Here is a 57,671-nt window from a genome sequence, read left to right as displayed (position 1 = left end):
TTTTCGCGACCCGGACGGGAATTTGCTGGAGGTGTCCAACTACAGGGAGTGAACGATGGTGAATCGTTCACGCATCGCAGTCTTACCCTTTCGTTTCGACGATTCCACTCTCGACTAGCTGCTCAATCGTAAAACCCGACAATTCGTCCTCCATGGTCGCTTGGACTTTAGTGTAAACTCCACCTAATAAATGCGGCATTTTACTTCCTACCGGACAGGTCGGGTTTGTTTCTTGATGGATGATAAAAATTTCATCATCTTCCATAGTCGCACGGTATACATCCAGCAGCGTGATTTGATTTGCCTTTTGGGCCAGACTTATCGCTGCATTGGTTCCAAGTGTAGATGTAATAAGGCCAGCTTTAGTCAGTTTTCTCATAATTCTTCTAATCACCGCCGGATTCGCGTTCACACTCATAGCAAGTAATTCAGACGTGGTACGGCCTTTTTTATTAAATTCAAGAAAGCATAAAATATGAACGGCTACAGAGAACTGTTGGCTTTTATTTGCCATTTTTGCAAGTCCTTCTTTCTTATTAAAGCTTATTTTTAGTTTATTGATTTTTGAAAGGCAAATCAAATTTAAAAATACGTGGTCAAGGAATGGACTTGACATCTTTAGTATAAACCATTATCTTTATAAAAGTAACAGTAACTGTTACTATTACTATTTGAAGGAGCGGATTCAATGCACTATCATGTTAATGGCGTCGAGCTTCATGTTGAACAGCAAGGACAAGGAGACCTTGCTCTTGTGTTTTTGCACTTTTACGGCGGATCCACGCGGACCTGGGATAACATTATTGACGTTCTAAAAGCGGAATACCGTTGCATAGCTTACGACCAACGTGGATGGGGGAACTCAGATAAGTCAGCTACATCCCATACAATTAAGGATCTCGCGGACGATGCACATGCGCTTATTCAAGAACTTGGTTTGAAGCATTATGTGGTCATTGGTCATTCCATGGGCGGTAAAGCAGCACAGTTATTGGCTTCACGTAACCCCGCTGGTTTAGAAGCCTTGATTTTAGTTGCACCTTCTCCCCCGACTCCTCAAGATATGCCACAAGAAATAAGAAATGCCATGGTTCATTTCTATTCTAACCGCGAGGGAGCGGAAATTGCTTTCAACAATATTACCTTACTTCCTCTTGAAGAAAATATTCGCGAAATGGTGCTTGAGGATATGCAAAAAAGTGCACCTTTAGCTCGTGCGGCATGGCCTGAAACGGCTATGCTTGAGGATATATCTGCAGAAGTGAAAAACATTCATGTCCCCACACTTGTACTAGCGGGGGAATCTGACCCGGTAGATCGTTTGGAAACATTGAAACGTGAGCTGCTGCCACGCATACCTCATGCAGAACTATACGTTATTCCCCAAACCGGACACTTGTCTCCCTTGGAATCACCTAGCTCAATCTATAAGGGAATCTCAAGCTTTTTGGCAAAGCAATTTCAAAAATAGACTCCCTTCGTCAAAGCAGATTTGCTGAACGTTAAAAGAGGCCTACGCTTCAAGAACCCCAGCTTTTCTGTGAGGGCCATCAAGAACTTACGCTCTTTCTTCGAGTAGTCGCAAAAAAAGACATCTTAGGGGACGAGGCCACTGGAAAGGCTACGAGCTGCATGGACGGATCCTTCTTCTATAGCGGTCAAAATCCGGGGGACAAAGGCGAACGCTTACGCTTCTACATAACGATTCCGTCCACTCCGCCCGTTTTTCAGTGGCCTCTAGGGGACAGATGTTTTTTTTAATTAAAGCTTTTGGCAGCATCGGATACCAAATTACCGAATGTCCGGATATCTTTGAGATAATCGTAATCCACAGGTTTAAAAAGCTGGTTATACATACGTACTGCTACCACATTGTAGACGGGAATGACTAACACGGCGCATCCCGTAATGCCGAGTGCCTGATACGAGCCAGCAGGCACGTGCTCGCCAATCTGGTTTAGCGGTGTGGCGTGCTGAAGCCACCAGATAAAACCGTTACGTGGCTTATGTGCTGGAACGACCTTAGGCGTTTGAAGAGCCGTTACACGCTCAAATACGTTAATTGGCAGTACCTGTCTGCCGTCCCAGGCAGCCCCACAGCGAAGATGAAGTTGCCCCCACTGTGCTAGGTCGCGGGCGCTGACAAAAAGGTTACTCTGGTCTCCAGCTGTGCTGTTGTTTGGACCGACCCAGTTGTCCGGACGCGAGTAATAATTGTATATCAGTTGCTCGTACGGGGTGTTACGCCAGCCTGTTTCACGCAAGCCATAAGGCTCGAAAACGGCTTCAGTCATGAATTCACTCAATGTCATCCCGGTAAGTCGGAATACGATCTCGAATAACATTGCAATGCCGGCATTTCGATAGGCCCAACCGTTGCCTGCAGGAAACTCTTGAATAAGCTTTCCTTCCCGTTCCATAAGTCCGTGTGTATGCGTCAAGAGGTGACGGAGCGTCACGTCATTCGTGCACTCAGGTAACTTGTCAAGATACCGGGATAACGGATCGTCTATACTTTCGATCCTTCCCTGTTCTATAAGCAAGCTTATGGCAAGTGCAAGATAAGTTTTGCGTACAGAGCCCACATTAAATTGCGTATGTACGTCAACAATGCGCGAATGCTCGTCTTCATTATGCCTGCCTGAATAGGATTCGTGGACAATTCGGTTGTTCTGCAGGACATATAATGCTGCCGCAGTCGCTCCTATTCGGAGCTGGACATCATAAACATAATCAGCTAATTGCTGAAATCTTGACTCCATGCTTCTCCTCCTGCCACTGCATACCGTCATGCGTTGATTGAACTCGTGTCCGTTAACTTCACTTCCAACAAGGCTGGGACACTTCAGAACCAGAATGGAGAACATGAAGATAATGGCCAAATTTTTATTAGAGGGTTCCTATATACTAATAAACCTAGTTTTAATCAATTTGGTTATTAATAGTTAAGAGATGGGGGATTCATTAATGAGCTATGTCAGCTTTAAATTCTCGTAAAAGTACGGTTTTAGGACCACGGTTACCCTTTGTAATTACCGGGGTAGCGGTTCCACTATCCGTTTTGGTTTGGATGAAATCGCCAGTCAGCAAGTTGTAGTCATCTTCATCGGTGGCTGCTGTTGCTCCATCGTAAGATGTTTGTGTAAGTCCAATTAGATACCAATCATTGTTTTGAAACCGAAAACGGTATTTATCAGACCATTTCCAACGACTACCTCCAAAGTCACTAAGCACTACGGAACCACGGTCGATGAGTATATCTTCAAATGGGTCACCGTGTGGGCCCCCATCATGAGCTCGAAGTACGACATGATCTGCAATGATGGATAAAGTATAATTCCCATTACCGGTACCGAATGTAATCATTAAAGACCTGGGCGAATCACCACCAGTCGTTTCTGTTTTTTCGATAACAGCAGCAACGTCAGGGATGCCGTCTTTATTTAGATCACCTTCAGCTATTGCGGGTTTATCTTTCGACTTCTCTAGAATGTGCCAACCAGTTGGAATTAATGACTTAAAGTCCTGATTTGTGGGCTGAGGAGTTGGCTGCTCACTAGTCCTATTGGCAACTACAGGTTCTTTAGCTGCTGGTTTAGGGGCATCAGAAGTTTTCGGGTATTGACCCGATATTTCTATTGAAGGCTCTGTTTCAATATTCTCTTTTTTTCCATTTTGTTGCAGGGTCGAGGAAGGACTTTTTGGAACACTTGTTTCAGAAATTTCGTTTCTATTCTCGTTAGGACTACCATTAAGGTTTAAAGGCCCGATATTATCTTTTTTACAACTAGTAAGTAAAATCGTTATTGCAGCAATACACATGATGGTTATCGTTTTTTTCAAAATGTTGCCCCCAAAAGCTTTGTTATTTTTTTCAATTATACCTTTTTTCCTAAAAATACTAAATACGTTCTACTGCCCGCTCAATAACGCTGCTGCCGACCTATGCCGACAGCCGTGTCTTTGTTATCCGCTAGTTGAATCCCACAAACTGAACTTCCCTTACAAGGGTAACACCATGTTCTTGCTTTGCACGTTCTTCAGCAAGTTCAATTAACGCTAATACGTCTTTAGCTGTAGCACCACCTGCATTCACAATGAAGTTTGAATGTATTTCGGAAAATTTCGCTCCGCCGATGCAGAATCCTTTTAATCCACAAGATTCAATCACCGCAGCAGCAAATAAGGGTGACGGACCAGCGCTAGTGACAACGTCTTGGAAATGTCTGAGCCGTGCGCACCAGCGTTCATACAAACCGCGCCGCCAACCGTCCCTGGGATTCCGCTAGCAAATTCTAACCCTGTGAAACCGTATTTGGCTGCCTGAAGCGATAATGTTATTAGAGAAAAACCTGCCCCTGCAATAACCCCATCATCTCTAAAGGAAACGGTATCCAATGCCCCCGAAAGACGCAAAATGGCCCCATGAAATCCATCGTCAGAAACCAACATATTGGATCCTTTGCCGATGATCATCCATGGGATTCCGGCTGTATTAAAAATGCGGATACATTCCGAAGCTTCTTCTACAGAACGGGGAAAGACCATTAAGTCGCAAGGACCGCCGATTTTCCATGTTGTATAACTATGTAGTGGTGTATTTGTTGTAAATGGAATACCTGACTTTTCAATCAACGAGATCACTTTTTGCATGGATGTCCCCCCAACCACCTTTTAACCATCTATGATATTTCTCTACTTTCCAGCCCTCAAGCGCAACGCAGATACCGATCCATACCGGCAGCAGTGCTCGTATGTTTCACCAGTTGAAAATAAATATTCCATCTCCCTTATTAAGGAAATTATAACATATATCGTTACACTAGCCTTCGTGAGGCTTAACGGCGCTTCCAGCAACATGTTCGCGAAACGGTCCAATCGGTTTTTCGGCATTTACAGTCTTTGTAACAACTTTCCGTCAAAAGTGAAAGAGGATTGTTCAATTCCCCCATATTCACATGGTGAAAGGGCTTTTATAATAACCTAGATCGGGAATTAAAGCGTATTCATCACAACACAGAAAAAGGGAGGATTTGATGATGAGAACATCGTTTTACCGTAAAGGTACGAGGGCATCCGCTTTGCTGCTGACGGCCGTCCTGCTCTTTGTTTTATCGGCAGGTCTGCTGCCTCTGCCCCAAGCGAAGGCATCCGCCGGCTCCGGTACGGTTTATTATGTGGACGCGAGCGGGGGAGATGACAGCAATCCGGGCACAAGCGAAAGCGCTGCCTGGAAAACGCTGGACAAAGTGAATGCGGTTACTTTCCAGCCGGGCGACAGCCTGCTGCTGAAAGCCGGGGAAAGCTGGCAAGGGCAGCTGTGGCCTAAAGGGTCGGGCGCTTCGGGCAGCCCGATTGTTATTGATAAATACGGCACCGGGGCCAAGCCGAAAATTCAAGGCAGCGGCCTCGTCCAGGATGCCGTGCGTTTATTCAATCAGGAATATTGGGAGATGTATAACCTGGATGTATCCAACCTGAAGCCGCCGACAGGCACGCCGGGGGAAAATTTGGGCGATTTCCGGGGCATCCACGTGTCTGGGGATAACAGTACGCAGCTGGACCATTTTCGCATCGTGGGTGTGGACGTTCATGATGTCACAGGTGAAATCAACTGGATCAGCGGAACGCAGCCGGACCCGCCTCAGCCGGGGATCCGATTCAAGACGGGATGGGACGGCTCGAAAAAAACGGGGGGGATCGTATTCGATACGACAGTCCCGGATATTTTTAACCCGCCAAGCCAGCCTACTGTCATTAATGACGTGATTATCGAGCAATCAACGGTTGTGAATACGTCTTTTGCCGGCATCGTCTTCAAGCAGTATACCGGGGACGGCAAGGATGCGAACGGGAATACGATAGCGGTCTCAACGGGATGGGGCGAGCGGGCGAACGGGACCGATCCGAAATTTACGCCTCATACGAACATCATTATCCGCAACAACTACATTACCCAGAAGGATACCGATTACGGCTGTAACGGGCTGTATTTGACCGACATCCGCGGTGGGCTCGTAGAGCATAATGTGGTCTACCGTGCAGGTACGTCGGGGATCGAGGCTTATTATGCCGACGATATCGTAATTCAGTACAACGAGGTGTACGAGACCCAGCAAAAAGCCGGGGGAGCCGATTCCAACGGTATTGACCCGGATAAAGCGACAACCAGGATCGTCATTCAATACAATTACATCCATGATAACGGCGACGGCGTTCTGATCTGCCAGTTTTTGTTCGGGGACACAATCATACGTTACAACGTCATCAAGAGCAATACAAGGTACCCGATTTATTTGCATTCGGATGCCAAAGCGGTAGCCGAAGTGTATAACAACACGATCTATAATGATAAAAGCAATTATTTATTTTATGGCTACGGCAGTTCCTTGAATGCCAAGTACAATATTCGCAATAACAATATTTATTCGACGCGAGCGAACGCCGCTTTGACGACGAGCGATACGATCGTCTATGAGAATAACAATTACTTCGGTGCGACGCTGCAGATTCCGGCTGTGGATACGAAGGCGATGCAGGTGGATCCTAAATTCGTCAGCACAACGGCAGGCCCTTCCGGTACGGCAGAAACCGGTCCCCAGCTGGCCTCTGCTCTGGGCTTCCGCTCGCAGTCCGGCTCTGGGCTCGTGAATACAGGGGTAGCCATATCTAACCCCGGCTCCCAGGACTATGCGGGGCGCTCGTTGTATAACGGTCTGCCTGATATCGGAGCGTTCGAGTACTATACCCAGGATGGCAGCACGACGGAGTCGATCAACGGTAAAGTAAGGGACGGTGCAGGCAAGCCGGTTGCCGGAGCGAAGGTAAGCTTAAGCCTGAACGGTACGGAATATGCCGGGATCACTGATGCGAAGGGCATCTATGTGATTCCAAACGTTCCTTATGCGGCTGACTTGACACTGGCTGCTGCCAAGAACGGATATATGGGCAGCAGTGCGACGGTATCTGTCCAGGCGCCGAATATGACGACACAGGATTTCGTCATTACCTCGACGAGTCCGTATGGAACATTGACGGGACAAATTTTGGACGATAAAGCGAGCCCGCTGGAGGGAGCCGCCGTTAACGTCAGCTACGAGAACGAAACGATCATTTCGGGGACTACGGGTGCAGACGGAAGCTTTACGCTTCCCCAGGTGCCGATTGGCGATAACTATGTCGTCACCGCTTCCAAAGCTGGTTACCGGGATGCCTCTGTCAGTCAGGTGACGGTTAACCCTGAGAGTGTGACGGATGTGAAGAAGCTGCTGATTGCAAGCTTAACGCCTGAGCTGAAGTTCAACCATGTGTTCGACAGCTTGACGACAGGCAATCTGGCCACGGGAGGAAATTTGACCGTCAGTGCCAGCGGAGGCAAGGTGGAAGTGGTGGAGCTGCCAAGCGCAGTGAACAAAAGCGCCAAGCTGACCCGTACGACGAACAGCGGCAGCACAAGCCTCTCCCAATCGTTCGCTGCACCGCTCAAGGGTATCGTAACCATTGAAGCGGATATAATGAGGAACGATCCTTATGTCTCGGGTAATAACTGGTTTAGCGTTCCTTATTTGTACGGCAGCACCAGCAGCTCCTCTCCGGGGGTCAGCGTGGCGTTCAGTAAAAATAAAATCCGTGCCTACAAGGGTGCAACGGACACGGAGCTGATGGATTTCAATCTGAACCAATGGTACAATCTCCGATTGGTCGTCAATACCATTGCTCAAACGTACGACTTGTACGTCGATGGGGTAAAAAAGGTCGATCGTTCGACGTTCCGCAGAGATATGCCGGACATTACGAAGATTGATTTCTATGCCAACAGCTCCAACTACGGAAGTGTCCATGTTGACAATATTAGAATTACACAAGGCATCGCGTACTCGAAGCTCGACGCCACCTTGGACAAACTGACGAGCGATGCGGGTCCGCTGCTTCGCACGGAGGATAGCAGCTACTTGCTTAATGTGGACGAGGAAACACAGAGCATATCGTTCACTCCGACGGCAGCCAATCCGGGAGCCACGATCATGGTGAACGGCGTACTGACCCCTAGCGGCACCGCATCCTCCAGCATTGCCTTGACCGGGGATCAAACGGATATCCCTATCGTCGTGACGTCTCAGGACGGCAGCCGGAGCCTGACGTATACGGTGACGGTTCTTCGGGCGTCTCCTCTGCTGAATTCCACGCTAAAAGCACTGGCTGTCAGCAGTGGGACGCTGGAGCCGGCCTTTGATAAGAATAAGGTAGATTATAAGCTAAATGTACCTCATGAGGTTGAACAGATCGTACTCACGCCGACTGCCGGCTATGCGCTGGCCTCGATCACGGTGCAAGGAAAGGCGGTGGACTCAGGCCAGCCTTCCGCTCCCCTCCCTCTTGCCTACGGGGAGAACAAGGTAGAGATCGCGGTCGTTTCCTATGATGGAACGGCAAACACGACCTATACGATTATCGTGCAGCGAGAGACTGCACCTTACGGAGGAATCGCAGGTACGGTTCGGAATACGGTAAACGAAGCGGTGTACGGAGCGACCGTTGTATTAAGCGGCGGCGCGGCTTCAATGACAGCTGCAACGAATGCCTCGGGTGAATTTATGTTTGCGGAAGTCGCACCGGGAACGGATTATAAGCTTACCGTAAGCAAGGCGGGCTATGACGACCAGGTGCTGAATGGCGTGGGGGTAACTCGCGGTCAAACGACGACGGTACCTGCTATCGCCCTGCAGGCTAACGGGCCGATCGCTTCCTTGAGCGGCATTGCGCAAGCGGTGCCGGGTCAGTCGTTCGTTTCGGTTTACAAATTAAGCAGCGTCTCGAATAGTGTGTACTCTGCCGTTTATGGGCACAAGCTGAGCCTGACGTTCGATCCGGCCCTCATCGAATGGAGCTCAGCCGAGTCGCTGAACCCGGGATTCGTGATCACGGAAGCGTCCTCGCAGGCGCTTGGACATGTGCTTGTCCAAGCAAGCGTGGCACCCGGCGGCGGTCCGCTGCCATCCGGTGCAGAGCTGCTGAGCCTTCACTGGAAGGTGAAGTCGGCGGCAGAGCCTGCAACCACCCTCATTCAGCTGAATGAAGTGGAGCTAACGAACGGTTGGGGCCAATCCTTCGGGGCTGCCACAGGTACTCATGCGTTGGAAATCCGACTTGATTATAAGGCAGCGCTGCAGAAGCTGCTCGTTACGGTTCAAGCCGTGATCAGTGGAGCGGTAGAGGGGACCTTAAAGGGCCAATACCCGGCAGGGGCGAAGGCTGAGCTGCAGGATAGCGTGAATGCGGCGCAGCAAGTGTTGAACAATCCCCAGGCATCCGATGAGCAATATAAGCAGGCCATTCAAGCACTGACGGAAGCGCAGCAAAGGTTTGCCGGAAAACAGCGGCAGACCGATGCACCGGGCTCAGGCTCCTCCGAAGGAAGCGGGGATTCCGGTGGAAGCAGTGACGGTTCCTCATCATCGCCGTCAGCAGGCTCCAACGGCTCAAGCACATCCGGTGGCTCGGAAGGCTCGACAGCGGCCGGGAACAGCGACAAATCGGTCATTACGGTACAAGCCGGTGCGGACGGTAAAGCTTCCGTAGCCGAGGATGTGCTGGCAGCGGCTTTACAATCGGCGCAGCAGACAGGCGCCGGTACGAAGCAGGTGAAGATTGAAGTGAAGGACGAGACCCGTCCGTTGGAGTACAGACTTGTTCTGCCAACGTCCGCTCTGACGAAGACGCAGCATGAGTATGACCTGATTTTGAATACACCGGTTGCAAGTGTGACCCTGCCGAGCCATATGCTCAACAACCATGGGATGAGCAGCAAGGAGGTCGAGCTTCGCATCGTCCGGGCTTCCGGCGATCAAATCCCGGCGAAGCTACAGAACCGGGTGGGCGAACGCCCGGTCGTCGATCTTGAAGTGCTGGTGAACGGAGTACCTGTCCGCTGGAAAAATCAGGATGCCCCCGTGACCGTCACCATTCCTTATACGCCGACGGCGGAAGAGAAGAACAGCCCGGAAGCGATCACTGTCGTGTACGTGGCACCGGAAGGCCCCCTGACTCCCGTACCGAATGCCCGCTACGACGCGGCAGCAGGTTGGGTAAGGTTTACGACGACTCATTACAGCCGCTACGCCGTCCTGTTCGATAAGAAAAGCTTCAAGGACTTGGATAGCGTGGAGTGGGCACGCAAATCGATTGAAACGCTTGCGGCAAGAGGCATCGTGCAGGGCGCATCAGAGGATGCGTTCCAGCCGCAGAAGCCGATTACGCGAGCGGAATATATCGTGATGCTGTCGCGTCTGCTGGACCTCGGGAAGGCTTCGGCCGAGCCGTTTGGCGATGTGCAGCCGACTGCTTACTATTATGAGGCGTTAAACAACGCCAGAGCCTACGGCATTGCTTCCGGCACCGGCGATAACCGCTTTGAGCCGGACCGGCCGATCACCCGCGAGGACACGATGGTGCTGACAGCCAGAGCCTTGGCTGCGGTCAAGACGCCGCTTGCCCCAGGCAAGGGCGGGCTGGGCTCCTACAAGGACGCAGCCGGGGTATCCGAGTACGCGAAGGATAGTGTCGACGCGCTGCTGTCCGCCAAGGTCATCAGCGGCTACGATGACGCGATTCATCCGAAGGATGCGTTGACCCGCGCACAAGCGGCGGTCATGCTGGCCAATTTAATCATGCAATAAATCATTTATACCGTAACCCTGGACCGCTGCTGTGTCCGGGGTTCTTTTTTTTACAGCGGCGAGGATAGTGAAATAGTGAAAGAAGATCATTCATTGCGCAATGTTCCCGCTGTTCCGTCCCAGATATAATTAGCCTATAAATGAATGCAGGACAAGGACAACAGACAATAGGGAGTGGGACATCATTATGAACGGCACCGCATTACAAAATAAGGGGACGACTGTCAACAAGCGATCCGGCAAGGCCCGGTTGTTCAGCCGCTGGGAATCGCCGCTCGCCGGGTATTTATTTCTTTCTCCGTGGCTCCTTGGGTTTCTACTGCTGACGCTCGGCCCGATCAGCATGTCATTTTACTATTCGTTTACGGATTACTCGCTGCTTGACGTACCGCACTGGGTGGGCTTGCAGAACTACCAATACATTCTGGGCGAGGATGATACGTTCCGGGATTCCATTAAGGTTACGTTATGGTTCGTGTTGTTCTCCGTTCCTCTGAAGCTGATATCGGCGCTGCTGGTCGCTATGCTGCTCAACAAGAAGATCAAGGGGATTTCCTTCTACCGGACGATGATTTATTTCCCGTCGCTGATCGGTACGAGCATCGCCGTTTCAATTCTTTGGAAAAACATTTTCAGCAAGGACGGCTTCATTAATCAAGCGCTGGCAATGGTGGGCATCGAAGGCACCGCCTGGATCGCTAATCCGGATACGGCGCTGGGGACGCTCGTGCTGCTGGTTGCGTGGCAGTTCGGCTCGGCGATGATCATCTTCCTAGCCGGACTGAAGCAGATTTCCCCGGATTTGTATGAGGCTTCCTCCGTCGATGGAGCCGGCAAGGTACGCCAATTTTTCTCGATTACGCTGCCAATGCTGTCGCCGATCATTTTGTTCAACTTCGTACAGCAAACGATCAACTCGTTTCAAATGTTCACCCAAGCCTTTATTGTCACGAATGGAGGCCCAGTCAATTCAACCTACGTATACGTGATGTATTTGTATGAGCGTGCCTTTTCCAAATTCCAGATGGGCTACGCTTCCGCCCTGGCTTGGATTTTGCTGGTTATCATCGCAGTGGTAACGGCGATTATTTTTGCAACATCAAGATATTGGGTCTTTTATGAAACGCAAGGAGGCAAAGGAAAGTGAGCAACAGTAAACGATTCATTACCCACGGGGTGCTGATGATCGCGAGCGTCATTATGATGTACCCGGTGTTCTGGTGGTTGGGAGCGTCACTCAAATCCAATGACGAGATGCGGTCGCCGAGCCTGTTTCCAGAGACGTTCCGCTGGTCGAATTATACGGAGGGCTGGATTTCCGTGCCCAACTATCACTTCGGCGTCTTTTATCTCAACACGTTCGAGCTTGTCGCCGGCGTCCTGTTCACAAGCGTAATCTCCTGCAGTTTGGTCGCATTCGCCTTTGCCCGGCTTGATTTTCCGCTGCGCAAGGTTTGGTTCGCTATTCTGCTTGTGACGCTGATGCTGCCGACGCAGGTGACGATTGTTCCGCAATATGTCATGTTCAACAAGCTGAATTGGGTCAATACGTATCTTCCCTTCTACATCCCTCATTTGCTTGCAGGCGGAATCGGCGGCCCGTTCTTTATTTACATGCTGGTGCAGTTTATCCGCTCGATTCCGCGGGAGCTGGACGAATCCGCCAAAATGGACGGATGCTCCTGGTTCGGCATTTACTGGCGAATCATCCTTCCGCTGACGAAGCCGGCTCTGGTCACCGTAGCCATCTACTGCTTTCTGTGGAACTGGGACGATTTCTTCGGTCAGCTGCTGTACATCAACTCGGTGGATAAATATACGGTCAACCTTGCGCTGAAGCTGTTTATCGATTCTCAGGGAACCGTGCCTTGGGGCCAAATGCTGGCCATGTCGCTGCTTAGTGTGGTGCCGGCTGTCACGATCTTTTTCCTGGCGCAAAAGCATTTCGTCGAGGGTATTGCCTCGGGGGCACTGAAGGGATAGAATGTGATAAAAAGTACGAGCTGCCGCTTACGCCGCAGCTTTCTTTGCATTCACTCGCGATTTCCATAATTTATGAGGGAGCGCCGCCTTATGCTGACAAATCCGTTCAAAACGTATCGTATTACCACGGTTTTCTTCTTTGGTTCGGCCCTTATTATCGCCCTGCTGATCGGTATCGTCATTGCGCTCAGCTACAGCAGCACCTCGAAGCAGATTGAGCACAACACGTCCTACAACCAGCAGCGCTTGTTGAACGAATACAGCAAGAAGCTGAATACGGCCTTGATCGGCATCGAGCAAAGCTCCAGCACCGCCGCCAAAAACTTCGACCTCCTGTTCGGGAAGCTGAACGAGGGAGATGCTTATGAGCGGGCACGGGTTCAGTCGGAAATCCGCGATCAGTTAAATTATGTCGTCTTCGGAACATCGATTCTGCAATCGATCCATGTGTATTCCAATTACCCCTTTACGTCGGACATGCAGGGGCCGGTCACCTTCAATGCGCTGAGCAGGCTGCAGGAGGAGGGCTGGTATAACGACATTCGGGATACGGACAGCGCTTGGCTGCCGGAGCATACAATCCGCTCCAATGAACGTGATGAATCCGTGATCAGCTTCGCGCGCAAAGTATTTAACAACAGCAACCAATATTACAGTCTGATGGTGTTCAACATCAAAGTATCCAGCTTCAAGCAGCTGATTTCTCCGGAGGAGGATGCTTCCAACATCGCCTTACTGGATGCAGCCAACAAGCTGATCACGCATTCGGGGGATGGAGAGCTGCTGTCCCAGGCTGCCGGGGCGCTCGATGGCGAGATGGAGCGGCCCAGCGGCTCGCTGCGCGTCGGCCCGGATTTCTATGTGTGGGCCAAATCGCCCGACTCCCAATGGACGCTCATAGAAGCCACCTCATGGCTGGATATGACGAAGGGGAGCAGGGAGCTGGCCGGCGTGTTCATTTGGCTCGGTGCCACGACAATCTTGCTCGTCTTCCTCATTACGCTGCTGCTGTCCCACCGGTTTATGAAGCCGATGAATCATCTGCTCAATGCCATGGGGGAGTATATCCCCGGGGAGAAGCAGCAGCTTCCTGCCGATTATTCCAACGAATTCGGCCGGCTGTTTCAAGGTTACCGCAAGCTGACACAGCGGATCGAGGAGCTCTATGATTCGCTGCGCGAGCAGCACAGACGCCAGCGGGAGGCCGAGCTGAAATCGCTGCAAATGATGATTAATCCCCATTTTCTCTACAATACGTTGGATCAGATCAATTGGATGGCCATCGAAGCGAGGCAGAGCAAGATCAGCACGATGCTGGCGGAAGTAGCCGGCATGTTTCGTCTGGCCTTGTCCAACACGGACAGTCTGGTGCCTGTGCGGGAGGAGGCGGCCCACATCGAATGCTATTTGAAATTTCAAAAGGTTCGCTGGGAGGAGGGGCTGACCTACACGCTGGATATCGAGGAGGATGTAAAAAAGGAGCTGATGCCCAAAATTATGCTCCAGCCTTTTATCGAAAACGCGTTTATGCACGGCTTCCACGGGGCGAGACAGGCCGAGCTGAGGGTGCATATTTACCGACGGGATGACGAGCTTCGTATCGAAATTACCGACAACGGGAAAGGCTTGAGCCAGGACTGGCAGACCAAGCCGCGTAAGCGGGGGGGCTACGGGCTTCGCAATGTGAAGGAGCGGCTCGATACATTGTTCGGCAGCGGGTATGTGATGGAAATCGAAAATGGAGAGGTTTCCGGGGTCCGGGTGCGGCTGCAGTTCCCCATTCACCGGAATCCGAGCTTGGGAGAGGGAGTGTAGATAATGTGGAAAATCGCCATCGTGGACGATGATTTTCAAGTGCTGCGCGGCTTGCGGGGCATTATTCCTTGGGAAGAGCTGGATGCCGAGCTCGTCGGTGAAGCTATCGACGGGGAGGAAGGGCTGGAGCTGATCCGCCGGAGCGAGCCGGATATCGTCATTACCGACTTGTATATGCCGGGCATCAGCGGGATCGAGATGATTCAGCAGCTGCGCTCCGAAGGCTTTCAAGGGCGGTTCATTATTCTCAGCGGGTATACGGATTTCGAATATGCGCGCCAAGCGATACGGCTGGATGTGGACGATTATCTCAACAAGCCCGGGACGGTGGAGCAAATCCGCGAGGTGCTGTTCCGCACGATCCAAGGGCTGGAGGAATCGTACCTGGAGAATATGGAGAAGAACGAGCTGCTTCATTCGGTGAAGCATTACGAGGACCGGCTGGCACAGGATGGATTGATCGCTCTGCTCAACGGGCGAACGGACGCAAATTCTTCGGAGGTGCAGCTTCCCGGCCCTAGCGAATGGTGGGCATCGATGGACTTCCAGATCGTACTCCTGGAGCTTGTCAAAACCGAGCGTATCTGCGGCATTTCGATGGCGGACTGGCACCTGTTTCGCTTTGCTATGTCGAATGTCGTCGAAGAACTGCTGCAGCAGGAATGGCCGGAGTCCCATTTTGTGTGGCTGTTCGATCATTATTCGGCGCTTGTGCTGCACATGCCTCGCGAGGAAGCGGCTGAGGCTGCGAATCAGCGTATGGATCGTCTTGTGCAGAAGCTTTCCTCTTGCTTGCAGCAGTATCTTAAGCTTACGGTCAAGACGGGAATCGGCAGCCGGAGGGCGGAATCGGCCGAGCTGAAGACTTCCCTGGATGAAGCCTTTCAAGGAGTGGATGCAGGGAAAGGAGCTGGGGCGGTCGAGCTGGTCGGCAAGCTCGTTCATGTCCTTCGTAGCGGGGAGGATATCCGGCAGCCGATCCGGCAATATGTCGACGGGATGGAAGCGGCCCGCACCGATGGGGAACGGACCCTGCTGTACAAAGTGCTCGCTGCGGAGCTGTGGACGCTGCTGCAGTATGCAGTCGAGCGGGCTGGATTGCAGCTGGATGAGCAGGAGGAGGCGTTGATCGCTCAGCCGGACACGGTGCTGAACCGGTCCGATCTGGAGAAGTTTATGGAGGCCAAGATCCAAAGAATCCGCCAGCAGAAGCAGCCGGCTATCGGACAAAAGCATAAAATGGCGGTAGAGTTCATGGTGCAGTATATTCATGAGCACTATGCGCGGGATATTACACTCGATGAGCTGGCGGGGCAGCTGTTCATCTCCAAAAACTACTTGAACCAGCTGTTCAAGAAAGTCACCGGGGAAACGTTTATGAACTATGTGATCCGGGTACGGCTGGAGAAAGCCAAAGCACTGCTGCTGGAAGGCCAGCTGCTCATATATGAGGTGGCCGAAAGAGTCGGCTATCACAATGTCCCGTACTTCAGCACGCTGTTCAAGAAATATTGCGGCGTTAACCCTAGCGATTTGTTGAAAAAATAGCGCGGCTAGACCTGTTTTTATGGAGAAACTGAAAGAATTGTGTTCGATTCCCTCCTATACGGTGGGTCTGTTCGGGGATACGATGGAAAGGTCAATTGATATTCGAAAGGGGATATAAGCATGAACAAGAAATGGACGACCGCCGCGCTGGCTTTGATGGTAGGCGCATCGTTGACCGCTTGCGGAGGGAATGCAGCGAAGCCTGATGCGGGCGGTGGCAAAGAGGCGGCGAAGCCGGCAGACTCCAAGGCGGCTGTAAAGCTTCGCATCGTATGGTGGGGCTCGCAGGAGCGTCATGATGCGACGCAGAAGGCGCTGGCTTTGTACTCGCAAAAAAATCCGAACGTGACATTTGAAAGCGAATTCTCCGGCTGGGACGGCTACTTCGACAAGCTAGGCGTACAGTTTTCCGCCAAGAACGCCCCAGATATCATTCAAATGGATGCGGCTTATTTGAACGAATACGTCGGGCGGAACCTGCTTGCCGATTTGGGAAGCATCAACACAGCCGATATGGACAAAGCGTTGATCGAATCAGGGAAGGTCGGCGGCAAGCTGTATGCCATGCCGCTTGGAAGCGCTGCCTTCGGTATGGCGATCGATAAATCGGTCGTTGAAAAGCTGGGCTTGAAAGTTCCTGCATTCGGCTGGACCTGGGATGATTACTATAAATTCGGTCAGGAAGCGAAGGCGAAGCTGGGCAAGGACAAATACGTGTTCGTCGACCAAAGCTCCGACTTGTACGACTATACGGCTTACCAGCTCAGCATAGGCAAAGGCCAGGTGTTTACGGACAATAAGCTGACCATCGATAAGGACACCTGGATCGGCTACATGAAGAAGCAGGATGAGCTGCGTAAAGCGGGCATCGTCACACCTCCGGATATGTCTGTTACCGATAAAGAGCTTGATCCGAAGCAGGATAGCACGGTCAATGGGAACGCGCTCGTGCGCCACATTTTCTCGAACCAGGTTGGCTCCATCAGCGGCCTGAAGCCGGATTCCTATGCCTTCGCCTCGATGCCTAAAGGTACGCAAACCGGCGGATGGCTCAAGCCGGGCATGTTCTGGAGTGTGAACGCCGGCTCGAAGCAGCAGGAGGAAGCGAAGAAGTTTATCGATTGGTTCATTAATGACATGGAAGCCGCCAAAATTTTGGGTCTAAGCCGCGGTATCCCGGGCAATTCCAAGGTGGTGGCCGCGTTGTCGCCAAACTTCAGCCCTGCGGACAAAACGTCACAGGAATTCATTAATAAGGTTGCTCCTGAAGCACAAAAGTTTGTAGCCGAGCCTCAAGGCTGGGGCAACTTCAAGAAGGATTACAAAACGATTGTAGAGAAAATCATGTTCAGCAAATCGACGCCGGAGCAAGGCTATGAAGAGCTGATGAAAAAGGCGAAGGAATACGACGCCGTCAAAAAGTAAGCTTGTGAACCGATCATGGCGTTGCCCCCTTGGGGCAATGCCATGAGCTTTTTCACTGGTAGATAAGAAGGTACATGATGAAGGAAGGAAGCAGATAATGGAGAAGACAGCTAAAGATACCATGGTGCTGGCGGGGCGTATACGGATTGCTGTGCAGGGGAAGGTGACTTCCGCTATCGGACACGGCCTGCGCATGCTGATTCGGGATTTACACACGGTGTTGGGGGAGATGCCGGAAATGGGTTCCCATCCAACCGGCTGGGCACAAATAGTGATCAGATATGTCTTGCCTGAAGATGGCTGCCCCGACGAGCCGGAGGCATTCGGCTTTCGGTTCAAGGAGAGTGCGTCCGGACCATGCATGGAGATCATAGGCCGCGATGAGCTGGCTCTAGTATACGGCATGCTGTATTTTACGGAACGTTACTTGGGAGTGCAGCCGTTCTGGTTCTGGGCGGACCAGTGCCTCCCTCAGCAAAAGCGGATCGAGATCGCTTGTGAAAGCTATGACTCGCTGCCAAGCAAGGTTCGCTTCCGGGGCTGGTTCGTTAACGACGAAGTGTGCCTTATCGGCTGGAAGGAGCCGTACCCGCCTACAAGAGAGGTTTGGCTGCACGTATTCGAAGCACTGCTGCGCTGCAGAGGCAACATGGTCATTCCGGGAACGGACCTGCCGAAGACCGGCGTCCACTTCGAGGTCGCGGAGGAGATGGGGTTATGGATTACCCATCATCATGCGGAGCCGCTTGGTGCCGAAATGTTTCTGCGGGCCTATCCGGGCAAAAATGCGAGCTATAAGGAGGCGCCCGAGCTGTTCGAGCGCTTATGGACCAAGGCCATTGAAAAGCAGAAGGACAAGAAGATATTGTGGGTGCTTTCCTTCCGCGGTCAGGGAGACAAGCCCTTCTGGGAAAATGATCCCTCGTTCGATACGCCCGAGAAGCGCGGGGCCATGATCAGCCGGGTGATCCGCAAGCAGTACGATATGATTGGCGCAGCCGTGAAGGAACCGGTGTATTGCGCGGCATTGTACGGAGAGATTGCAGAGCTGTACAAGGAAGGCTATGTGGAGCTTCCGGACGATGTCATCAAGGTATGGGCGGATAACGGCTACGGGCGTATGGTGTCGCGCAGACACGGCAACCTTAACCTGCGCATTCCTTCGCTGCCGGCGGAGGAGGATACGGGCAAGCACGGCATTTATTATCATGTGACGTTTCACGATTTGCAGGCATCGAACCATTTGACGATGTTCCCGGGCTCCGCTGCATTTATCCGACAGGAGGTTGAGGGGGCATTCGCGGCGGGGGCGGATCAATATTTGCTGTTGAACTGCGGCAATATTCGCCCCCATGTGTACATGCTCGATCTGCTTCGCGTGCTGTGGAACGAAGGGAAGGTGGATGCGGAGGCGCATCTGGAGCAGTTTGTCAGCAGCTATTACACCAGCGGCCTGAAGGAGCTGGCGGGGCTGTACCGCTCCTACACCGAAGCGGCGGTGGCCTATGGCCCAAACCCGGATGATTTGGCGGGGGATGAGTATTACCATCACCCGGCACGGCGGATAATCGGGCATTGGCTGCAGGGGCAGGGCGCCGTCGCGGATGAGCGTCTGCTGTGGGCGACAGGAGAATGCAGCTTCTTGGAGCAGGTCCGCAGCTTCGAGCAGCGGTGCAGCGAGGGCTTAGCCCAATGGACCGCTTGGCTGGACCGGTGCGACAAGGTCATTGCCGGACTCGCCGAAGAGGATAAGCAGCGTGCTGCCGACCACCTGCGATTTCATGGCGCGCTGCACCGCTCCGGCTGCGAGGGCTTCCTGTGGCTCTGCCGCGCCTACGCCGCTTATGCCGAGGGACGCTACCCGCAGGCTTTCGTCTGCGCTTCGCTGTCGATGCGGGGCTACGAGGAGGGCTTGCATGTGCTGCGTGCAGCGGAGCATGGCAAGTGGAATCGTTTCTACAGTGCGGACTGGCTGACGAATATCGAAAGCACCGTGCGGAACGTGGATACGGTCAGACGGTTTCTGCGTATGCACGGGGATAGTCCGGAATTTTTCCTCTGGTACAAGGAATTTCTGATGCCCGAAACGGAGAAGCATATTTATTTGGAAAATACGCACCGCAACCCGCTATCGGATGATGAACTCGCGGAGCGGCTTCACGCTCATTTCGAGCAAAACGGGCAGCTGCTGTAGCGCATGCACGTCAAAAAAATCTCTCCCGGCGTGAGCCTTCGCTCAAGCGGGAGAGATTTTTATATCGAACAACAGACGCTACACACGGCTCCTCAGGGGGCGAGTCTTTTTCTATTATATTTACTTCACAACGGGCACCGCATTCATATATTCCTCGAGCGTAATCCCCTTATCGGCAATCTCCTTGGCCGCTTGCGTGCCGACATAGCGGATATGCCATGGCTCATACTGGTAGCCGGTGATCGATTCCTTGCCCTTCAGGTAGCGGATAATGAAGCCGTATTCGGCTGCGTGCTTGGCAAGCCACGAGGCTTCCTTCGTATTGCCGAAGCAGTCCTCTGCTGCGCATTTGCCGTCGCTCCCCGACACGTCGATCGCAAGGCCCGTTTCGTGCTCGCTATGGCCGGGCACCGCGCTGTAGGTGCGGGCTTTTTCCTCCCCGTCCTTTTTGACGTAGTTATTGTAGACGGTTTTCTGCGTGGCATAGGAACGGTAGGCCGATACGCCTGCCAGGCTCACGCCGTCCTTTTTGGCTCCATCAAAAAGCTTCTCCAGCGCTTGCGCGGCTTCCTTCCGCATTTTGCGCTTTTCGAGCTGTTCCTTGAACGTGAACGGCACGTTCGGGTACACCAGATCCTTCGGCTCATAGCTCGAAGGCAGCGCGAACTGCTTGTTGACGAGCACCGAGATGCTCTCGGGGTTCGTGACGACCTGCTCGGCGCCTCCGCCCGCAGTGCCGGTTGCGGCTTTGCCCTTATCCCCGCTGGCGGCACTTCCGTTAGCGGAAGCTGGGGCTTGCGCCGGGGCCTGGGAAGGCGTGCCCGATGCTGCCGAGGAGCCAGCGCCCTGGCTCGCGGCGCCGCTGCCTGCAGCGTTGCCTGCCGTGCCTGCGGCGGCGGTGCTTTGGGTTGGAGGCGCAGATGCTGCAGGTTCAGCCTGCGGCTTGGCTTTGGAGTCCTCGCATGCGCTGAATAACAGCAGAGATGAGGCCAGTGTAAAAGCAGTTACAGTCGTTTTCCATTGCATCATGACAGTGCAGGTTCCTCTCTATCCTTCATTCGTATGACTTCTCATTCCAAATACGAGCTCCTTCTATCGTACTATAGACGAGCCTTTCTCTGCAAAAGTTACATCGCGCGCCGTGTTAGGAGGGAGCACCGGCCGGGTGGCTTGAATAAAAAAGCCGCCTATTGACAACTCTAACTGTAATCAATATAATAACAGTAAGCAAGGAAGTTCTAACCTGTTCTAACCGATAGCGAATGCATCAGGAGGTCTTGGATAAGGTGAATAGCGAGTTTACCATAGCCGTTCATAGTTTGGCACTGCTCGCTTATCGGCCTGACCATATGGCCACAAGCGACATGATCGCCCACAATGTATGTACGCATCCGGCCCGTGTACGCAAGGTGATGGCTATGCTTCGCAAGCAAGGCTACGTAGCGGCGAAGGAAGGCATCGGCGGCGGGTTCCTGCTGAACTGCAATCCGGACGAAGTAACGCTCGCCGAGATGTACCGGTTGACGTCGATGGGCTCCGTGAAGCCGGGCTGGTGCTCGGGGGATGAAGAGCAGGACTGCATGATTGCTTGCAACATGGCTACGGTGATGGATCACATTTTCTCCGGAGCGGAGAAGCAGTTGATCGATTATTTCGGTCAGTGGACGATTCGGGATGTGCTGGAGCAGGTGCGCAAAGAGCAGCAGAGCAAGTAGCCGCTGCCGGTGCGTGCCGTTCCCAATAAAGGGGAGGACGTTGTTCCTTGAGCAAACTGTACTTGATTTTGTTTCAGTAAGCATGCGGAATGGGGGCTATCTCGCACCTGTTTCGTAACGCAAATGGAAGTGTAATAAGTAATGGAGGTAGCGGAAGCGGCAAGGTGCAGCGGATGCATCCTGATGTCGTCTAACTGTTATCGATATAGTTTCAGTTGGTGAGGCGTTTATCCATAGGATGGCGCATACGAAGGAAGGGAGAGTGGATGGCATGTCGAATTCCATCAATAGTTGGATTCAAAACGGAGATTGGGTCAGCGGAACCTCCAAGGAGGACGAACGTTTCATCGGGTTTGTGGAGTCGGTAGATGCCTACGGCACGGTGAAGGTTCTCGTGACCCAATGCGACAGAATCGAAGCGGTAGGAGAAATCGTTGAAAGCTCCTTGGGCCGATTGGATAAAATGAGCGAGGAGATCCAAGCTGATGAAGCCGATCTGTTGAGCTTAATGGACTTGGCGCTGATGACCCGCGACAAAGCCTGGTTCGAGGACCTGTATTCCGCTCTCCGGATGGTTCAATTCCAGGCGGCGCCAAAAAGCGGTGCAGGCAAAGGCCCTTCGTTCGGCTCGGGCGGCCGCAGAGTGACGATTGATTAATAAGGCTTACCTTTATTGATATATATCATTGACTACCTAAAAGGAGTGTTTATCATGGCTATTATCAAAGTTGAAGATCAAAACTTCCAAGAAACCATCGCACAAGAAGGTGTGGTGCTGGTCGATTTCTGGGCCCCTTGGTGCGGACCTTGCAAAATGATTTCGCCGGTGCTGGAAGAAATGAGCGGCAAATTGGGCGACAAGCTGACCATTGCCAAAATGAACGTCGATGACAATCCGGAGACTCCTGGAGCCTTCGGTGTGATGAGTATCCCAACCCTGAAATTGTTCAAAAACGGCGTAGAGGTTTCCTCCACGGTCGGTTTCAAGCCTTTGGCGGATATGATGTCTTGGGTAGAGCCTCATTTGAACTAAATTGATTAAAAATTATAAAAAAACAGCCGCAGCCACGTGAACTCGATCGTTCAACGTCGCTGCGGCTGTTTTTCCTTTTTCACATCTACTTATAGGAGTGATCTATCTTTATAGAAGGCTCAAGGATTAAAAATCTTTCTTTCGGAACAATACTAAGCCTGCGGCCAATGCTGCTAACGTATAGCAGGAGGCATAGACGAGAAAAGCGTTGGACGGAACTTGTCCGAGTCCAAGCGGTCCGGCAATATTGTTTAGATTGACAAGGCTTTGGATGTCGGACAGCGAGAACATTTCAGCGAGCATCCGCTGCTGAATCGAATCTGCCGGCATGGCCAGCGACATGAGACCGGCAATCAGATGAAGCGGCTTCAACGTGGTGCTCTGCTCCGCAGGCATCGCGGAGGTGACCTTCTCGATCATCCCGCCAAGCCAGCCGGCGCCGAACAGCATGGTCATAAAGACCCCGTTGCCAATGGCTGAAAAGATGCAGGAGCCAAGCATCGTCATAGATACGAGCATAGGTACGACGAATGCAAACAGCGCGAAGGATTTCATTAAGGAAACGGCATCGAGTGACATGCCGGAATGATATTTTGTAATAAGCAAGATGGCAGTAAACAAAAATGCGGCATAGCTGACACCGAACCCTACATAGCCGACCCAGCGTCCGAGATACCATTGCCAGCGCGCAATAGGACGCGGCAGCAGGGCCTGCAGCACACCTTGCTCCGCTTCGCCTGCAATGACGGAGAAGGAGCTGAAGATGGACAGAAAGGCTATGACGAAGGAGCCGAAAAAGAACCCGAGGCTCAGTGTCACCGCCCCAATCTGATACGTTTCCATTAAGTACGAGATGCTGTTCCTGTCTGCCGCACCCAGTCGGTTCAACCGTTCCCCTAAGGTTTGGGCTACGAACCAGAAGGCCAATAAGAATACGAGCGTCATGAACAGCGTCAGAAGCAGCACCCGTTTGCGCAGCAGCTCCTTCCAGGTCATTCCTATGATCGTCGTCATGAACGTTCCCCCCTGTGGCTTAGACCGGACAAGGCATTCATGAACCATTCATCCAACCGGGTCTGTGATTTTTTCACTTCGTACAGTGTCATTCCTTGCTCCATAATGAGATTGTTCAGCCAGCCAATCTGCTCGTCATCGGTCAATTCCGCTTCCAGCCAAACGGTATCGCCATTCGGTGCGGGGATGTCCGCTGCGATCCCGATGGGCATGCCGAGCATTTGCTCAAGCCAGGGCAGCAGAAACGGCGTGAACCCGCCGACACGAAGGTGCCAGCGGGTTTTCTCCTGCAGCACCTCGGTAACGGTGCCGGTATGCAGGATGTTTCCATTATTTAATAAAGCGACACGGTCGCAGAGCAGCTCGACATCCTCCAGCAGATGCGAATTCAGGAAGATGGTCTTGCCCTGCTGACGCAGCTGCTGCAGCAGCTTGCGGACCTCCATGCGCCCGATCGGATCGAGGGCGGAGGAGGGCTCGTCCAGGAAGACGAGCTGCGGATCGTTCAGAAGCGCGCAAGCCAGCCCGAGACGCTGCTGCATGCCTTTGGAGTAGTGCTTGACGCGATCGCGTCCCCGTAGCCCGATCCCGACTTGATCGAGCAGCTCGCGTATGCGCTTCTTGGCGGTATGACGGTCCAAGCCGCAAAGCTTGGCATGCAGCTCCAGCACTTCTTCGCCGCTGAGCCACTCTTGGTAGCGGTACAGCTCCGGCAGGTAGCCGAAATGGCGGCGTGCCTCCAGGGACCCGACGGCGTGGCCCATAATCTCGGCATTTCCGCCGGTCGGCTGAATGAGGCCGACGAGCATCTTGACGAAGGTGCTCTTGCCGGCCCCGTTCGGGCCGAGGAAGCCGAAGGCTTCCCCGGTTCCAACCGAGAGGGTGATGCCGCGGCAGCCGCGGCCATTGCCGTAATCCTTGCTTAAACCGCGGGCTTCAATGACAGCTTGGCTCACGATTTAATCAACTCCGATACTTTGGCCAGCAGCGCTTGCCGGTCGGTTAAGGCATTGCTGCCATCCAGACGAAGCAGCTGCCCGTGATCAATCCAGGTAGCGGAGAGCATTTTGTCTTGACCGTGGCCATACTCCATCGTCGTCACTATGACTTCCACGCCCTCCACCTTGGTCTTCTCTGTCTGTCCGTTCGCAATGACAGGCATCGGGACGGCTCCTCCGTTCAGCACGTTTGCCGTTTGCAAGCTTTCCTTCAACGATTGCGGCAGCATCGGGAACTGCAGCACGGCGTCAAGCGCCTCGGCTACCTTGATCGATGGATCTACCGTAATCGTAGGAACAGGCAGCTGGGACAAGGAATAGCCTGGGGATCTTTTGCTGTCCGGATCCGATTGGACATACAGGTGGATCGCTTCCCCGGTTTCCAGTGTAATCGGCTTGCCGTCGACAGATGCCGGAAGCAGCTTCTTGGCTCCTAAACGCGTCATCGCTTTGTTCACCTCATCCACATTCATCTTGAACGTGATGGTTTGTGAAGGGGAGACGTAGATCGAACGATCCTTTGTATTGAACTCCTTCGGAATGAACAGCTTGTGTCCAAGCTTCTTGGCGGCTTCCTCCGTCGTCATCTCACCGAACGCTTTGCCTGAGGTTTGCGTAAAGGTTCCGAATTTATTGATGGCTTCGCGTTCCTTGCCATCCTCGAATGCGCCATTCAGTATCGCTTGCAGATCGTTCTCCTGCACGACGGTCAGCTGCTGCATCCGGAACTTGTTCAGGATGGAAGCCAGCGCTTCGTTCCCGGCCGGCGTGGCGATGACGGCCGTTAGCACGATGGCTGCCGCGGCGCCGCTGACCCATTTTTTATGCTTGGTGAGCCAGCCTCCGAAGGCTGCACCGCGTTTTGCTGCAGGAGCGGTATCCGGACCGGCGCTTAGGCCGGTCAGATTGCTCTCTGCCGCAGGCAAGCCCGCTGCCGTCACGACGGAGGGTGCCGTCGTCAGCAAGGGAGCAGCTGCGTCAGGGTGCTGCTGGGACCAGCGGGACCATTGCTCGTGGCGCGGCTCCTGAGCCAGCTTTTCCTGTAAACGGGACCAGGCTGCATCCGTAAACTCTTGCTCATTTTTCTTATATTCAGTCATGGGGGTGTCCTCCTTAAAATTTATCGCTTAATCCAGGTGCGCCTGCGCTTCCGCATGACGTCTTAAGCGGGCGGTAGCACGGTGCAGCAGCGTTCCGACCAGAGGCGGCTTCACCTGCAGCTGCTCCGCTATTTCCGCGTAGCTGTAGCCCGAGTAGCGGAGCAGCAGCACCTTGCGGTCGCGTTCCGGCAGCTCCTCCAGCCACTCGCGCACTTCCTCCTGATCCAGCTGGCGCATCAGCAACTGCTCGTTCGAGGGCTGCTGACCTCCGTCGCCTATGCTGAGCAGGTTCAACGTCTGCTTCTCCTGCAGTGCGCGCTCGCGGCCTTTTTTCTCCAAATAATCGTAAGCTATGCGTGTCAGCACCCGGTGCAGCCAAGCGCCCATCGTTGCAGGCTCCTCCGGAGGATTGCGGTACAGGCGTAAAAATACCTCCTGCGCCAAATCCTCGGCGGCCGCCTCATCGCGGACAAGCCCAATCAGCTTGCGGCGCACCGTAGGGTAATGTATATAAAACGTTTCGCGAAAAAAATCTGTTGTCGGTTGTTCCAATCGATTTGTCCTCCTTTCAGCTGCAGCTATACATAAGACGGGGGGCGCCCGTTTTTTGTAGCACCATGCCAGAAATTAGTACGAAGCCAAGCCTTCGGTCGCTCTCATCGGGCGTTTGTTTTGCACCAGCCGCAGGCAGTCCATATGTGTTCCAAAAAAGTGGCACCACCCACGCAATCCGGAGATGATGCCACGGGGTTCTCCTTATATTAACGCCATTCCCGACGGTAAGCATATTACTGTATGGCCCGATTGGCAATGATAATCTGGAAATGGAGGGCGGTGCCGATGACCCGTCCCCCGCTTTAAAATCGGCGAGATCGTATCACCTGAAGGACGGCGGATTCATTTTTCATGCGGACAGGAATGTGCTGTCATCCCATCGTATATGTATGTAGGAGCCATCGCTTTGCTTTGCCTGCCTGATCCATCCAAGACGAATGAAAAAAGGAGCAGCCGCTCATGTACCCCACCATGTTTGTTGCCCATGGCACCCCTTCGCTTGCACTCGAGAACAATGCCTACACCCGGTTTTTGCGTAATGTAGGGATTTTGCTGCCTAAGCCGCAGGCTATTGTGATGATCAGCTCCCACTGGGAGCACAGCACGGTCCAAATATCAAGCGCGCCGCAGCTGGAAACGATGTATGATTTCTTCGGTTTCCCCGAGCCGTTATACGACATAACGTACCCGGCCAAAGGAAACCTTCCGCTCAGCCTGGATATTCAGCAGCTGCTTGGGGCCGAGGGGATTGACTGCGAGCTGAACGAACGGCGCGGGCTCGACCACGGGGCTTGGTCTGTATTGCGGTTCATGTATCCCGAAGCGGACGTCCCTGTCGTAGCGTTATCGTTTAATCCGAGGCTGGTGCCTGAGGAGCAGTACCGTTTCGGCCGAGCCCTGATGCCTCTGAGAGAGAAGGGGATTCTCATCCTGTGCAGCGGAGGCACGGTACATAATCTCGCGAAGCTGCAATGGGAAACGGTTGGGGGAGAAGGGTGGGCTATGGCTTTTGACAGATGGCTCGCCGAGCATATTCAGGTGTGGGATCAAGAGGCGCTGTTCGACTATGAGCGGAGAGCTCCATATGTATCCGATGCGGTACCGACGCACGAGCATCTGCTGCCGCTTTTTATTAGTATGGGCGCAGCGGATGTGAAGCGGAAAGCGCGGCTCCTGCACCAGGAATATCAGTACCGGACGCTCAGCTTGGCGGCTTGGATGTTCCAGTAAAGGCGGGCTCCTGGAAGCCCGGTAAACGGTTAAATAATCTGAATATTGCGAATGTTCACGTTAACATAGATTAAATGTGGAACCCCTGTTATACTTTTAACTAGAAAACGATACCCATATCCGAACTTATAAATAAACTGGAGGTTCTGTCATGAAACTATCTGTGTTTACCGTTGTTACACCTGATTTGACACCTGAGGAGCTGGCGGCAGCCGCCAAAGAAGCGGGCATTGACGGCATTGAATGGCGTTTTAAAGAAGTGCCTGCGGAGCTAAAAGATGAGAAGCCGTCCTTCTGGCGCAACAATCTGTGCTCCATCGATCCTGCTTCCTCCGATGCCGAGCTGGAGAAGTTTATCCAGGCGGCACAAGCGAACGGCTTGAAGGCGATCAGCGTAACCCCGTATTTGCAAGCAGGCGATTTGGCCGGTACGGAGCGTGTGCTGCAGGTAGCCCGGAAGCTGGGTGCGGGCATGATCCGTGTGGGGGTACCGGCTTATGATGGTACGAAAAACTTCAACGAATTGTTCGAGCTTGAGGTTCAATATCTCGAAGGCGTAGAGAAGCTGGCCAAGCAGTACGGCGTCAAATGTTTGGTGGAAACGCATCATAACACCATTGCAGCCAGTGCATCCGCCGCTTACCGTCTGGTCAGCAAATTCGATCCGAATCATATCGGCGTTCTATTCGATCCGGGCAACATGGTGCATGAAGGCTACGAGAACTTCCGTATGGGCATGGAACTGCTCGGTCCTTACCTCGCGCATGTGCATATCAAGAACACGGGCTGGAAAAAGACCGAAACCCGCGAAGACGGCTCACAAGCCTGGACTTCCTACTGGGAGCCGAATTTGGAAGGCGTTGTGAACTGGAAGCAGGTGCTGAAGGACCTTAAAGCGGTTGGGTATGACGGATATCTGGGCGTAGAGGATTTCAGCGGCAAATACAGCTCCAAAGAGCTTTTGCTGCAATACGGTAAGGAAGTACGCGCCATTTTGGCAGCGATCTAAGCATTCATATTAAATGATGTAATAGGCACCTGTTCATCGGTTATTCCGATGGATGGGTGTTTTTTGCTTAGAGGGCTATCGATTTCGGCATTTGTTGGTAATAATATAGAGATAGCATTATCCTATCGAGAAGGAGGCTGTCCAAACGATGAATCCTGTAGCCAAGCTGCTCATTATCGGAGGCATAGTCATGATTGCGGCCGGTATGCTGTGGGCGGTCGGGAGCAAATTTCTCCATCTGGGCCGGCTGCCCGGCGATATTGTTGTGGAGAAGGAAAATTTCAAATTTTATTTTCCGGTTGTTACTTGTATTATGGTCAGTATTGTTTTGTCGCTCATCCTGTATGTCATCCGAATGTTTACGAAATGAACGGTAACCCTTTCTATGAATAGGCTGTCTAGCACTAGCAAATATTGCTAAAAACATGCTAGAAGGAGATGACTGCATTGTCTGTGAAGCGCAAGCGTGTACTTTTAACGGCAGGCATTCTGATCGTGTCGTTCACTGTAACGGCCTGCAGCCGCAATGAGGCGGTGGAAACGACCCGGATGCAGGTTCAGGTGAAGGAAGAGAGCCCTAGTCAAGCAGCCGAAACCGCAGCAGCAAGGAAAGAGCAGCTTGTCAGTCCTCTAACGGGGCTGCCCGTCTCCGCCCCTCAGACAGCAAGGCCCGTGATGGTGATGATCAACAACCACCCGGCCGCCCGGCCCCAATCAGGCTTAAGTCAGGCTGACATCGTATATGAATGCTTGGCGGTTCTGTTACCTAAAATGTCACTCTAACTCGTCTATGAAAATGTCACTTTTTACACAGTCCGAGCCCCCGGTTTTAGGGGCTTGGACTGCTTGCCTTTTTTATGTTATTTGATTCTCCAGTTACCTCAGGAACCTTTTTCAACACAAACGTTTGTTTGGTATATTGGAAACAAACATACGTTCGGGAGTGACTGTTGTGGCAAAAAAGGAAGCATTGAATCTCATTGAGTTTCAAGTTGTGTTTTGTCAAAAACAATAACCTATCCTGACTTAGTTGGATAATCAAATTTTTTTATTCCTTATCACGGTACTTATAGACTTGCTCAGTCGTCTTCTTTACGAACTGGCTACGTTTCTCGATGTGCTGGATGTCCTCTGGCGATACTTCATCGTCGGGAACAAACCGTATGAATTCCGTAATGCCGACATCTAACCCTTTGCACAGTGCATCAGCCGCAGGGCGAGTATTGGGAGTCGTGCCTACCATTATTTTATCCTAGTGGTATATCTTCCGAACTAAATTTGTGCAGCTCCGCCATCCACAAACAATTCGGTCCCTGTGATATAACTACTTTCGTTGGAAGCTAGGAACATAACTGCTTTTGCAATTTCTTCAGATGTCCCCAATCTACCTAACGGCGTTGTAGACTTGGCATACTCCATAGCATTATCGAGCTCAGCTCCAAATAATTCATCATAAGCCGGTGTAATAATCGTTCCAGGGCTAACCACATTAACACGAATTTGAGTTCCCTTTAAATCAAGAATCCAGCTGCGAATTAGTTGTCTGATTGCCGCTTTTGTAGCGCTGTAGATACTGAATGCCTGCATTCCCATTGAACCTGCCATAGACCCAGTCAGGATAATCGAACCTACATTGTTCGGAAACAAGGGTAATGCCTTTTGAACTGTGAATATCGTTCCTTTTACATTAACATCGAAGGTTTTGTAATAATGCTCCTCCGTAATTTCACCCAACGGAAGAAATGAACCCATTCCAGCATTAGCAAAAAGAATGTCCAAATGACCTTTCTCTTGCTTCACTGCTTTAAACAGCCGGTCCAAATCCGCCAGATTGGAAACGTCGCCTTGAATACCAGTTACATTATCTCCAATCAGCTTCACAGCCGCATCAAGCTCACTTTGTCTGCGCCCCGTGATATAAACATGCGCCCCTTCTTTAGCAAACTGCTGTGCCGTTACAAGCCCGATACCGCTAGTGCCTCCTGTAACAACTGCCACTTTCCCATTAAACTTTCCCATGTTATGACTCTCCTTTTAAAGGTGCTTTAAGTATGTCTGTCCGTCGTTTTGTCATCAAACAACTGTTCAGTACATCTCATAAATGATATTATGTAATAAAAGTAACCATAATAATAGTACCCACTTTTATGTTACATAGTAACTAAAAAGTAATAATTGTAATTGAAGGAGATATACAACATGAAAGTTTATTATTGTAACCTTGAAGTTACCATGGAGGTAATTGGGGGGAAATGGAAAGGGCTAGTTCTATACTATTTGATAAAAGGTCCGAAACGAACGAGCGAATTAAAGCAACTTGTGCATGGTATCACTCAAAAAATGCTTATCCAAACCCTCAGAGAATTGGAAACTGATGGACTTGTTAGCAGGAAAATGTTCAATCAGGTCCCTCCGAAGGTCGAATATTCGACCACAGAGCTTGGGCAATCGCTTGAGCCGATTCTAAGAGCGCTTTGTCACTGGGGTGACGGTTATGCGGATAAAACATTCGCTGAAGGAGAGTTTCAAATTCTTAATAATGAATTTTGATTATCCAACTAAGTCAGGATAGGTTATTGTTTTTGACAAAACACAACACTGAGTTAGTCGGTTGAACAACTCACTCTTTACCTCGCGGCGGTTGAACCGATAGCAGAATTCATCCAGATACGCTTGCAAATGCTTCGAGTCAAGACCGTGAAACGTGCCACCAATAAAGGCTTTAGCGTTGGAGATGACCGTATGAAGCCACTTGAGATGATCCGCGTTTTCTACAGGGTTAAACAACTTGGCTTCATGCTGATATCCTTGTTTAGCCAGAGCCTGGTAAGACCGGTACTTGTCGATGGAAATCGTGGAGCCGGCCTCGATGTGCGTCTAAGCGAAATTCACAAGTGTGGTTCCTTTCACGTCAGGAATCACATGCATCTTCAGATACTTCGGGCAGCCCTTCTTGTCTAACGATAGGGCTACGAGAACGGGAGTTTTTTCCGTGCCGCGCCCGCGTTTCCCGCCTTCCGTGGGCGCTCCGAAAAAAGCGTCATCGAGTTCAACAATTCCGGCCAGCGTATACGAGGCATCACGCTCGCCCATAGCCTTTCTCACTTTATGCTGGATCGTCCATGCTGTCTGATAGGCAATGCCAAGTTCTTCCGATAGATACGTCGCTGAAACCCCACGCTTATCGTGAGCGATCAGAAAAATGGCCCAGAACCACTTTACAAGATCGGTACGCGTTTTCTCAAAAATCGCAGCACGGTATGGATAAGTGGGTGCGGATTACGTGATATGAAAGCCTCCGGCGAGCTCCTGTTCCCGGGGGCTTTCCGTTTAAGAAGTCGAGGCTTCTTCGCGGTTGGCGTTATCTTTCGCCTTGACTTTGCCCCGTCCTTGGCTGCGAAGCCAGCCCGCAGCCAAGTAAAGGAGCGGCAGGCATTGCACGGTAATGGCAAAAGCGGGCCAGGAGTACAGAATAAAGGCTTCCAGCTCCGTCGAATTGGCAGCCATATGCACGGAATAGCCGATCATGAGCGTCGTCATCGAATAGGTGAGCGGCTTATAGTCCTTCAGTGAAGCCACTTTCATCAGACAATGGATGGCGGTGTAGAGCAGCAGGCTTATTTTTAATACGATAATGGGCAGCCAAATGATGGTAAGGAAAGGGTCCAGCGTCTCGATGAAATCGGCGATGCGCAGGGAACGGATGAATTCCAGCACAGGGTACTTGAGACTTGCGGTGAGCAGCGGACCGAACATCAGCAGTGTAGGTATCACATAGCTCAGTATAAAGACGGTCCCGAGAATGACGGCCCAAAAAAGAGATCGCATCGTCTTGTGCGGCTGGGCCAAGTATGGGAACAGGAAAAGAACCAGGAACGTGTCCCCGTACCAGGGAATCGTCTGGAAGGTCCCTAATGCCAGCTTCCTCCAATTGTGGTTCGTCAAAAATGCGACCATCATTTTATTTTCAAGCTGAAAGGCAAGGAATAGCGGCGTCAAGCCTATAATGAGCAGAACGATAATGATAAAGAAAATTTGCGACAGCCTGAAGATGGATTCGATACCGGAACGGATCGTAAAAGCAATGCACAAGCCGAAAAGAGCTGCTACGGCCCAAGAAGGAGTGTTCGGCAATTGGGTCTGAATCATGAAGTCGGTAATATTGCGCAGGACGATGGCTGCCCGCTGCAGGAAATAAAAGAGGAACAGCACCATGAACGCGGAGTGAAGCCATTTCCCGACCAGCTCACCCCCATAATCGGCAAAAAAAACGGCCGGCTGCTGCCTTCCCAGCTTGATGGAGAAATACAGGATGAAGAGGGTGGCCGCTGCCGCCAGCACAAAAGCGAGACATAAATCGTACTTGGCAACCGCCGCCAGCGGAGAGACCAGAAAAGCGGAAGGCGTGGAGTAGCTGAACAGCGCAAAGAGCATGAACAACTGGATTTGCGATATACGTTCCATCCGGCGGCTCCCTTCGTCCATTATGAAATCTGAAATAAGTATTCGATCAACCGATTCGGATTCGGGAGATGCTTGAACAGCAGCAAGGACATATTATACAGCCAAGTGAGTCCCATAAAAATAAACACGACGGCAAAGGTTCTTCGTTTGCGGTTTCTTCGCTTCAAATACAGCCACTCCATCACGGCAATCACGGCATAGCCGGCAGTTACGAGCATCATCGGCTTTCCCTCGGGTGATTTTTGAGCGCTCCTGTGGTATATATGGTCGGTTTGATCTCGATGTCGAGCTTCACCTTTTCGCTGTAGATTTGGTCCCATTCCGGCTTGAATTGATTCCACTGGTCGGGATAATACCATTCCAGATACGATGCGAGCTGGAACACGTCGGCCTTCAGCTGCCTGGATTTATCGAATGCCTTTCGTATTCTTTGCTTGATTTGATCGGCGGCGACCGTCTCCAATGCATGAATTTGCTTCGAGTCCTTCAGGTTAATGTCGGAATCCGATGCGTTCACAATGCTGACGAATTGGACCTGCACCTTGTAGACGGGCCAGCCCTGCTCCAATGTCGGCTTGACATCTGTACGGGTGCGCTGAATGTGGATGCTCACAGGCAAGGCGTCGGTAGGTGAATGCAGCGTAATAATAGCCTCCTCCATCCGATTCATTAACCACATCGCCCCCCGCATATCTGGCTTGCTCAAGGTGCCTGCCAGCTTGTTGTCTTTGTAAAGTGCAGCGCCATCCGTTCGAATGGGAATCCCGTTCTCCGTTCCTCTTCCCGGATCTACGATCGCGGTAATGCCGGCCTTGCTGTAATCCTGCGCCATCATCAAATTCCGGATGCTGGTATCCAATATGGTCTGCCGGTTCGCGAGCTCGCGGAAAACCTCCGAAGGAAACTTCTCCACATGCGTCGGAAAATTAGCGAGATCCTTGGCTTTCCCGGATGTCGTCAAAACGAATGTCTTCAGGGGCAATATCGGATTGCGGCTGACGAAATCAAGCAGAGGGCGAATGCCTTGCTTGGCCAGCTCGGCCCCGATGACAATCACCTTGATCTGTCCCCAAAAAATTTGCCGCGACAAATTGGACTGCATATTTTGCACGGCATCGGAAAGATTGATCCCTTTCTCCGTGATCGTCACGTAAGGAGGCTTGTCTCCAGTGCTGGCTGTGCCCGATTGAGAGGAAATCTTGTTCGGCTCCGGAAACCCCAGCGTTACTTCAATCTGATTATTCTCGGTCAGATCGACGAACATAGCAATAACAAAGGCACGGTCGTTGATTTCAACTCTGGACCAGCAGCCCGTTAGCAGCACAGGGAGCAGGGCGAGCAGTACCCAGGCTGCTGCAGTATATTTGGGCGATGACGAGGAGCTCAATCCCCCTCCTCCTCCTTCGGGATAAACCTTCGGTCATTGTTCAACTGTTGTCTCTGCGCATTTTGCGCTCTAAAGAGAAACGGGCGGTTTTTCATCATCCACCAAGGCGCTCTGATCACGACATCTTTGGCATCTCTTGCGTTCAGAGGGGCAAGCGGCGACAAATAAGGGACGCCGAAGGATTTGAGCGAAACGATGTGCAGCATGATGAGAAAGATGCCAAGCGTGAGTCCGAGCAGTCCGAAGCTTCCGGCAAGAATCATAACCGGAAAACGGAGCAGGCGCAGCGTAAGCCCAAGGCTGTAGCTCGGAATGATAAAAGATGAGATGCCCGTCAGGGAGACGATAATGACCATCGGTGCGGAGACGATCCCGGCCCGGACGGCGGCTTCCCCGATAACGAGGGTGCCTAGAATGGACACGGCCTGTCCGATCGCCGACGGGATCCGGATGCTGGCCTCCCGCAGCGCCTCGAACGAAATTTCCATCATGAAAGCCTCGATGATCGCCGGAAAAGGGACGGGATCTCTGGCGGCCGCAACGCTAAACAGCAAGCTGGCCGGGATCATCTCCGGATGATAGGTCGTCAATGCTATATAAAACGAAGGAAACAGCATGGAGACGAGCATAAACAAAAAGCGGATCCACCGGATCCAGGTGGCCGAGTAATAGTTCTGGTAGTAATCCTCCGCAGTTTGAAACAAGACCGGGAACGTGACCGGAGCGAGTAAAACTATGGGCGTCCCATCGGTAAAAATAGCCAGTCTCCCTTCCAGCAGGGCGGCGGAAACCGTGTCGGGGCGCTCGGTGTTCTGCAGCTGCGGAAAAGGCGAGAGCGGGTTGTCTTTGATCAATTCCTCAAGGTAGCTGCTCTCCAGCACGCCGTCGATCTGGATTTGCTGCAATCGTGTCCGGGCCTCGGTGATGAATTCCGGATGGCAGAGGTCCTCGATATAGGCCAGCACCAGATGGGTCCGGGTATAGGAGCCGAGCTGCATCCGTTCGAGCTTCAAGGAGGTCGTTTTAATTCTTCTGCGAAGCAGCCCGATGTTCGTCTTCAGATCCTCCACGAACGCCTCCCGCGGGCCGCGCACGACGACCTCATTTTTGGCCTCATCGACCGAGCGTTTGTCATAGGAGGTGAAAGGAAAGATGATCAAGCGTTCCTCGTTATCGATCAGCAGAACGACCTCGCCCTCCAGGACGGCGGCCACCGCTTCATGGAGCTTACTCGTTGCTCCGCGGGCTGAGACGGACCATTTGGCATCGGACATAATCGCTTCAATGAATTCGCTGTTCGTCTGTGCGAAGTCCGAGCTCATCAGAGGGCGCAGCACCGCATTTTGGAGCATATCCGTTGTGATGATGCCGCTAATATAAATAACGGCGCAAGGCTTCCCGAGGCAAGCGGTAAAAGGATGGATGACCACATCGAAGCAGCGGTCGAACACGCGGTGAAACCAGTCCAGCCTTTCGTCCAAACGGCTGCCTATGGGCTCAGACGGCTTCTGACTTGCCGGAGCCGCCGGCTGGTGACGCTTGCTGCCGAATCGTTTGAATGGAAACATGATGTACCTCAATCTATAGAAGTCATATGTCTCATTCTATCCTTTTGGACACGGTTTAAACGTAGCCTGACAGGTGGAATGGCCCTGGAACGGGAAGCGGATAACACGCTTATGTATGACTAAAAAATTCAAAATAAATGATTGAATCCATCATATTATTGCGATATGATTTCAGTATATCCATCTTATACGATGCAAAGGAGAGGATTCGGTTGGCGAAAACATCATCAAGTCCGTTAACGGCCATTTTGGTTGGGGCAGGTCAGCGCAGCACGATTTATGCTTCTTATTCGGAGAAGCACCCGGAGGCCCTTCGCATTGTAGGCGTCGTCGAGCCGGATGTGGAGCGCAGGCGCCTTGCCGCCGAAAGGTTCGGCATTGACGAAGCGCATTGCTTCGATTCGGTTGAGCAGTTAACCGCCCTCCCGCGAATCGCCGAGGCGGCGATCAATGGGACGATGGACGAGCTGCATGTCCAGACTACGATTCCGCTGCTCGAAGCAGGCTACGATGTACTGCTGGAAAAGCCGATCGGCGTTACGGAGGAGGAAGTGCTTCACCTGCAGCGTAAGGCGGAGGAGCATGGCCGCACGGTCATGATCTGCCATGTGCTTCGCTACGCTCCGTTCTATACCGCGATCCAACGGCGGATTGCGGACGGGGAGCTTGGGGAGATCATCAATATCCAGACGTCGGAGCATGTGAGCTACCATCATATGGCCGTTTCGTTCATCCGTGGCAAATGGGGCTCCGTGGCCAAATGCAAATCGTCGATGCTGATGGCCAAGTGCTGCCATGATCTTGATTTGATCACTTGGCTGAACGGCAGCGCCCAACCGACCTCGGTCAGCAGCTACGGCAGCCTGATGCAGTTCAGGGCGGACAAAGCGCCCGAGGGTGCAGGTACCCGCTGCCTGACCGATTGCAAGATCGAAGCCTCCTGTCCTTATTCCGCGAAGAAGAACTATATCGATCAAGGGCGCTGGGGCTTCTATGTGTGGAACAACTATCACCTGGGCGCGACCATGAGCCTGGAAGAAAAGCTTGAATCGCTGCGCACAGATAATCCGTACGGGCGCTGTGTATGGCATTGCGACAACGATGTGGTAGACCATCAGTCGGTTATCATCGAATTCGATAATGGCAGCACGGCCAGCCATAATATGATCGGAGCGACGGCCAAGCCGTGCAGGATCATCCACATTATCGGGACCAAGGGAGAAATTCAGGGTGTCATGGAGGATGGTCATTTCGTCGTCCGCCATTTCAATCCGGTTCAAGGGCAAGAATATACCGAGGAGCATGTGACGCTCGATCCGGGTGGAGACGGACATGGGGGCGGGGACCTGCGGCTTGCCGAGGATTTTGTCCTGACCCTGCGGGGGGATGAGGCATCCGCGAGCTCTACGACGCTGGATCAATCCATTACCGGGCACCTGATCGGCTTCGCCGCCGAACGTTCCCGGCTCGAAGGCCGGATGGTGCGGCTGTAAGGGCTGCGCGGTTTTAACCGAACTTATATATTGATTCGCATAACCTTGTGGGTTCAAATCCGCAAGGTTTTTTTCACTAGATAAAAAAGTATAAGTTTCACATCCTTTGTCTACCTTGACAAACGCATGCCATCTGGAAAATGGCGAAGCCGTTTATCCTTGTTGGTTAGAAGCGAGGAAGGCAATACCTGCGGAAGCGGCTTTTGGCAGCAGCCCGGGCGGACGGTGTGTCCCAGCCGATGGCGAACTCTTTAGCAGTTCCCTTAAGTTGAAGGCACCCTACAGTCGAACGCCAGAGGGCGTAGGTATGGGGTGTAAAAGCGAACGCGTCCGCCTTTGAAATCGTGCCCTAACCTTACTCATCAAATTCAAATGGGCACGATTTCAACAGCGGTTGGAGCCCCATACCCATGCCCTCCCCGCGCACCAACGCACAGGTAAGCACAGGTAAACCACGAAGGTTTTCCAATCTACAACGCACCACGCGCAGGCTAACCTCGCAAGCTTTCGACTCCGTTCTACAAAAATCATCCGCAAAGAGGATTTTCCTCCCCCATGTTGAAACGAATACATCATATAAATTCCGAGCCATGGCCCATGTGCCGCTCGCTCAAGGAGTGAAGTTATGAAGCAGCTGCTGTACCGCCTCTCCTTCAAAAAACGAATATGGGTGTCCTTCGTTCTTCTCATGACACTGGCCATCGCGGCGTCAGGCTGGAGCTCCTATACCCTATCCTCCCGGATCGTGGAGCACAACGCCCTCCGGCTCAGCCAAGATACCATTAACAAATCATCCCAGGTGCTGGATGAAAAGCTGAAAAAGATCGTGCTGTCGATCATGTCCCTCAAAATGAGCGATCCTTACGGCAAAGTGCTCGAGGATGTATCTGCAGGGGATACCAGCCATTACTACAATCATCTTACAGCTCTTCAATCGATTCTGGCCCTGCTGAAATTCAATGATAATTTTATTCAATCGATCTTGATCGCGACGCCGATCGGCGACTTTTACCCTACGGGCTATACGCGGTTAAGCGACAACTCCTTTTATGACTCCGACATGTACCGCAAAATTAAAACGAAGCAGCGCGGAGTTTGGATTGAGGGCCACGAGGATCGCTTTTTTTACGGCAAGGACCGGGTTGTCTCCTTTGTAGTCGACGGCTCAATTTCCAAGGCTGTGGAGGGAGTGTACATTGTCGTCAACATTAAGGAACGGGATCTGCAAACGTTGATCACCGATCAGGTCAGCCGCTCTACGGGGTATTCCTTAATTAATCAGAATGGCCAAGCGATTATTCAAAATCCGAACGCAGGGCAGGAGGCCTGGAGGCAGACCCCGTCCTTTTTGGCAAAATTCGGCGGAGAGGACAAGAACGGCAATTTCACTTTTGCGATGGATGACAAAGATTATTTGGTCAACTATTCCCGGCTTGAGGTGGGAGAGAGCTGGATTTTATACGATACCCAGTCCAAGCAGGTGGTGCTGAAGGAGGTCGATGCCATCAAATGGGCGACACTGCTCGTTATCGTCGGCTTCGTGGTGCTTGCGCTCCTGCTCTCGAACGTGATGACCGACCTGCTGCTGAGGCCGCTTTACCGTCTGCACAGCCTGATGAAGCGGGTGGAGGACAACGATTTGAATGTCCGGTTCGACAGTCCGTACCAGGATGAGGTGTCCCAGGTAGGGATGCGCTTCAATTCAATGCTGGAGGAGATCAAGAAGCTGATCCAGACCGTCAAAAGCGGAGAGGAGGAAAAGCGCAAAACAGAAATCAAAGCGCTGTCCGCCCAGATGGAGCCGCATTTTTTATACAACACATTGAACACGATCTACTGCAAATCGGTGCTTGGCATTACCGAGGATGTGAATGAAATGATCCTGTCGCTGTCGACCCTGTTTCAGCTGGGGCTAAGTCAAGGCAAGGACATTCTCCGCATCGAGGACGAGCTGCTGCATGTCAGACACTATTTGACGCTGCAGCAAAAATGCTATGAAGATAAGTTCGACTTTCATATCGAGGTGGAGGACGAATCGATCCTGCAGCTGAGCATTCCGAAGCTCATTCTGCAGCCGCTCGTGGAAAACTCGATTCTCCATGGCTTCAGGGATTTGGAGGAGGGCGGGCAGATCCGGATTGTGCTGCGCCGGACGAAGCATATGCTGTACCTGTCGGTCGAGGATAACGGCGTTGGCATGGATGTGGACGGCCTGCTGAGATCGATGGAGCAGCCGCTTGTTTCGAACAAGGGTTACGCCTTGAGGAATATTGCGCACCGTCTGCGGCTGTTCTATGGAGAGGATGCGACGATTCATTATTACAGCGAGCCGGGGCAGGGTTCCAGGGTGCAGCTGATCATATCGCTTCAGGAGGAGGAACGGGCGTATGCGGACAACAACGGATATGCGTTTTAAATTGGTTGTGATCGACGATATCAAGAGCACGGTGGAGATGATTGCCACAAAGATTCCATGGGACGCCTACGGGATCGAGGTTGCGGGAACGGCGAAGAACGGGCAGGAGGGTCTGTCTCTGATTAAGGAAACCCGGCCGGATCTCATACTTACCGATATCCGGATGCCCAAGATGGACGGCCTGGAGATGACCCGGCAAATCATCGACCTGCTCCCGCAAAGCAAAGTCATCATACTCAGCGCCTATACCGACTTCGAATATGCAAAGCAGGCGATCCGGCTGGGCGCCTTCGATTTTGTGAAAAAGCCGTTCTCGATTCAGGAGATTACCAAGGTCGTTCTGGAGGCGAAGCAGGCTTTGGCCGAGGCGTACAATCAGCATCAGCGCATTCAAAGTATGGAGAAAAAGGTGCAGGAAAGTCTGCCTTTACTCCGTCAGGAATATTTCAGCCGGCTGCTGCAGCATGGAGCCCGCCCCGAGGAAGTACAGTCGTATTGGGACGAGCTGCATGTCGATATGTCCCCGAAGGGTTTGACCGTGATGGTTATCGAAATCGACCATTTTATGGAAAAGTATGCATCTCAGCCGGTTCATGAGATCGAGCTCGTCCGGTTTGCGCTGCACAATATCCTTGAGGAGACGATTCAGAGTGCGGCCCGGGGTGTCGTGTTCCGGGACGGCCCCAGCTATTACGCCTGTATCGTCAACTGCAGCTCGCCGGAGGAGGCCAGGCAGCTGGCGGAAGCCTGCTGCGCGAACATTGCCGACTGCACCCGGTTTACGATCTCGATAGGGATCGGGGTAAGCGTCCGCGACCTTCACGAGCTGCCGGATTCGTACAAGTCGGCTTTGTCGGCGCTGGCGTATCATTTTTATACGGGCGGCAACGGGGCGCTCAGCTTTGCCGATGTGCCCAAGGAGAGGGAAGCCGCTCCCCGGTATGCACAGGAGCAGGAGCAGGAGCTGCTCCACTCCCTGCGGGCGGGCAATGGAGAGAAGGCGCTCCGGGAGCTGGAGCGGTTCTTCGAGGAAATGAAGGGCTGGACGCCGCTGCCCGACCCGCACGATATCCGCAGCCTGTATTATGAGCTGGCTTTGCTCATGCTGCGGGTGTTCTATGAGTCTGTCCCGGTCGAAGTGCTGCAGCCCTTTGACCGGAAGCTGCGCGACCGCAGCAGCCGGGAGCTGGACTCGCTCCGCGCGTTCCAGCAGCTGCTGATGGAGCTGTGCTCGGCAGGCTGCGCCTGGATTGAGAAGGAGCGGGCAGGCGACGCCACGCAGCTCATCTATCGGGCGGTAGACTATATCCGCTCTCATCTGCATGTGGATTTGACGGTGGAGCATTGCGCGAAGCAGATCAATATAAGCGGGGGGCATTTCGCCAGCCTGTTCAAAAAGGTGACCGGCACCACCTTCAATCAGTTCGTCACGGCCGAACGGATCGAGAGGGCGAAGCGGCTGCTGATCGAAAATTATCAGGTGCAGGAGATTGCCCAGGCTTTGGGCTACGAGCACCGGCGCTATTTCAGCGAGGTGTTCAAGAAGTACACCGGCCAGACACCTTCGGAATTCAAGGAAGCTTATTTAGGGCAGAAATGATGGATTTCTGCCCTTCTTCTTGGTTTTGCCGCATGTTGTCGAATGGTTTTATCCCCTACAATAAAACACAAGAGGAAGTGTTAAGAATTCATTAAGCTTCCGTATCAGAACAGAATCAAAGGGAGGCCAATTCATTGAAAAAGACAGCTGTAACCGCCATGAGCGTGCTGCTGGCGATGAGCCTGACAGCATGCGGCTCGGGCTCGGACGAAGGGAGCAAGAACGCTGCGGCAGGAACCAATCCCGGTGAAAAGACGAAAATTACGTACTGGACGCTGGACCGCCATGATGCGGACTACATCAAAGAAGTGATCGACAAATTCAACTCAACGAACAAGGACAATATCGAGGTTGAGCTGGTCGTGAAGGCTGACGACTACAATCAGGCGCTCGATTTGGCATTTGCCGCAGCCCAGGCGCCGGACGTGTTCCGGGTGAAGGAGGGCACGATCCAGACCTTTTATAAAAAAGGCTACATGGCCCCGATCGACGGCTATTTGACCGAGGAGCAAAAGAAAAAGTTCCCGGCGATGCCCGACCTGAACCAATTCGAAGGCAAAATGTACAGCTTGCCGAACTACGGCAGCACGATGAGGCTTGTCTATAACAAGGACTTGTTCGACAAAGCCGGGATTGCAAAGCCGCCGGCCACACTGGCGGAGATGGTAGAGGATGCGAAGAAGCTGACCGCTGCAGGAAAAGCGACCGGCGCCTACGGCTTTGCGCTGCCGTTCAAAAGCCCGGGCAGCGCCTGGAACCGCTCGGCCCGGGTTATGGCCGAATTGAGCGGCTACGGCGGCTTTGGCTACGATTTCAAAACCGCCCGCTTCGATGTGAGCGGCTTTAAGGAAATCGCCAAAGCCTTCAAGCAGATGCGCGACGACGGCAGCACACTGCCGGGGATGGAAGCACTGGATATCGATCCGCTTCGCGCGCAGTTCGCGGAGGGCAAGATCGGGATGTATCTGTCTTATTCCTCTGAGCCGGGCGTGTACAAGAGCCAATTCCCGGCCAAGATTAACTGGGCGGCGGCACCGGCGCCAACGATTGATGGTACGGTCAAAGGGGCATCCGGTTTCCTCGGCGGCCAATGGCTTGCGATTAACAAGGACTCCAAGAAGAAGGACGCGGCTTGGAAGTTCATCAGCTACATGTACGGCGATGACATTTTGCAGCCTTACCATGAAAAGGGCTATGGCATTTCCATGGTGCCGTCCATTATTTCCAAAGTGAAGAAGCCTGACATTAACGGCATCGAAGGTTTCCTGCCGAACAAATATGACGGCGTATGGCCGGTTCAGCCGACGGTTAACGTACAGGGCGTAAAGTATGAGGAAACGTTCTGGAAGTATATTCTCGAAGGCGGCGACCTGGATAAAATCATTGCGGACCTGAACAAACGCTATAATGAGGCTTTGGACAAAGCGATTGCTAATGGAGAGGTGAAGGTCACGCCGGACCCGAGCTTTGACCCTGCGAAGATGCAAGGATCGTTCGCGAAATAGATTGTATCTCGGAGCCTGTCAGACACGTAGCTGACGGCTCCGCCTTTTTCAGTAGAGAAAGTATAAGTTTCACAACTTTCGTCTACCTTGACAAACGCGTGCCATCATGAAGGATGGCGAAGCCGTTTATGCTGGACAGCAGGAACCACTTGTGAGGAGGTGCGGATGTATATGAGAAAATGGCGCGGACAGCTTCCGGGCTTCGGGTTTACACTGCCCAGCCTGTTATTGACGCTCGTGTTCGGTGTGTACCCGATCTTATGGGCGATGCGGTATATGTTCTACGATTACAAAGGCTACGGCAAGGAACGGTTTGTCGGACTTGATAATTTCGTGCAGCTGATAGGGGACCACGCCTATTGGGATTCGGTAGTGAACACGTTTGTGTACGCGGGAGGCAAATTGATCATCACCTTGCCGCTGTCGCTTATTTTGGCGGTCATACTGAATAGGGGGCTGCGGGGCAAGCATCTGCTGCGGGCGATTTATTTCATGCCGACCATCGTGAGTACCTCGGTCATCTCTATCGTGTTCTTCATTATTTTTAATTCGTTCAACGGACTGTTGAATCAATTTCTGCTTCGTTACCATATCATTTCCAAAAGCATTGATTGGCTCGGACCGGAGCATGCGATGATGAGCACGATTATTATTGCGGTATGGGGCGCTGTAGGCAACTATATGCTGCTGTTTATCGCAGGGCTGCAAAATATCCCGAGCGATGTGTATGAAAGCGCGTCCCTTGACGGGGCGAATGCCGTGCAAAAGTTCGGGTATATCACAATCCCAATGCTCGGTCCGGTGCTTCAAATGGTGATCATGCTGGCGATCATTAATTCGCTGAAGGGCTACGAGAGCATTATGGTATTGACCGAGGGCGGACCGATTGGCAAGACGGAAGTGATGTTCTTGTATGTCTACAAGCTGTTCTTCCCGTTATCCACCTCCGGCTCGGCCATGGAGCAGCAGATTGGCTACGGCAGTGCCGTCGGCTTTACGACCGCATTGCTCGTCGGTGTCGTTACCCTGCTTTATTTCTACGCATCCAAGCGGTTGAATAAGGTGCACTAGAGTTTAATAGTAACTTTACATTTACAGGAGGTGCGCAGATGACAACGGAAGCCGCGAAGCTTCAATCTGCAGTTCCAGCATGGTCGATCGGCTCAGCCGTGAAAAAATCGGTGCTTTGGCTATTTCTGCTCCTGATCGCCTTGTTGACGATATTCCCCATCTTGATGGCCTTTCTGGGTTCCTTCAAATCGAACGCGGAGCTTACCGGCGGGGCGACGATCCTCCCCGAGGTATGGCATTTCAACAACTACGCCGAGGTATGGAAGCAGGCGCATTTCTCTACCTATACATGGAACAGCATGTTCGTCAGTGTGTTTGCGACCGTAGGCACGCTGATCGTTGCCTCCATGGCGGCTTATGCGGTCGATCGGCTGCAATTTGCCGGCAAAAGCTTTTATGTCGCGCTTCAAGCGTCGACGATGTTCGTGTCCATCGGTGCGGTCGTGCTGCGTCCGCAGTTTGAGCTGATGGTCAAGCTGCAGATGCATACGTCGCTGTGGGGCGTCATTCTTATTCTGATCAGCGGCCACGCGTCGATCTTCTTCATCCTGCTCAGCTTCGTCAAGGCAATCCCTCGGGAGCTTGATGAGGCGGCCATGATCGACGGCTGCTCCAAGCTTTGGATTTATACCCGGATTATATTCCCTCTGCTGAAGCCGGGTCTGGGCGTTGCGGCGCTGTTTACTTTCCGCCATGCGTGGAACGAATATATCCTGCCGCTCGTGTTCACGATGAGCCAGCCGAAGCTTCAGGTGTTGACCGTTGGCTTGGCCGGACTGCGGTACGGCATCGCTTCCGCTGCACAGACGCACTATATGATGGCGGGTGCCTGCTTGTCTATTTTACCGCTGTTGATCGTATATGTGCTCGCGAACAAATCGTTTATGCAGGTGACCTCGGGCTCCGTCAAAGGCTGATGCGCAGAAGAGGAACACCTGGGGAAGGAAAGCTCCATTCTCAACCTACAGAAAGAAGGAATCGCTCATGAACCCCCTTCGATTGCAAAAGCTGCTGCGCAACGCCGCCGATCCGGCGTACCGGAGGGCGGTGTGGCAGCTCCGGCAGCGTGCGGAGCGCGCAGCCGACATCGAATATACGATCTCCGGGCAGGAACGCGGCGGCTGGATCCATTACTATTACTGTCATCAGGACGGGGTTAAGCTCCAATTCGATTGGAACCGCCCCGGGCAGCATGAATGCCCGGCTTGCGGCAAGGTGTGGAGCGGAGAGCCCTATGACGCGGCATGGATTACGCTTGCCCATTCGCAGCTCGGCACCGCCATGAAGGATAAGGCCGTATGCAGCTGGCTGGACCGGGATGCGGAGGCTGCCCGCAAGGTAACGGATGTGCTGCTTGCGTACTCGAAGGTGTATGAAGGCTACGCGGTTCATGGGGATATTCCTTACAACGGACCCGGAAAGCTGTTCGCGCAGACGTTGGACGAGGCGCACTGGATTATCGATTTGTGCTATGCTTACCGGTTTATCGAAGAGCAGCTGGAGGAGGAAGAACGTCAGCGCATCCAGCACGGCTTGCTGCGTCCCTGTGCGGAGTTTCTGATCCGCCACAAGGAGAGCCAGCTGCACAATCACGCCGTTCTGATTACGGCGGCCATCGGGATGCTCGGGTTTCTGCTGAAGGACGAGACGATTCACCAGGCGGGACTGGCGGGGCCGTACGGCCTGTGGGATCAGCTGGAGTGCGGCGTGCTGGAGGACGGGATGTGGTACGAGGGCAACTTCCAATATCATTTTTACGGCTACCATTCGCTGCTGCAGTACGGCATTTTGGTGGAAGGCACGGCATGGTGCCTGAAGGAGCATCCTGCGCTCAAGCGCATGTTCGATTTCCCCATACGGTACATTTTGCCGGATGGCACGCTGCCTAATATGAACGATGCAAGCTATACCTTAAGCGTTGCATCGCTTGCACCCTACTACGAGCTGGCCTACGGCTGGTACCGCGACCCGGTGTATGGCGAGCTGCTGCAGCTTGCTTATGGCACGGGGGGAGGCATCGGTTCGAGTGTAGAAGGGGCCCGGTTGGGCAACGAGGCCGGCTTTGACGGTGAGGGAGCTCGGGCGGTGAAAGTGACTGCTCTCGGCGGCGACGAGCCTCAGGTGGAGAAGCCGGCAGCGAAAGTCAGGCAGCAGGCCGCTTTTGCTCCTGCGGCACGGGACTCGCTGGAGGCGTTATGGTTCGGCGAGGCATTGCCGGGTAACGGGGGGCCCCCGATCGGCACGGCATTCGGGCCGTCTCTGGCACCTGTCAGCCATGAGGCAGGGAAGCCATTGCCGTTGGAGGAAGCCGTCGGGCTGGAGGGGCAGCCCTTGTCCGCTTCACTCGCACAGCTCATCGTCTCCGATGCGGCTTCGTATGCCAGCGGATTGACGAAGCTCGTGAACGGCAGCGGCTGGCATGTGCTGGTGAAGCACAGCACCTTCGGCGGAGAGCACGATCATATGGACCGGCTTGGCCTGTCATTCCGGGCCGGAAGCGTGCCGCTGTTCGTCGATCCGGGCACGACCGCCTACGGCGTGCCGGTGCACTACGGCTGGTTCAAGCATACGTATTCGCACAATACGGTCAGTTTGAACGGCAAGGATCAGCCTCCTGCAGACGGCAGGCTGATCCAATACCGCCGGGAGTCTTGGGGCGCTTGGGTGGAGAGCGCCGTGGACTGGCACCGCGAAGCCGGTTACCGGATGAAGGGCTCGATTATTTTGCCGCCGGAGATGAGTCCGTGGGATGAAGCGGCCTATAGCGGTGCCGGCATGCGAAGAATCAATGTGCTGACCGGGCAGGTGCTGCTCGATATCGTCCGGGTGTCTGTTCCCGGCGAACGGGAAATTGACTTGACGTATCATATGAGCGGACGGCTGGAGGAGGAAGAGGCTCACGCTTGGCAGCCTTACGCCGCTCCCTTGAGCGCTCTCTCCCAGGAATGGGTGCAGGAGAAGCGTAGCAAGCGGCAGGAGCGAATGGAAACGTTCCTTTGGCATATGAAGGAGGGGCAGCTGCACCAGGCGTGCTGGTGCTCGGAGCCTGCAGAGCTGATGTCCGCGCTCACGCCGGATAACCCGCCAAGCGGCTTGCGCCAAACGCTGGTCCACCGGGTGCAGGGATCGGAGCAGCGGGAGGTCATGTTTATTCATGCCTTCGTATATACGGCAGAGGGCATGGATATGGCGGCTGCGGGAGCGGCGAACTGGAAACATCGTCTCGCGGAAGGCTTGAATGGGATGAAGGGGATGAAGGGCTTGAAGCTGGACGTTCAGGCTGGAGAGGGGGGAGAGCGGCTGCTGCGCCTCAGCCTGGCGGATACCACAGAGATTGCGTGGACATTGGAATGGACGGATGAGAGGGCCATACTGAAGCCGGTACGATAGTTAATGCGCCGGAGCTTTTTTAGCCAAGTCCAAGAAGCGGGCTTCCTTTCAGTAGGAGGCCTCAAGGAGGAATGATGATGAGAAAGTGGATGTCATGCCTGATTCTGTTTGTTCTTGTCTTCTCTCTGATCGGTACAGGGTGGGTACTTCCAGCTTCAGTATCCGCTGCCGATGAATTCGACGCCTTAAGGCAAAAGTGGAGCGATGTACTGACCGGTGGTCCCTCTATCGAGCTGTCCGATGCGGATATTGCCGCCCAGATCGCTCTGACCGTCCGTGTCGTGCAGAACGACACGGCCACCGGCTTCCGCGATACGCTGCAAACCGGCACGAACCGGACCAGCTGCGGCTGCTTATGGACCGATTTAACCAGCACGACGGTGTCCGCGGAGCTGGTGTACAACTTTTCGCGTATTCGTGCGATGGCGCTTGCGTATGCAACCGCAGGAAGCAGCGATCCGGCCTCCCCGGCCTACAATCCCCTTTATCTCAACACAGCGCTGCGCGATGAGATTACCGGCGCGTTGGACTGGATGTACGCCAACCGCTACAACCCAGGCAAAAGCATCTACGACAACTGGTATCACTGGGAAATCTCCGGTCCCAAGAACCTGGAGGATGCCGTGGTACTCATGTACAACGATTTGACCTCCACCCAGGTAACCAATTATATGAATGCTGTCAATAAATTTACCCCGGATCCGAACCGTGCGCCGCAAAACAGCGCGACAGCTACAGGCGCGAACCGGGTGGAAAAAAGCTGGGTCGTTGCCCTCCGAAGCATCCTCATCAAGGACAGCACGGCGGTCGCTCTCGGACGGGACGGGCTGAGTGATGCAACGACGCTGTCCACCTCCACCAACGGAGCGAATAATGTGTTCAAGTATGTGAGTACGGGAGACGGCATGCATCAGGACGGCTCCTTCCTTCAGCATACGGCACATCCGTACTTCGGCAATTATGGCACGACCTACTTTCAATTTATCGTCAACCTCGTTTACTTGCTCAGCGGCTCGACCTGGGCCATAACGGATCCGAATGCCGCCAATATGTACCAATGGGTGTACAGCACGTATGAGCCGGCGATTTATAAAGGCTCGTTGATGTCCATGCTCCGGGGCCGGACAATCGCCTATTCCTCCGCCGATGATCATTATTACGGCAAGGCGGCGACGCAGTCCATTTTACTGCTGAGTACCTTTGCCCCTGCAGCGGATGCAGCCGCTTACCAAAGCATGGTGAAATATTGGATGACCGAGGATACCTATCTTAGCTTTGTGAGTGGCGGCAATTCGATCTTTTATATCGTGCTGGCGAAGCAGATATTGGGCGATCCAGCGATCGCTCCCAGAGGTGAATTGAGCCGCAACATCCCTTTCCCGCAATCCGACCGGATCGTTCATTACCGGCCGGGCTTCGGCTTCGGGCTGGCGATGTCGTCCAAGCGCATTTACCGGTACGAGTCGATTAACGGGGATAATTTGCATGGATGGCATATGGGCGACGGGATGACCTATCTCTATAACAATGACCTCAGTCAGTATGACGCTAACTACTGGCCAACGGTCAATCCTTACCGGTTGGCCGGAACGACGGTCGATACCGGGATGCTCGCCAATGCAGCGGGACAGAGCACACTGACGGCGAACACCTGGGTGGGCGGTGCAAGCGACGGTACGTTCGGCGTAGCGGGCATGCAGCTCAATCCTTACGGCAGCAATGTGACCGGCAAAAAGTCATGGTTTATGTTCGATAACGAAATCGTAGCTCTGGGCTCCGGCATTACAAGTACGTCCGGCAGAACGATCGAAACGATCGTAGACAACCGCAAGCTGAACGAGGCAGGGGATAACGCGTTTACCGTGAATGGCACAATACAGTCGACCTCCCTGACTCAGGGTATGCAATCTTATACGGGCGTGAGCTGGATGCATTTGCAAGGCAATGCGGTGAGTGGGTCGGATATCGGCTATTATTTCCCGGGTACGCCTGCGTTGAAGGGGATTCGCGAGACTCGAACTGGCAAGTGGACAGACATTCACTCCAGCGACCTTATCACCGGCACGCTAACGAATAACTATGAAACGTTCTGGTTTGATCATGGAGCGAATCCGACCGATGGCAGCTACCAATATGCAATACTGCCTAATGCAAGCGTGTCGCAGACAAGTGCTTATGCAGCGGGGCCGGATTTTACGGTCGTGGAAAATTCCGCGGATGCGCAGGCTGTCCGGGAGAACACGCTGAACCTGCTTGCGGTGAATTTCTGGAACACACTGACCAAAACAGTGGGGGACTTGACCAGCGACAACAAAGCCTCCGTCTTGTTAAAAACGACCTCTTCTGCGGCAGAGGTGTCTGTATCCGATCCGACGCAGACGAATACGGGCACGATTCAGCTGACCGTCAACCGGAGCGCTTCCGGTGTCATTTCGGCTGATCCAGGGGTTACGGTCACACAGCTGAGCCCGACGATTCAACTTACCGTGAATGTGAATGGCAGCAAAGGCAGCTCGTTTCATGCCAAGTTCGACTTGACCCCGGCTCCGCCAGTCATTCCTGCAGCGCCTGTGGTGAGCAGCGTGTACGGCGGGAGCGGGAAGGCGACCTTGAGCTGGACAGCTGTGAGCGGAGCAGCCGGGTACCGCATCAAGTATGGAACCCAGCCGGGGGTCTACACCGGGACAGTTAATACCGGCGCTTCCACAACAGGAGCGGTCACCGGGCTGACCAACGGAACGACGTACTATTTCGCCGTCACCGCTTATAACACTTCGGGCGAAAGCGTCCCATCTGCCGAGGTGCATCTGTTCTCGGTGGAGCCGACCGCCGACGCGTATGTGAGGGACGGCACTTATGTCGGCACGAATTATGGGGCGGACCCTTCCCTTGTCACTAAAAAAAGCACCAGCAGCTACAACCGCGAAGCCTATCTGCTGTTTGATGTGTCGGCATTGACCGGACCGGTGTCGGGGGCAACGGTGCATCTGGTGCCGACCTCTGTCGGCTCGGCCGCCACGACGAATGCCGTAGCGGTCGCGGCCAGCACGACATGGACGGAGTCCGGCCTGACCTGGAGCACCAAGCCGGCCTCCGGCTCTGGGTTCAGCACCTGGTCGGGCATGGCCGCAGGCAAGCCGGTCGAGGTGGATGTGACCGCACAGGTCAACAGTGCCATCGCCTCCGGCGGCAAGCTGTCGCTGCGCGTGTATTCCCCGACGGACGTCGGGAGCACCGGCGACATCAGCTATGGGTCGAAGGAGCAGACGAACACGGCGAACCGTCCCGCTTTGGCGATAAGCCAGTAGGCAGTAAACCAAGTAAGGCAGTAAACCCAGTAAACCAGTGAACCAGTGAACCAGTGAACCAAGTAGGGGCAGTAAACCCAGTACCAGCAACCCAGTGAACCAGTAAACAAAAGCAGCCTGTCAGCACGCATGCAGCCCATCGTCCCTTTCTTTAAACACAAAGGGGACGATGAGCTGCTATCTCATTGTCAAAGGAGCTCTCAGCGATGCAAGCGAAACCGAACCTTTTGCTTATTTCCGTAGACCAAATGCGGGGCGATTGCCTCAGCATCTTAAACCATCCCGTCGTGGATACGCCGAATCTGGACCAGCTGGCCCGCAGCGGCGTCCTGTTCCGCAATGCGTATTCGGCAACCCCGAGCTGCATTCCCGCACGGGCTGCAATGCTGACAGGGATGAGCCAGCGCCATCACGGCAGGATCGGCTACCAGGATCAGGTGCCCTGGGATTACGAGCACACGCTCCCTTCCGTGCTGGCCGCCTCAGGTTATCACACGCAGTGTGTCGGCAAGATGCATGTATACCCGGCCCGCAACCTGTGCGGGTTCCACAACATCGTAATGCATGACGGATACTTGCATCACAACCGGATGCGGCCGTCTACCCCCGTGGCCGAGTCGTTCGACAGCTGTGACGATTACTTGCCATGGCTGCGGGAACGGGCCGGGGCGGACAGCGACCTGCTGGACCTCGGCCTGGATTGCAATGCCTCGACGGTCGCAAGGCCATGGCATTTGCCGGAGGCGCTGCATCCGACGAATTGGGTCGTCACCCAATCGATCGATTTTCTCCGCCGGCGCGATCCGCGGAAGCCTTTTTTCCTTAGCATGTCGTTCGTGAGACCTCACCCGCCGTTTGATCCGCCGCAGGCTTTTCTGGATATGTATCTTGATGCAGATATACCGGAGCCTGTCATGGGGGAGTGGGCGCAGACGGAGGACACGGAGAAGCACGGGCTGAACCCGGTCACGAACAAAGGCATCGTGCCGAAGCACCGGCTGCGCAGAGCGCAGGCCGCGTATTACGCTTTGATCACACACATCGATCACCAGATTGGGCGGTTTTTGCAGGCAATGCACGAGTACGACGTTCTGCGCAATACGGTCATTCTGTTCACCTCCGATCACGGCGAGCTGCTGGGGGATCATAACTTGTTCCGCAAAACGCTGCCTTATGAAGGGAGCGCAAAGGTTCCATTCATTCTGGCGGACCCGGGCGGCATGCTGCATTTATGCAAAAACACGACAAACGACCGCGTCATCGAAATCCGCGATATTATGCCGACGCTGCTCGATGCCGCCGGTGCCCCGATCCCCGACACGGTCGATGGGGCGAGCCTGCTTCCATTGGCCAAGGGGGAGGAGGCTGCGTGGCGCGAGGCGATACATGGAGAGCACGAGTGCAAGGACATGTCGAATCACTACATGACCGACGGCTTGCAAAAATATATTTGGTTCTCTCAAACCGGGAGAGAGCAGCTGTTTGATTTGCGCAGCGACCCGCAGGAGCTTCGCAATGTGGCCGAAGACGGGCGGTATCAGGCCAGTCTGGCAAGCTGGCGCGAACGGCTCGCAGCGGAGCTGGCTGGTCGGGAGGAGGGCTGCAGCGACGGGCGGCGGCTCATCGCGGGGCGGCCGGCCCAGACGCTGCTGCAGGAGGCCTTCCGCTAGAAAGGTACAGTCCGGGGCAGCGGGACCCGTAAGCAAAGCTGCAGCGTACGCGCTGCTTCCACGCTTAAGTGGAGGCTGGGCGGTGTCGGGAGCCGGATACCGGGAGCTGCGGCTGAAGGCTGAGGCTTGGAGCCTCTCCTAATTACTCCACTTCAGACCATTATTCGAACGATAACTGCGGATGAATCGGCAAAGGTGTCGGCATCAGAAGCATTCTTTTTTGAATTTTGGCAAACAACGGGGTTTTTGCCAGCAGAGTAATTGCGATTGGCCTCATTTTCCGCAGGAACGGAGAATCCACCATGACATTCTCGATCTTCTTCTGAAACGCATGAATTTTTCTGATTTCCGGCTCGCGCATCGTTTGTACTTGATTCAGCATTTCGGTGGAGAAATCGTTCTCTTGGAACGCTTTAACGATCACATCCGCAGCGATAACGGCAGTTGCACAAGAAAGGGAGACTCCTACGGCGCCTATCGGCGTAGCGCAATGGGCCGCATCGCCAATGAGAATGCACCCGTCTTTAGCCCATTGTTTGACCATAAACAGCTTCGACTGCAACGGAGTAAACGGCTTGAAATCCGTTAACGAGCCAGCGAATTCTTTGAAATAAGGATGAATACGGACAATCGTTTCTTTAAAGGCCTCAATGCCTTGCTGCTTGATCGTTTCCCATTCCTCTCTCTTAAAAGCGATTCCCACCTGCAGCCGATTTCCGTATTTGGAGCCCATGATGCAGGTCGGACCGTTCGAAATCTGAAACCGCAGCATACGCTCCCAGTGCTCGGGATGTTCGATCGTAAACCAAATCAAGTCCATATTGTATTGTTCATACTCGAAGGCAAAATTCATTAACCGGCGCAATGTCGAAAAACGGCCGTCGGCTCCGACGGTAATTTTAGCTCGAATGTCGAGCTCCTCGTCTCCGGACTTGACGGTTACGCCTTTGACTGTGCCATCCTCCATAATCACTTTCTGTACGGAGGAATGAAATGACATTTCGAAAGAGGGGTATTGGGCGGCTTTCTCATACAGGGCTTGCAGTAGGACTGGTTGCGGCATGGAGATGGCGTAGGGGCTGTTCCGATGAACATTTTGAAAATTGATGGATCCGATTTGACGGTCGCGGACGTAGAAAGCGCCTTGTTTCAGCTTTTCATGAGGAAACCGTTCAACATACTCTTTGAGATTAAGCTGCTCAAGCATTTGTAGGAAACGAGGCTGCAAAATCTCGCCGCGGTATTCACGGTCGAAGTTCTTCTGCTTCTCCAACACGTGAACACGAATATTCATCTTCGCCAGCAACAGTGCGAGAAGCATGCCTGCCGGGCCGCCGCCCACAATACAAACGTCCGTTTCCAAAGTTTTCATTCCGCATCGTCCCTTTCCTGGACCATATTCCCTTCTAGAATCAGTATCAGTATATTTTGAAACACCGTTTCGTAAGTGTAGGTGGAATGGGATAAATGTTCAGGATCCGTCAAAGACTCGACCGCTGCCAGGATGACGCTCGCCACGAAAGTCTGATCTATATCTTTGCGGAACAACCCCTTTTGCACGCCTTGTTGAAAGAGCTCGCTCAGCTTTTTCAAAATAACACTTTTGCGGAATTCCATTAGGCGTTCATACATTTCAGGCACAGATCGCTGGATGTCTTGCACCGCTTCTTTTCTCACCGTGCTGAGCCGTTTCCCGGACACGAACATAAACCTCTCAATCTTTTGCTTGAATTCAAGCTCGGGGTCGGACGCAATCCGTTCGATATCCCGCATTTGCTCTAGGGCGAAATGGGATATCACTTCTTCCAGCAGCGCCTCCTTCTTCGGAAAGTATTTGTACAAAGTCGCTTTGCTCATGCCCAGATCGTTGGCCATTTGATCCGTCGATATCTTGGAGAATCCGAATGTGAAAAACTTCTTTGTGGCGTAATCAACGATTCTCCGCTTTGTCCTAGCTTCATACATTGTACAAACTCCTTCTTGGATGAAACCTTAAGTACTAATTTCGTTTTATCAGTACTCGATGTATGTTTAAGATACTTCCTCTTTACAAAAATTGCAAGCCTAATTATTCGCTTAGAGTGTTAGGCCCTATCGGATTGCTTCGCACAGGCGGCTGATCTCTAGGATGCCCACTTCGCAGACGCAACCTGGCGTGGCAATCTTGATCCAGCGCATCCCCTCAAGCGGAGGTCGGGTGGCTTTCGCTTGCCCATAATCTGCTGAAGAAAGCAGCCGTTGATGCCAAATACAAAGGAGCTAAGCATGAACAGGCCGCTTAGCTCCTTGGTTTATTCTATATGCCATCCTATTTTGTAGTTGAAGCTGTTCAAAAGTTTACTTTTGGGACAGCCTCTAGCCTGTGAAAGTAACGCGGTTGGCAGATCTTCAGTGCGCCTTTGAGGCGCGTGCTTGTACCATGCCCTTATAGGGCTGATGGAAGCCACTGGCTAAGCCGGTGGTTATGACTTTGCCCGGCTGCGCTCCGGTTATTCAGGCTTTGCGACCTCGTACAAGCCCGAGCTTTTCTTGAACCACCGGAACAGGTGGGATGCGACGACCTTCAGCACCGCATAGCCGGGTACGGCCAGGATGATGCCGACAAGGCCGAACAAGTTGCCTGCCGTCAAAATCACAAAAATAATCGTTACCGGATGAATGTGCAGCGACTTGCCCATAATTTGCGGGGAAATGAACTTGCCCTCGGTAATTTGAACGAGGGTCCAAATGACGACCATTTTGAGCAGCATGACCGGTGAAGTGACGCTTGCTACGATCAAGGCCGGGGTGATGGCGATAACGGGCCCCAAGTAAGGGACAATGCTTGTGCAGGCCGCAATCACGGCCAATACGAGGGAATATTCCAGGCCGATCACGTTATATCCGATAAACAGCAGGAACCCGATGCAGAAGCTGACGATGATCTGGCCTCGGATGTACGAGCTGATCTGGTGGCTCATTTCTTCCATCACCCGGTATGTTGTGTTCCGCATGGCAATGGGCAGAAACGACAGGATGTAAGGAGGCAGCAGCCTGCCGTCGATCAGCAAATAAAACAAAATTAACGGCACTGTCGCAATGGCGAGAATCGTTTCCGTGAGGATGCCCAGAAACCCGCTCAGGCTGGACCAGGTGTGATTCAGCATCGTCGTCAAGCGCGAAGAAATGGTGGTCATCAGATCGTCGGTGTTAAGATCGACCGTATTTCGAAGCTGGTTAAATAAATTGCTGCCGAACCAGCGCTCCAGCTGCAGGTTCAGGGTTTCGCTGTAAGCGGGGATATTTTGGACAAGACCGATCACTTGCTCCTTGATGAGCGGGATGACCGTACCGATGGCCAGCGCCAATATAGCGATAATGAGGATATATAGCACCAGAATGGAGTAGACGCGTCGTACCTTTCGAGCCTGTAGAAAATCAACGATCGGATTAAGCAGGTAGTACAGGACGCCGGTCAGGATAATCGGCAGCAGGACTGTTTTGACCAGAACAAGCAGCGGCGTGAAAATGAATTTAATCTTCGTGAGTACGAGAATATTGAGTCCGACAAGCAGTAAAATGAACAAAAAGCTTATAAATTTGTTGTTAAATAGCAGCAGCTTGAATCGCTCCGACCAAAGCCCCGTAGTTCTCATCGTTCCACTATCCTCTCCAGCTGAAAAGTCGTACCGGTTGCACCAACCAGTATGGACAATTATTATCCTGAATAACGGGGGATGATGACAAAAAGGTGATAAGTGACCCAAGACTCGCATCTTTCAACATATTTTAAAAGGATCATGTGTTAATCGATTCATCTCTCAACAATGAGCATGATATTTTCGATAAATTTTCTATGCACTCAAAGTAATTAGTAGGAGCGAACTATGATCAAAAAAGTGTTAGTAGTTCTGGGGGTAATTTTAATTATTTTTGTATGTTTATTGTACGTACTCATTTTTCACCCTAAATTTATCGACAAGAAAAAGAATTGGTCTGAGTTTAAATATAATAATTATGTAGAGTATACGTACAGTTATTTTGATGGTAAACAACGAATACCCATCCTTGCCAAGAAAGGGCAACATATTAATATCGAGTATACTTACTATGGGGATGGAGGTATTGGTTTCACTGTTATTAATCCAAATAATAGGTTTGTTGAAATATCCAGAAAAGGAAGCCGGGTGACTATTTTTACCGAAATGGATGGGGAATATCAAATTGAATTAACTGGAAATGATATGTCCAATGGGAGTATACAATTGCGTTGGACTATTGAATAAACTTTTTGATTCGCTAAGGAATCTATCGAACTTACTGGATGAAGATTAGGAGTGATATCTTTCCATGTTCCAAAAAATAGATCATGTATACAATGCTTTAATCAAAGGCCTCAGTCCATTCCTTCAAGAGATGGGCTTTGACCTTAAAAAGAAAGAGACATTTAAAAAACAACTGAAAGAGTGTACCCAGGAATTAAATTTGGATTTACGTCGAATAAGAGGTCAAGAAGCTGGATATGTTTCGGCGTTACCCAACATTAGATTTGAAAATCTCGAAAAGATGACCTTCACCCTCAAAGGGGAAGACTACAAAAGAGGTTGGCCCACTGCCGCGGCGAATATTGGGAATCTTCAATCTAAAAGAGAATTTATTGAATGGCCACTTTCTTTAACTTCGGATCTATCTGGTCTTGTTGAGACCATTACGAACCAAATTCAGAAGAGCGCAGAGCCCTTTTGGAACGATTTCTCCAACTTAAACAGTCTAATTAAAGGATATGAAGCGGTTGACCCGAGAATTACACTCAATGGTCATGGTTATAGGTGGAGCTTAGCTGCCGGATACTGTTTAAGAAGCGAGTATGACAAAGCGATAACTCTCTTACTGAATTGGGATGCGGGCAGGCCCTCGGATTCAATAATTGAAAAAAGCATAAATACGATAAACCAACTAAAGCAGGACTCAACTACTCGGGGGTAATGATGATTTTTGAATCAGAAAATGGAGTCCATTATAAAAAAATAAAAAAAAATGACCTGGAAAATCATTTAAGAACCATTGATGGCTCTTCAAATTCCTATGCTATTTTAGAAAAAGAAGATGGTAGTTACATGCAAGTGGGTGGTGGCCCCATAAAATTTACAGTAGAGGTCAGAAAATATTTTTCAAGCAGTGACTTTACCCATAGGAAAGCAATACAAAAGGATTCCGCTAGTTCGGGAACAATGAAGATCATAATATCGGGTTCATTGGTTGAAGTTCAAACTAATCAAGTAATGAACTTGGAAACGGTAATCCTTTTATTCAAATCATTTTTGGAAGGCGAGGATTTCCCAACGACCGTAGAATGGGATGATATGACAAATATGTTTAAGTGATAATTTTAAACAACCTTGATTGGATTCATGCCTCTCAAGGTTGTTTTTTAATGGGGGAGAATGAACTCATCATTCAACGGATAGGGTGATCGTTTCTTTTTACTAAAGTAAATTGCCGACCAGTCAAACGGCCTTGCTACG

The 57,671-nt window shown here is 52.5% G+C and carries 47 protein-coding genes and 1 pseudogene (1 of these 48 only partly in view); 29 read left to right on the top strand and 19 right to left on the bottom strand.

The annotated features are described in order from the left end of the window. Positions 1 to 52, top strand: the final stretch of a protein-coding gene (locus tag CF651_RS26710) for a VOC family protein (protein ID WP_094017945.1). It extends 332 nt beyond the left edge of the window; the window shows 52 of its 384 coding nt (coding positions 333–384); the start codon falls outside the window, past its left edge; its stop codon occupies positions 50 to 52. A 30-nt stretch (positions 53 to 82) separates the two neighbouring features. On the opposite strand, the gene CF651_RS26705 is transcribed toward CF651_RS26710, so the two are convergent. Next, entirely contained in the window at positions 83 to 616 is a 534-nt protein-coding gene (locus tag CF651_RS26705; RefSeq protein WP_245856172.1) for an Rrf2 family transcriptional regulator, read from the bottom strand. 72 nt (positions 617 to 688) lie between these two features. Between CF651_RS26705 and CF651_RS26700 the strand changes: the two genes are divergently transcribed. Next, entirely contained in the window at positions 689 to 1,471 is a 783-nt protein-coding gene (locus CF651_RS26700; protein WP_094017905.1) for an alpha/beta fold hydrolase, read from the top strand. 286 nt (positions 1,472 to 1,757) lie between these two features. On the opposite strand, the gene CF651_RS26695 is transcribed toward CF651_RS26700, so the two are convergent. The 4 genes from CF651_RS26695 to CF651_RS26685 all read right to left on the bottom strand — a co-directional run bounded on the left by CF651_RS26695 (position 1,758) and on the right by CF651_RS26685 (position 4,653). Next, complete coding sequence (locus CF651_RS26695) at positions 1,758 to 2,762, bottom strand: serine hydrolase domain-containing protein (protein WP_245856171.1); 1,005 nt, start codon at positions 2,760 to 2,762, stop codon at positions 1,758 to 1,760. A gap of 202 nt (positions 2,763 to 2,964) precedes the next feature. After that, the gene (locus tag CF651_RS26690) at positions 2,965 to 3,843 is read right to left on the bottom strand and encodes a hypothetical protein (protein ID WP_094017904.1); all 879 of its coding nucleotides are present in this window, start codon (positions 3,841 to 3,843) and stop codon (positions 2,965 to 2,967) included. A gap of 130 nt (positions 3,844 to 3,973) precedes the next feature. Further along, positions 3,974 to 4,171 carry a hypothetical protein gene (locus CF651_RS33000; RefSeq protein WP_245856170.1) on the bottom strand — a complete coding sequence of 66 codons (198 nt, stop codon included), beginning with the start codon at positions 4,169 to 4,171 and terminating at the stop codon, positions 3,974 to 3,976. Beyond that, positions 4,168 to 4,653, bottom strand: coding sequence for an FAD-binding protein (locus CF651_RS26685; protein ID WP_245856169.1), 486 nt, complete (start codon positions 4,651 to 4,653; stop codon positions 4,168 to 4,170). The genes CF651_RS33000 and CF651_RS26685 overlap by 4 nt, the downstream gene beginning before the upstream one ends. 383 nt (positions 4,654 to 5,036) lie before the next feature. Between CF651_RS26685 and CF651_RS26680 the strand changes: the two genes are divergently transcribed. The 7 genes from CF651_RS26680 to CF651_RS26650 all read left to right on the top strand — a co-directional run bounded on the left by CF651_RS26680 (position 5,037) and on the right by CF651_RS26650 (position 19,641). Next, positions 5,037 to 10,676 carry a carboxypeptidase regulatory-like domain-containing protein gene (locus CF651_RS26680; RefSeq protein ID WP_144029117.1) on the top strand — a complete coding sequence of 1,880 codons (5,640 nt, stop codon included), beginning with the start codon at positions 5,037 to 5,039 and terminating at the stop codon, positions 10,674 to 10,676. Positions 10,677 to 10,863: 187 nt separating this feature from the next. Next, positions 10,864 to 11,823 (top strand): carbohydrate ABC transporter permease, encoded by a 960-nt coding sequence (locus CF651_RS26675; RefSeq protein WP_094017902.1) that lies wholly within the window; start codon positions 10,864 to 10,866, stop codon positions 11,821 to 11,823. A gap of 35 nt (positions 11,824 to 11,858) precedes the next feature. Beyond that, the gene (locus CF651_RS26670; protein ID WP_094017943.1) at positions 11,859 to 12,659 is read left to right on the top strand and encodes a carbohydrate ABC transporter permease; all 801 of its coding nucleotides are present in this window, start codon (positions 11,859 to 11,861) and stop codon (positions 12,657 to 12,659) included. Between the two features lie 90 nt (positions 12,660 to 12,749). Continuing rightward, a complete protein-coding gene (locus tag CF651_RS26665) occupies positions 12,750 to 14,474 on the top strand; it encodes a sensor histidine kinase (RefSeq protein WP_179233013.1) in 1,725 nt (574 codons plus the stop codon). Between the two features lie 3 nt (positions 14,475 to 14,477). Beyond that, the gene (locus CF651_RS26660; protein ID WP_094017900.1) at positions 14,478 to 16,022 is read left to right on the top strand and encodes a response regulator transcription factor; all 1,545 of its coding nucleotides are present in this window, start codon (positions 14,478 to 14,480) and stop codon (positions 16,020 to 16,022) included. Between the two features lie 120 nt (positions 16,023 to 16,142). Beyond that, a complete protein-coding gene (locus tag CF651_RS26655; protein WP_094017899.1) occupies positions 16,143 to 17,447 on the top strand; it encodes an ABC transporter substrate-binding protein in 1,305 nt (434 codons plus the stop codon). 97 nt (positions 17,448 to 17,544) lie between these two features. Further along, positions 17,545 to 19,641, top strand: a complete 2,097-nt coding sequence (locus tag CF651_RS26650) for a glycosyl hydrolase 115 family protein (RefSeq protein ID WP_179233012.1) — start codon at positions 17,545 to 17,547, stop codon at positions 19,639 to 19,641. A 120-nt stretch (positions 19,642 to 19,761) separates the two neighbouring features. Here CF651_RS26650 and CF651_RS26645 read toward each other — a convergent pair whose 3' ends face one another. Next, positions 19,762 to 20,670, bottom strand: a complete 909-nt coding sequence (locus CF651_RS26645; RefSeq protein ID WP_094017898.1) for a M15 family metallopeptidase — start codon at positions 20,668 to 20,670, stop codon at positions 19,762 to 19,764. A gap of 257 nt (positions 20,671 to 20,927) precedes the next feature. Between CF651_RS26645 and CF651_RS26640 the strand changes: the two genes are divergently transcribed. From CF651_RS26640 to trxA, 3 genes are all read left to right on the top strand, one after another. Continuing rightward, positions 20,928 to 21,356, top strand: a complete 429-nt coding sequence (locus CF651_RS26640; RefSeq protein ID WP_094017941.1) for an RrF2 family transcriptional regulator — start codon at positions 20,928 to 20,930, stop codon at positions 21,354 to 21,356. Positions 21,357 to 21,627: 271 nt separating this feature from the next. Then, positions 21,628 to 22,014: a hypothetical protein gene (locus CF651_RS26635; protein WP_094017897.1), complete on the top strand. Its 387-nt coding sequence runs from the start codon at positions 21,628 to 21,630 to the stop codon at positions 22,012 to 22,014. Positions 22,015 to 22,068: 54 nt separating this feature from the next. Continuing rightward, complete coding sequence (gene trxA, locus CF651_RS26630; RefSeq protein ID WP_094017896.1) at positions 22,069 to 22,389, top strand: thioredoxin; 321 nt, start codon at positions 22,069 to 22,071, stop codon at positions 22,387 to 22,389. Positions 22,390 to 22,515: 126 nt separating this feature from the next. On the opposite strand, the gene CF651_RS26625 is transcribed toward trxA, so the two are convergent. Genes CF651_RS26625 through CF651_RS26610 form a run of 4 tightly spaced genes read right to left on the bottom strand, consistent with a single transcriptional unit; the run spans position 22,516 to position 26,053 of the window. Then, complete coding sequence (locus tag CF651_RS26625) at positions 22,516 to 23,403, bottom strand: ABC transporter permease (protein ID WP_094017895.1); 888 nt, start codon at positions 23,401 to 23,403, stop codon at positions 22,516 to 22,518. Further along, complete coding sequence (locus CF651_RS26620; protein WP_094017894.1) at positions 23,400 to 24,359, bottom strand: ABC transporter ATP-binding protein; 960 nt, start codon at positions 24,357 to 24,359, stop codon at positions 23,400 to 23,402. The genes CF651_RS26625 and CF651_RS26620 overlap by 4 nt, the downstream gene beginning before the upstream one ends. Next, entirely contained in the window at positions 24,356 to 25,501 is a 1,146-nt protein-coding gene (locus CF651_RS26615) for a hypothetical protein (RefSeq protein WP_094017893.1), read from the bottom strand. The genes CF651_RS26620 and CF651_RS26615 overlap by 4 nt, the downstream gene beginning before the upstream one ends. A gap of 27 nt (positions 25,502 to 25,528) precedes the next feature. Further along, positions 25,529 to 26,053, bottom strand: coding sequence for a sigma-70 family RNA polymerase sigma factor (locus CF651_RS26610; protein ID WP_094017892.1), 525 nt, complete (start codon positions 26,051 to 26,053; stop codon positions 25,529 to 25,531). Between the two features lie 462 nt (positions 26,054 to 26,515). On the opposite strand from CF651_RS26610, the gene CF651_RS26605 reads away from it, so the two are divergent. The 4 genes from CF651_RS26605 (at position 26,516) to CF651_RS33305 (ending at position 29,078) form a co-directional block, all read left to right on the top strand. Continuing rightward, on the top strand, positions 26,516 to 27,286 hold the full coding sequence (locus CF651_RS26605) for a DODA-type extradiol aromatic ring-opening family dioxygenase (RefSeq protein WP_094017891.1): 771 nt from the start codon (positions 26,516 to 26,518) through the stop codon (positions 27,284 to 27,286). Positions 27,287 to 27,437: 151 nt separating this feature from the next. Beyond that, positions 27,438 to 28,295 (top strand): sugar phosphate isomerase/epimerase family protein, encoded by an 858-nt coding sequence (locus CF651_RS26600; RefSeq protein ID WP_094017890.1) that lies wholly within the window; start codon positions 27,438 to 27,440, stop codon positions 28,293 to 28,295. A 148-nt stretch (positions 28,296 to 28,443) separates the two neighbouring features. Beyond that, positions 28,444 to 28,665, top strand: a complete 222-nt coding sequence (locus CF651_RS26595; RefSeq protein ID WP_094017889.1) for a DUF2905 domain-containing protein — start codon at positions 28,444 to 28,446, stop codon at positions 28,663 to 28,665. 83 nt (positions 28,666 to 28,748) lie between these two features. Then, a complete protein-coding gene (locus tag CF651_RS33305) occupies positions 28,749 to 29,078 on the top strand; it encodes a DUF3048 domain-containing protein (protein ID WP_342746619.1) in 330 nt (109 codons plus the stop codon). A gap of 489 nt (positions 29,079 to 29,567) precedes the next feature. Here CF651_RS33305 and CF651_RS26580 read toward each other — a convergent pair whose 3' ends face one another. Continuing rightward, positions 29,568 to 30,314, bottom strand: a complete 747-nt coding sequence (locus CF651_RS26580) for an SDR family NAD(P)-dependent oxidoreductase (RefSeq protein ID WP_094017887.1) — start codon at positions 30,312 to 30,314, stop codon at positions 29,568 to 29,570. A gap of 180 nt (positions 30,315 to 30,494) precedes the next feature. Here CF651_RS26580 and CF651_RS26575 point away from each other — a divergent pair, with 180 nt between their 5' ends. Beyond that, positions 30,495 to 30,845 carry a winged helix-turn-helix transcriptional regulator gene (locus tag CF651_RS26575; protein ID WP_094017886.1) on the top strand — a complete coding sequence of 117 codons (351 nt, stop codon included), beginning with the start codon at positions 30,495 to 30,497 and terminating at the stop codon, positions 30,843 to 30,845. Here the strand turns inward: CF651_RS26575 and CF651_RS32990 are convergent. The 5 genes and pseudogenes from CF651_RS32990 to CF651_RS26545 all read right to left on the bottom strand — a co-directional run. After that, positions 30,846 to 31,544, bottom strand: a pseudogene (locus CF651_RS32990) (IS1595 family transposase); the annotation flags it as partial. A gap of 81 nt (positions 31,545 to 31,625) precedes the next feature. Beyond that, positions 31,626 to 32,759 carry a GerAB/ArcD/ProY family transporter gene (locus tag CF651_RS26560; RefSeq protein WP_179233011.1) on the bottom strand — a complete coding sequence of 378 codons (1,134 nt, stop codon included), beginning with the start codon at positions 32,757 to 32,759 and terminating at the stop codon, positions 31,626 to 31,628. A gap of 20 nt (positions 32,760 to 32,779) precedes the next feature. After that, positions 32,780 to 32,980 carry a hypothetical protein gene (locus CF651_RS26555; RefSeq protein ID WP_094017882.1) on the bottom strand — a complete coding sequence of 67 codons (201 nt, stop codon included), beginning with the start codon at positions 32,978 to 32,980 and terminating at the stop codon, positions 32,780 to 32,782. Next, positions 32,977 to 34,146, bottom strand: a complete 1,170-nt coding sequence (locus tag CF651_RS26550; RefSeq protein WP_094017881.1) for a Ger(x)C family spore germination protein — start codon at positions 34,144 to 34,146, stop codon at positions 32,977 to 32,979. Before CF651_RS26550 ends, CF651_RS26555 begins: the two co-directional genes overlap by 4 nt. Beyond that, positions 34,143 to 35,714, bottom strand: a complete 1,572-nt coding sequence (locus tag CF651_RS26545) for a spore germination protein (RefSeq protein WP_094017880.1) — start codon at positions 35,712 to 35,714, stop codon at positions 34,143 to 34,145. The genes CF651_RS26550 and CF651_RS26545 overlap by 4 nt, the downstream gene beginning before the upstream one ends. 212 nt (positions 35,715 to 35,926) lie before the next feature. Between CF651_RS26545 and CF651_RS26540 the strand changes: the two genes are divergently transcribed. The 9 genes from CF651_RS26540 (at position 35,927) to CF651_RS26500 (ending at position 52,167) form a co-directional block, all read left to right on the top strand. Then, positions 35,927 to 37,207: a Gfo/Idh/MocA family protein gene (locus CF651_RS26540; protein ID WP_245856168.1), complete on the top strand. Its 1,281-nt coding sequence runs from the start codon at positions 35,927 to 35,929 to the stop codon at positions 37,205 to 37,207. A gap of 625 nt (positions 37,208 to 37,832) precedes the next feature. Then, entirely contained in the window at positions 37,833 to 39,623 is a 1,791-nt protein-coding gene (locus tag CF651_RS26535; RefSeq protein ID WP_094017878.1) for a sensor histidine kinase, read from the top strand. Beyond that, the gene (locus CF651_RS26530; RefSeq protein WP_094017877.1) at positions 39,595 to 41,223 is read left to right on the top strand and encodes a response regulator; all 1,629 of its coding nucleotides are present in this window, start codon (positions 39,595 to 39,597) and stop codon (positions 41,221 to 41,223) included. Before CF651_RS26535 ends, CF651_RS26530 begins: the two co-directional genes overlap by 29 nt. 158 nt (positions 41,224 to 41,381) lie before the next feature. Then, on the top strand, positions 41,382 to 42,728 hold the full coding sequence (locus CF651_RS26525; RefSeq protein WP_094017939.1) for an ABC transporter substrate-binding protein: 1,347 nt from the start codon (positions 41,382 to 41,384) through the stop codon (positions 42,726 to 42,728). A gap of 171 nt (positions 42,729 to 42,899) precedes the next feature. Further along, positions 42,900 to 43,799, top strand: coding sequence for a carbohydrate ABC transporter permease (locus CF651_RS26520; RefSeq protein WP_425436333.1), 900 nt, complete (start codon positions 42,900 to 42,902; stop codon positions 43,797 to 43,799). A gap of 38 nt (positions 43,800 to 43,837) precedes the next feature. Further along, positions 43,838 to 44,716 carry a carbohydrate ABC transporter permease gene (locus CF651_RS26515; protein ID WP_094017875.1) on the top strand — a complete coding sequence of 293 codons (879 nt, stop codon included), beginning with the start codon at positions 43,838 to 43,840 and terminating at the stop codon, positions 44,714 to 44,716. Between the two features lie 67 nt (positions 44,717 to 44,783). After that, positions 44,784 to 47,189, top strand: a complete 2,406-nt coding sequence (locus CF651_RS26510) for a heparinase II/III domain-containing protein (RefSeq protein WP_094017874.1) — start codon at positions 44,784 to 44,786, stop codon at positions 47,187 to 47,189. Positions 47,190 to 47,260: 71 nt separating this feature from the next. Further along, positions 47,261 to 50,497 carry a polysaccharide lyase family 8 super-sandwich domain-containing protein gene (locus CF651_RS26505; RefSeq protein WP_094017873.1) on the top strand — a complete coding sequence of 1,079 codons (3,237 nt, stop codon included), beginning with the start codon at positions 47,261 to 47,263 and terminating at the stop codon, positions 50,495 to 50,497. 206 nt (positions 50,498 to 50,703) lie between these two features. After that, on the top strand, positions 50,704 to 52,167 hold the full coding sequence (locus tag CF651_RS26500) for an arylsulfatase (protein ID WP_094017872.1): 1,464 nt from the start codon (positions 50,704 to 50,706) through the stop codon (positions 52,165 to 52,167). A gap of 160 nt (positions 52,168 to 52,327) precedes the next feature. On the opposite strand, the gene CF651_RS26495 is transcribed toward CF651_RS26500, so the two are convergent. The 3 genes from CF651_RS26495 to CF651_RS26485 all read right to left on the bottom strand — a co-directional run bounded on the left by CF651_RS26495 (position 52,328) and on the right by CF651_RS26485 (position 55,802). Beyond that, positions 52,328 to 53,539 carry an FAD-dependent monooxygenase gene (locus CF651_RS26495; RefSeq protein ID WP_094017871.1) on the bottom strand — a complete coding sequence of 404 codons (1,212 nt, stop codon included), beginning with the start codon at positions 53,537 to 53,539 and terminating at the stop codon, positions 52,328 to 52,330. Beyond that, a complete protein-coding gene (locus CF651_RS26490) occupies positions 53,536 to 54,132 on the bottom strand; it encodes a TetR/AcrR family transcriptional regulator (RefSeq protein ID WP_094017870.1) in 597 nt (198 codons plus the stop codon). Before CF651_RS26490 ends, CF651_RS26495 begins: the two co-directional genes overlap by 4 nt. A 524-nt stretch (positions 54,133 to 54,656) precedes the next feature. Further along, complete coding sequence (locus tag CF651_RS26485; protein WP_094017869.1) at positions 54,657 to 55,802, bottom strand: AI-2E family transporter; 1,146 nt, start codon at positions 55,800 to 55,802, stop codon at positions 54,657 to 54,659. Between the two features lie 231 nt (positions 55,803 to 56,033). Here CF651_RS26485 and CF651_RS26480 point away from each other — a divergent pair, with 231 nt between their 5' ends. The 3 genes from CF651_RS26480 (at position 56,034) to CF651_RS26470 (ending at position 57,530) form a co-directional block, all read left to right on the top strand. Beyond that, positions 56,034 to 56,432 (top strand): hypothetical protein, encoded by a 399-nt coding sequence (locus CF651_RS26480; protein WP_094017868.1) that lies wholly within the window; start codon positions 56,034 to 56,036, stop codon positions 56,430 to 56,432. 64 nt (positions 56,433 to 56,496) lie between these two features. Further along, complete coding sequence (locus CF651_RS26475) at positions 56,497 to 57,132, top strand: hypothetical protein (protein WP_094017867.1); 636 nt, start codon at positions 56,497 to 56,499, stop codon at positions 57,130 to 57,132. Continuing rightward, entirely contained in the window at positions 57,132 to 57,530 is a 399-nt protein-coding gene (locus tag CF651_RS26470) for a hypothetical protein (protein WP_144029115.1), read from the top strand. The genes CF651_RS26475 and CF651_RS26470 overlap by 1 nt, the downstream gene beginning before the upstream one ends. The last annotated feature ends 141 nt before the right edge of the window (positions 57,531 to 57,671 follow it).

Origin of the sequence: Paenibacillus rigui (genome assembly GCF_002234615.1) — a bacterium.
In the GTDB taxonomy this organism is placed as follows: domain Bacteria; phylum Bacillota; class Bacilli; order Paenibacillales; family NBRC-103111; genus Paenibacillus_S; species Paenibacillus_S rigui.
The sequence above is the reverse complement of the archived record's forward strand: the minus strand, read 5'-3'. Positions and strand labels throughout refer to the sequence as shown.

Bases quoted from the DNA above. Each gene is read 5' to 3' on its own strand.
- CF651_RS26515 (WP_094017875.1), top strand. From the start codon at position 43,838: ATGACAACGGAAGCCGCGAAGCTTCAATCTGCAGTTCCAGCATGGTCG.
- CF651_RS26665 (WP_179233013.1), top strand. From the start codon at position 12,750: ATGCTGACAAATCCGTTCAAAACGTATCGTATTACCACGGTTTTCTTC.
- CF651_RS26705 (WP_245856172.1), bottom strand. From the start codon at position 616: ATGTCAAGTCCATTCCTTGACCACGTATTTTTAAATTTGATTTGCCTT.
- trxA (WP_094017896.1), top strand. From the start codon at position 22,069: ATGGCTATTATCAAAGTTGAAGATCAAAACTTCCAAGAAACCATCGCA.
- CF651_RS26600 (WP_094017890.1), top strand. From the start codon at position 27,438: ATGAAACTATCTGTGTTTACCGTTGTTACACCTGATTTGACACCTGAG.
- CF651_RS26525 (WP_094017939.1), top strand. From the start codon at position 41,382: ATGAGCGTGCTGCTGGCGATGAGCCTGACAGCATGCGGCTCGGGCTCG.
- CF651_RS26675 (WP_094017902.1), top strand. From the start codon at position 10,864: ATGAACGGCACCGCATTACAAAATAAGGGGACGACTGTCAACAAGCGA.
- CF651_RS26650 (WP_179233012.1), top strand. From the start codon at position 17,545: ATGGAGAAGACAGCTAAAGATACCATGGTGCTGGCGGGGCGTATACGG.
- CF651_RS26520 (WP_425436333.1), top strand. From the start codon at position 42,900: ATGAGAAAATGGCGCGGACAGCTTCCGGGCTTCGGGTTTACACTGCCC.
- CF651_RS26545 (WP_094017880.1), bottom strand. From the start codon at position 35,714: ATGTTTCCATTCAAACGATTCGGCAGCAAGCGTCACCAGCCGGCGGCT.
- CF651_RS26560 (WP_179233011.1), bottom strand. From the start codon at position 32,759: ATGGAACGTATATCGCAAATCCAGTTGTTCATGCTCTTTGCGCTGTTC.
- CF651_RS26670 (WP_094017943.1), top strand. From the start codon at position 11,859: ATGATCGCGAGCGTCATTATGATGTACCCGGTGTTCTGGTGGTTGGGA.
- CF651_RS26505 (WP_094017873.1), top strand. From the start codon at position 47,261: ATGATGATGAGAAAGTGGATGTCATGCCTGATTCTGTTTGTTCTTGTC.
- CF651_RS26595 (WP_094017889.1), top strand. From the start codon at position 28,444: ATGAATCCTGTAGCCAAGCTGCTCATTATCGGAGGCATAGTCATGATT.
- CF651_RS26500 (WP_094017872.1), top strand. From the start codon at position 50,704: ATGCAAGCGAAACCGAACCTTTTGCTTATTTCCGTAGACCAAATGCGG.
- CF651_RS26495 (WP_094017871.1), bottom strand. From the start codon at position 53,539: ATGAAAACTTTGGAAACGGACGTTTGTATTGTGGGCGGCGGCCCGGCA.
- CF651_RS26625 (WP_094017895.1), bottom strand. From the start codon at position 23,403: ATGACGACGATCATAGGAATGACCTGGAAGGAGCTGCTGCGCAAACGG.
- CF651_RS26615 (WP_094017893.1), bottom strand. From the start codon at position 25,501: ATGACTGAATATAAGAAAAATGAGCAAGAGTTTACGGATGCAGCCTGG.
- CF651_RS26475 (WP_094017867.1), top strand. From the start codon at position 56,497: ATGTTCCAAAAAATAGATCATGTATACAATGCTTTAATCAAAGGCCTC.
- CF651_RS26660 (WP_094017900.1), top strand. From the start codon at position 14,478: ATGTGGAAAATCGCCATCGTGGACGATGATTTTCAAGTGCTGCGCGGC.
- CF651_RS26555 (WP_094017882.1), bottom strand. From the start codon at position 32,980: ATGATGCTCGTAACTGCCGGCTATGCCGTGATTGCCGTGATGGAGTGG.
- CF651_RS26535 (WP_094017878.1), top strand. From the start codon at position 37,833: ATGAAGCAGCTGCTGTACCGCCTCTCCTTCAAAAAACGAATATGGGTG.
- CF651_RS26635 (WP_094017897.1), top strand. From the start codon at position 21,628: ATGTCGAATTCCATCAATAGTTGGATTCAAAACGGAGATTGGGTCAGC.
- CF651_RS26510 (WP_094017874.1), top strand. From the start codon at position 44,784: ATGAACCCCCTTCGATTGCAAAAGCTGCTGCGCAACGCCGCCGATCCG.
- CF651_RS26485 (WP_094017869.1), bottom strand. From the start codon at position 55,802: ATGAGAACTACGGGGCTTTGGTCGGAGCGATTCAAGCTGCTGCTATTT.
- CF651_RS26655 (WP_094017899.1), top strand. From the start codon at position 16,143: ATGAACAAGAAATGGACGACCGCCGCGCTGGCTTTGATGGTAGGCGCA.
- CF651_RS26580 (WP_094017887.1), bottom strand. From the start codon at position 30,314: ATGGGAAAGTTTAATGGGAAAGTGGCAGTTGTTACAGGAGGCACTAGC.
- CF651_RS26530 (WP_094017877.1), top strand. From the start codon at position 39,595: ATGCGGACAACAACGGATATGCGTTTTAAATTGGTTGTGATCGACGAT.
- CF651_RS26575 (WP_094017886.1), top strand. From the start codon at position 30,495: ATGAAAGTTTATTATTGTAACCTTGAAGTTACCATGGAGGTAATTGGG.
- CF651_RS26645 (WP_094017898.1), bottom strand. From the start codon at position 20,670: ATGATGCAATGGAAAACGACTGTAACTGCTTTTACACTGGCCTCATCT.
- CF651_RS26700 (WP_094017905.1), top strand. From the start codon at position 689: ATGCACTATCATGTTAATGGCGTCGAGCTTCATGTTGAACAGCAAGGA.
- CF651_RS26470 (WP_144029115.1), top strand. From the start codon at position 57,132: ATGATGATTTTTGAATCAGAAAATGGAGTCCATTATAAAAAAATAAAA.
- CF651_RS26480 (WP_094017868.1), top strand. From the start codon at position 56,034: ATGATCAAAAAAGTGTTAGTAGTTCTGGGGGTAATTTTAATTATTTTT.
- CF651_RS26685 (WP_245856169.1), bottom strand. From the start codon at position 4,653: ATGCAAAAAGTGATCTCGTTGATTGAAAAGTCAGGTATTCCATTTACA.
- CF651_RS26695 (WP_245856171.1), bottom strand. From the start codon at position 2,762: ATGGAGTCAAGATTTCAGCAATTAGCTGATTATGTTTATGATGTCCAG.
- CF651_RS26605 (WP_094017891.1), top strand. From the start codon at position 26,516: ATGTACCCCACCATGTTTGTTGCCCATGGCACCCCTTCGCTTGCACTC.
- CF651_RS26680 (WP_144029117.1), top strand. From the start codon at position 5,037: ATGATGAGAACATCGTTTTACCGTAAAGGTACGAGGGCATCCGCTTTG.
- CF651_RS26490 (WP_094017870.1), bottom strand. From the start codon at position 54,132: ATGTATGAAGCTAGGACAAAGCGGAGAATCGTTGATTACGCCACAAAG.